The following is a 57,118-nucleotide window of genomic DNA, read 5'->3' on the forward strand; positions in this document are numbered from 1 at the left end:
GGGTGAAGCCCAGGTCGTAGTCCCAGTTGGACTCGCCGAAGGTACCCTTGCCGCCCAGCGTCAGCATGTACGACTTCTCGTACTGCTTGTTCATGATCGACTTGAAGCCGCCGGTTTCTTCCGGCGCGAACGCCTTCTGCAGGTCGACGAAGTCATCAAGGCGCGGATCGTAGTACGCGCCGAAGTCCACGCCGGTACCCCACCAGGTGAAGTTCGAACCGATCGAATACTTCTGCTCGTCGTAGTTGTAGAGCAGGTCTCCGTACAACTGCAGGTTGTCGCTCACGTCGAAGGTGGCGTGGGTGTAGACGTTGGCCGTCTTCTTGTCGTTGGAAACGGTTGCGTACCCGGGCGTGTAGAACGAACCGCAGTACGTGCGGCCACCGCTGCGGGTCTGCTGGCCTTCGGTGCCGCCGAACAGGCCGGTCACGTTGCCGCAGTTGTTCGGATCCTCGAAGTAGTAGTGGCCCGAGAACGGGCTGTAGACCAGGAAGTCGCGCGAGGCGACCGGCGCGCTGGTGCCCTGGGTGAAATACTGGCGGGTCAGGCCGCGGTCGGCGGCCCAGATCGGCTGGGTGCTCTCGAACTGCGCACCCACCAGCATGTTGAACTTGCCCGCGCTGAAACCGTCGGAAAAGCTGATCCGACGGTCCGCGCCGCCACCACCGGTGTGCCAGCCATAGCGCGCGTCGACGCTCGGACCGTCCACGTGCTTTTTCAGCACGATGTTGATCACGCCCGCAATCGCATCGGAACCGTACAGCGACGACTGGCCGCCCGGCAGGACGTCGATGTGATCGACCATCTCCATCGGGATGCCGCTGAGGTTGTTGAAGGTGTCGCTGCCGTTGTACAGGCCGGGGAAGTCGCCCATCGGGCGGCCGTCGATCAGATACTTCACGAAGCCGACCGGCAGGCCGAACATGCTCAGGGTCTGTGCGCCCTGGGTGAACGAACCGGAGGTCGAGGCACCCTGCACGCTGCCGGTGGCGAACGAGGACTGCTGCAGCGCCTCGGCAACCGTGGTGAAGCCGCGGACCTTCATGTCCTCGGCGGTGATCGTGGTGATAGGCGTGGCCGTTTCGATATCGGTTTGCGGGATCAGCGAACCGGTGACCGTGATGGTTTCGAGCTTGCGGGCCTTGGTCTGGTCGGCACTGGTATTGGCGGACTGCGCGGTGTCCTGCTGCGCAGGAGCGTTCTGGCCGGACATGCCCTGCGCGAACGCGGCGGACGGCCCGATGCTCAGCGCGACCAGTACGGCCGCGGCAAGTTTGGTCTTAAGCATTATTTTCCCCAAGTTTCTGAATTGACGAAACAAACAGTCCGCTGCCACCCGCTCCCCTGCGGTCAAACGGCAGTACCAGCGCACCTTGGTGGGTGCACAGTTCCTTTTAACGCGAACCAAACGAATAGGTACCGTATCCCGTGACGGAAATCAAACTTTTCTGCGACCTGACTGCGACAGGTCGGCTCAGAGCAATTGCTCCCCCTCCAGTTCGCTCTTGAGGTAGGCGTAGTAGATCGGCGCGGCGACCAGGCCGGACAGGCCGAAGGCCGCCTCCATCACCAGCATGGCGACCAGCAGTTCCCAGGCGCGCGCACGGATCTGCGTACCCACGATGCGTGCGTTGAGGAAGTACTCCAGCTTGTGGATCAGCACCAGGAAGGCCAGCGCCGCCACGCCCACGCCCAGCGATACCGACAGGCCTGCGATGGTCACGGCGGTGTTGGAGATCAGGTTGCCGATCACCGGCAGCAGGCCGACCACGAAGGTCGCCACCACCAGCGTCTTGGCCAGCGGCACATGGATGCCCAGTGTCGGCAGTACGCCGATCAGGAAGATCGCGGTGAATGCGGTGTTGATCAGCGAGACCTTGATCTGCGCGAACACGATGTTGTGGAACGCCCCGGCAAGGCGGCGACAGCGCTGTCCCAGCTCGGCCGCCAACGGACCGACCTGGTGGGCCGGGCCGGCGCTGCGGCTCAACGCCACGATCGCTCCCAGCACCAGGCCGATGAGGATGTGCGCCAGGCCGCGCGCGGTGTCCTTGCCGGCCAGCTGCAGGCTGGCCGCGTGTTTGCGGGTGAGCTCGGTGGCCATCACGCGCAGTTCGTCCACACTGTCCGGCAGCCAGCCCACCCAGGACGCCGGCAGCTGTTCGCGCGCCTTTTCCACCAGCGGCATCAACTGCTGGCGCCAGAGCTCGTGCGGGTTGCCGATCTCGCTTCGGAAGAAGCTGATCGCGCCCAGTGCGAGCAGGATCAGCAGCGTCACCACCACGGCGCCCAGCACGGCTACCACGACCGCGCGGGCGCGGCGGCCGGACAGGCGGCGCTCCAGCAGGGGGCTGATCGTCTGCACCAGTTCGTACACCAGCAGGCCGGCCAGCAACGCGGAGAGCAGGTGCAGCTTCATCACCAGCAGCAGCGCGAGGCCGGCCAGCAGGTAGCTGGCGATCCGGGTGGCGCGCGTCGGCTCGCGCAGCAGGGACGGGTCGGAGGCCATGCACCGGATGCTTTGGGGGAGGGGTGCCCAGTCTCGCAGCAGCCCGACCCGGCTGCCAGCGTGGTGCGCTGGCGTACACTGGCCGGCCGTTCGGTTTCACGAGGTCTTCAGGCGATGATGCGCCGCCACGCCCTGTTCGCACTGCTCCTGCTCGCCGGCTGCACGGCCGCGCCCCCACCCAGGCCGATGGCGCCGGCGGTAGCGGCCGACGACAACCTCAATGCCACGGCCTGGGTGCAGAACGCGGTCGAGCACGACCTGATCTACCTGCAGACGTACCGCGATGCCCAACGGCACCTGGCCGCGGCACTGGCCGATCGCCGCTGGGACGCGCTCACGCCCGCCGACCGCCTCGAGCCGGCCCGCGGCCTGCCACCGGCGGTGGTGCTGGACATCGACGAAACGGTGCTGGACAACTCGCCCTACCAGGCGCGCCTGATCCGCGCACATGCCCCGTTCGACCAGGCCAGCTGGGACGCCTGGTGCCGCGAAGCCAGGGCACGCGCGCTGCCGGGCGTGGTGGCGTTCACTCGCTACGCCATGGCGCATGGGGTCAAGGTGATCTACATCTCCAATCGCGACAAGGCGCTGGACGATGCCACGCTGGCCAACCTGCGCCAGGTCGGCGCGCCGGTATCCGGGCCTGAGGCGTTGCTCGGCCTGGGCACGGCCGTGCCGGGCTGCGAACAGCACGGCTCGGACAAGGGCTGCCGGCGGCAATGGGTCAGCCGGCACTACCGCGTGCTGATGCAGTTCGGCGACCAGCTGGGCGATTTCCTGGACATCCCCCGGAACACGCCAGCCGGCCGCGAGGCGGCGGTGAAGCCTTACATCGACTGGATCGGCCGGCGCTGGTTCGTGCTGCCCAACCCCAGCTATGGCAGCTGGGAACCGGCGCTGTTCGGCAACGATTGGCAGGCTTCGCCGCAGGAACGTCGCCGACGCAAGATCGACGCCCTGCGCGTTGAATAGATTTTTCAATAACTTACAGCGTAAAACAAAACCATTGCCTCAGGAACTCCGGGCGCGTAAGCTCTGTCCCGCCGAAACCTGCTGACCTCCAAACCGCGGGCAAGGCCATTTCCCTTCCGGCTCGGCCGGATTTCCCCCGCGCGGCTCCAGGCCCGCGGGGTTTTTCTTGCCTGCAGGCAGACATCTGCTTGCCGCCAGTTGCACGGGCCACGTACGCTCGTCGGTCCATCCTCGTGCACCCAAGCCTGCGCATCGCTAGAGAGGTCCATGCGCCCGTTCCATCGCCTGCTGCCGCTGCTTGCCCTGGCCTTGCTGGCCGCCTGCCATTCACGTGACCACGCGGCGACCGCCGGCGGCGACTCGCCCGAGGCGGCCGTGCGGGCATCGATTGCGCTGGTGCGCGCGGGCGACTTCGCCGGGTTCTGGCGTCAGGCCCTGCCGCCCCACGACTACGCCATGCTGCGCGAGGACTGGGGCCGGGCACGCGCCGACGAAGCGCCGCTGGACGCGGCCGAGCGCACACGCATCGACGCGGCCTTGCGGCAGCTCGCCGCGCCGGACGCCGAGGCCACGCTCGATGCCCGCCTGCAGCCGTGGCTGGCCGACGCGCAATCCCGCTACGGCGACCAGTTGCCGCTGCTGGTCGGCGTCGGCCGCGCGCTGGCGAGCCAGGCGATCGACGAGAACCCTCGCCTGGGCGAGGAGCAGAAGCAGCACGCCACGGCACTGGTCGATGCGCTGGGCCCGTGGGCACAGCAGGCGCCGTGGTTCGATCCGGCCAAGGCGCGCCAGGCGGTCGGCGTGGTCGTAAGCACCGCGCGCAAGCTCGACCTGCGCGACGCGCAGAGCCTGCGCACGATGGGCTTCGACCAGTCCATGCGCAGCTACGCCATGGCGTTCCACGGCCTCGAGCAGGTGCTGGCGCTGTACGGGTTGCCATTGGACCAGGCGCTCGCCTCGGCGCGCGTGGTGCCACTGGAATACCACCCGCCCTACGCCCGCGTGCGCATCGAATACCAGCTGCTGGGCCGGCCGTTGTCGATGGAATCGACACTGATACAGCAGGACGGCCGCTGGTACGACCGCGACCTGATCGACAGCGTGCGCCAGGCGCACCAGCGACTGGCCGCCCCGGCCGGCGCCGCCACGACACCAGGCCTGGCTGCGACGGACGTGGTCCCGGCGCTGCGCTGAACTCACCCGCTACAATTCGCCGATGCAGAACATGACCGCGGATTCCCCCGCCCGCAGCCGCGCGCCCTGGTGGTTCAGCCTGGCCGGCCAGTTGCTCGAACCCTGGGTGCGCATCCGCCGCGACCCGACCGAGCCGGCCAGCCTGCTCAAGGCCGGCGCGCCGGTGTGCTACGTGATCGAGCGTGACGGCTTCTCCGACGCGCTGATTCTCGAACGCGCCTGCCGCGAGGCCGGCCTGCCGCCGCCGATGCAACCGCTGGCCGGCACCCGCCGGCGCCGTTCGGTGTTCGCGCTGGCGCGCCGCGACGGCTGGCTGTTCGGCCGCAGCCGCCAGCGCTCGCCATACGAGACACTGGGCCAGCTGGTGCGCTCGCTGGAGGGCCAGCCCGGACGCGACATCCAGATCGTGCCGGTGTCGATCTACGTCGGCCGCGCGCCCAGCCGCGACACCGGCTGGTTCCGCGTGCTGTTCTCCGAGAACTGGGTGATGGTCGGCCGCTTCCGCCGCCTGCTAGCGCTGCTGCTCAACGGCCGCGACACGGTGGTGCACTTCTCCGCGCCGGTGTCGCTGCGCGAGGTCGTGGACGAGGCCGGCCAGGCCGAGCCGGAGCGCTTCGCGCGCAAGATCGCCCGCGTGTTGCGCACCCACTTCCGGCGCATCCGTGCGGCCGTGATCGGACCGGACCTTTCGCACAAGCGCACCATCGCCGACGCCGTGCTCAACGCCGAACCGGTGCGTGCGGCGATCGCCGCCACCGCCGCCAAGGAACACATCTCCCACGCCAAGGCCTGGCGCCGCGCGCACAAGCTGGTCATGGAAATCGCCGCGGACTACTCGCATCCGGTGGTGCGTTCGGCCTCGTTCCTGCTGGCCAACTTCTGGAACAAGCTGTACGACGGCATCGCCATGCACCACTTCGACAAGGCGCGCGCAGCGGCGCCCGGTCATGAAGTGATCTACGTGCCCTGCCACCGCAGCCACACCGACTACCTGCTGATGAGCTACCAGCTGCACGTGTCCGGCGTGGTGGTGCCGCACATCGCCGCGGGCGTCAACCTCAACCTGCCGGTGATCGGGCCGATCCTGCGCCGCGGCGGCGCGTTCTTCCTGCGCCGCAGCTTCAAGGGCAACGCGCTGTACTCGGTGGTGTTCAACGAGTACGTGGCCCAGCTGATCGACCGCGGCGTGCCGATGGAGTACTTCATCGAGGGCGGCCGCTCGCGCACTGGCCGACTGCTCGCGCCACGCGCCGGGATGCTGGCGATGACCGTGCGCGCCTTCCTGCGTGCGCCACGGCGCCCGGTGCTGTTCCAGCCGGTGTACATCGGCTACGAGAAGCTGATGGAAGGCAAGAGCTACATCGGCGAACTCTCCGGCAAGCCGAAGGAGAAGGAATCCCTCATCGGCCTGCTCAAGGGGCTGAAGGTGCTGCGCCAGCGCTACGGCCACGTCGCGCTCAACTTCGGCGAGCCGATCGAGCTGACCCCGCTGCTGGATGCGGCAAGCAGCGACTGGCGCGCCGCCACCGGCGATCCCGATGCCAAGCCCGAGTGGCTGGGCCGCACGGTCGACGATCTCGCCGAGCGCATCCAGGTCAACATCAACCGTGCCGCCGACGTCAACCCGATCAACCTGCTGGCGCTGGCGCTGCTGGCCACGCCCAAGCACGCGATGGCCGAGAACGACCTGCTGGCGCAGCTGGAGCTGACCCGCGCGCTGCTGGTCGAGCTGCCCTATTCCGATCGCATCACCGTCACCCCGATGGATCCGCCCTCGATCATCGCCTACGGCGAGCAGATGGGCTGGATCCGCCGCGTGCGCCATTCGCTCGGCGACGTGCTGAAGGCCGACGACGAGAACGCGGTGCTGCTCTCGTACTTCCGCAACAACGTGCTGCACCTGACCGCCACCGCCGCGTGGGTCGCCTGTTGCTTCCTGAACAACCGCCGCATGACGCGCGCTTCCGTGCTGCGGCTGGGCCGGATCATCTATCCGTTCATCCAGGCCGAGCTGTTCCTGCCGTGGGATTCGGACGGCTTCGTGGCGCAGATGCAGGGCACGATCGACTTCTTCGTGCGCCGCGGCCTGCTGGAGGCCTCCGGCGACGGCCGCGTGCTCGAGCGCGGGCCGGGCCAGGACGACGCCGCGTTCCGCATGAAGACCATCGCGCGCAGCCTGATCCAGGCGTTCGAGCGCTACTACATCACCATCGCCGCGCTGGCCAAGAACGGGCCGCACACGATCAGCGCCGGCGAACTGGAAACCGCCTGCGCGCTCACCGCGCAGCGGCTGTCGCTGCTCAACGAGCAGTCGGCGCCGGAGTTTTTCGACAAGGCGCTGTTCCGCGGCTTCATCCAGAAGCTGCGCGAGCAGAAGGTCGTGTGGACCGACGAGGGCGGCAAGCTGGACTACGACCGCGGCCTGGAGGACATGGTGCGCGATGCGCGGGTGATCCTGGCGCGCGAGGTGCGCCATTCGATCCTGAAGATCACCGGCGTGGACGGCGACATGGACGCCGCGCCGCCGAAACCCGCGGCGCACGTGCCCGAAGACAGCGGCAGCGAAGACCTGCACCGGCGCCACGTGGACGCCGAGCATCACCAGAACGACCCCCACGCGTAAGTTTTTGCAGGGTGCGCTCCGGCCCGCCTCGGATGTCCGGCAAGGGCGCGATGGGCTGAAACCCACCCTACGGGCGTCTGGCATGATGGCGGCTCCCGCCGGAGGAAGCCGCCGATGACCTGCCGTCCCGCGCTCGCCCTCGTCGCCGTACTGGTGGCCAGCCCCGCCCTCGCCGCCGAGCCGCCCGCCGGGCATGCGTCGACCGCGCTGCATTGCCCGCGCCTGCTCGATCCGGCGGCCGGAAAGCTGCTGGGCGAAAGCACTGTCGTGGTGCGCGACGGGCGCGTCCAGGCCGTGCATGCCGGCGCACCCGCGCCCGGCGAGGGCCAGCGCGTCGAGCTCGCCGGCCAGACCTGCCTGCCCGGCCTGATCGACACGCACACGCACCTGACCTCCGAAACCAGCCCCACCGGCTACACCGACCAGTTCCGCTGGAACACCGCCGACTACGCGATCCGCTCCACCGTCTACGCAAAGCGCACGCTGCTGGCCGGCTTCACCACCGTGCGCAACCTGGGCGACAACGCCAACGAATCGATCGCCCTGCGCAACGCGATCGACGCGGGTATCGTGCCGGGACCGCGCATCTTCACCGCCGGCATGCCGATCGGTTCCACCGGCGGCCACGCGGACCCGACCGACGGCTACCGCCAGGACCTGGCCGGAAACCCCGGCCCCAAGGACGGGATCATCAACAGCCCCGCCGACGCCTGGAAAGCGGTGCGCCAGCACTACAAGGACGGCGTGGATCTCATCAAGATCATGCCCTCCGGCGGCGTCCTGGACGAAAGCGCCAGTGCCGACAACCCGCAGATGACGCTGGAGGAGATCAAGGCGGTGGTCGCCGCCGCGCACGACTACGGCTTCACCGTGGCGGCTCACGCGCACGGCGCCGAGGCGATCCGGCGCGCGGTGCTCGGCGGGGTGGATTCGATCGAGCACGGCACCTTCATGGACGATGCCGACATGAAGCTGATGAAGGAGCACGGCACCTGGTACGTGCCCACCATCATCGCCGGCAAGTACGTCGAGCAGATGGCGGCCAAGCCCGGCTACTACCCGCCACAGGTCGCGCGCAAGGCGAAGGAGGTCGGTCCGATCATCCAGGCCACCGCCGGACGCGCCTACAGGGCAGGCGTGAAGATCGCCTTCGGCACCGACGCGGCGGTATATCCGCACGGGCAGAACGCGAAAGAGTTCGAGTACATGGTGCAGGCCGGCATGCCGCCTATGTATGCCATCCAGGCGGCCACCACGCATGCGGCCGCGTTGCTGCGCAAGTCGGGCGAGCTGGGCCAGATCCAGCCCGGTCGCCACGCCGACGTGATCGCCGTGCCGGGCAATCTGCTCGAGGACATCACCACGCTGCAGCGGGTGAGCTTCGTGATGAAGGACGGCACCATCTATAAGCAGGACGGGAAGCCGCTTTAGTTTTAGCGCGCTCTGCCCTCCGGGGAGAGGGCTGGGGTGAGGGGCCGGGGCTCACGGGGATGTCCGCGAGCACTGTTGCTTGTTTGTCCTTCTTGCGGGGCGCTTTCGCGACCTGGCTCGCCTGCGGCGGGCTTCCGATCGCCTGTCGGCGCTCGGGTCACTTTTCTTTGCTGGCCCAAAGAAAAGTAACCAAAAGAAACGGCCTGGCTTAGTCCGGTGAGGGATAAGAGCTAGTGCCCCTGCGCCTTGTCGAGTGGGTCTCTCGCCTAGAGGAGCTACAGCCGCTATACCGCGGGCGCTCGGGAGCTGAGGCAAGAGAAGCACGCGTTTTATGCTGGAACGCGCCGAAGCGGCGCCGCTCTGCTCCCTCTTCCGTCCGGGGAGATGGCTGGGGGGCGGACCACTGTCTATGCGCGCCTCGCACCATTCGCCTTTCCCGCAAGCGTCATCTCTCCCCTCCCAGGAGAGGAAGACGAGCGCGTCTGCTCCAGGCCCTTTCGTCACGGGCGCCCCCGCGCGACCGGATGGCATACTCGCCGCTTCCGTCCCCGCAGAGATGTCCGCATGCGTGCAATCCCCGCCCTCGCCCTCGGCGCCCTGGTCCTGCCCTTGTCCGCGCTCGCCGCCGACCCGCACTCCTACGCGCAGCCCAACGAAGTGCGCGTGACCCACCTGGACCTGGACCTGGCGATCGACTTTCCGCACAAGGCGCTCGACGGCACCGCCACGCTGAGCCTGGACTGGAAGGACCCCAACGCTCCCGCGCTGGTGCTGGACACGCGCGACCTGAAGATCGCCAAGGTCGAAGGCCTCGACACCGCCGGCCGTGCCAGCGCGTTGAAGTTCGCGCTGGCGCCGCGCGACAAGGAACTGGGCAGCAAGCTCACCATCCAGGCGCCAAGGCATCCGGCGAAAGTGCGCATCGTCTACGCGACCTCGCCGCAGGCCTCGGGCCTGCAGTGGCTCACGCCGGCGCAGACGGCGGACAAGAAGCTGCCCTTCATGTTCTCCCAGTCCGAATCGATCCACGCCCGCTCGTGGGTGCCGCTGCAGGACTCGCCGGCGATCCGCTTCACCTACACCGCGCACGTGACCGCACCGAAGGACGTGCGCGTGGTGATGAGCGCGATCAACGACGCGAAGCATCCGCTCGACGGTGACTTCCGCTTCGACCAGCCGCACCCGATCCCGTCCTACCTGCTGGCGATCGGCGCCGGCGACATCGCGGTGGAGGAAACCGGCCCGCGTTCGGCCGTCTACGCCGAGCCCTCGGTGGTCGGCAAGGCAGCGCACGAGTTCGAGGACACCGAGAAGCTGATCGAGGCCACCGAGCAGCTCTATGGCCCGTACGCCTGGGGCCGCTACGACATCCTGGTGCTGCCGCCCTCCTTCCCGTACGGCGGCATGGAAAACCCCAACATGACCTTCGCCACGCCGACCGTGCTGGTCGGCGACAAGAGCCTGGTTTCGCTGGTCTCGCACGAGTTGGCGCACTCCTGGTCGGGCAACCTGGTGACTGCCGCGAGCTGGCGCGACATCTGGCTCAACGAAGGCTTCACGACCTACGTGCAGGGCCGCATCACCGAAGCCGTCTACGGCAAGGCGCTGGCCGACGAGGAAGCACTGCTGTCGGCGCGCGCGCTGCAGAAGTCGATCGGCGACATGCCGGCCAACTCGCAGAAGCTCGCACCCGACCCGCGCGGCGTGGGCGCGGATGACTCGCTCTCGGACGTCGCCTACGACAAGGGTTCCTGGTTCCTGCGCACGCTGGAGCAGCGCTTTGGCCGTGGGACCTTCGACGAGTGGCTGAAGGCCTACTTCCATCGCCACGCGTTCACCTCGATCACCACCGAACAGATGCTGGCGGACATGAAGGCCAACCTGTTCGACACTCACCCGGGCAAGATGAGCTGGGACGAGGCCAAGGCCTGGGTCTACCAGCCCGGCATCCCCAGGGAGGCACCGCTGCCCACTTCCCTGCGCTTCCAGACCATCGACAAGGAGCGCGCCGACTTCCTCGCAGGCACGCTGGACGCCAACGAACTCGATGCCAAGGGCTGGAACACGCAGGAGTGGATGTACTTCCTCGACCGGCTGCCCGATGCGCCGCCGCTCTCGAAGATGAAGCAGCTCGACGCCGCCTGGCACCTCACCGGCACGCCCAACGCCGAAATCGGCATGCGCTGGTACAGCCACGCCATCGCCGCCGGCGACAAGAATGTCTGGGAGGACGCACGCGAGCACATGACCCGCATCGGCCGCATGTACCTGACCCTGCCGGTGTACAAGGCCTTCGCCGCCACGCCCGAAGGCCTGGCCTACGCCGAGGCGGCCTATGCCAAGGCCAAGGACGGCTACCACCCGATGACCCAGGGCGCGATCGAGTCGATCCTGCGCAAGGCCAGGCAGGGCAAGAAGTAGACCGGCGGCACCCTTTCCTGCGTGCGGGAAGGGGTGCTCCAGCCTCCGAACGAGCCCCTTCCCGGCCGCTCTGCGCGACAGGGAAGCGGCCGGACCTGCCGCAACTCCCGAAGGAAGCTTCCATGAACCCGCCCGCCAACCTTCCCCTCTGGCAGCGCATGCTGTTCCGCCGCCTGAAGTTCCTCGGCGTGCTCGTCGCGCTGGTGGTGGCCGTGCTTGGCGGCAGCTACCTGTTCGCGCCGCAGTGGCTGTTGCGCGCGCACGTGATGCGCCAGGCGATGGCCGCGCACGTGGAAAAGCACACGGTACGCGCGGGCGACACTACCTGGAGCTACTACGAAGGTGGCCAGGGCCCCACGCTGGTATTGCTGCACGGCTTCGCCGCCGACAAGACCGTGTGGCTGCCGTTGGCCGAACAGCTCACGCAGCACTTCCACGTGGTGATTCCGGACCTTCCGGGCTGGGGCGAGTCCTCGCGCAGCCCCGGCGACTATGGTGTCGCGGCGCAGTCACATCGCCTGCAGGCATTCGTGGCCGCGCTCCGCCTGCAGCGCTTCGTACTGGTCGGCCACTCCATGGGCGGCGCGATCGCCGGCGTCTACGCGGCCGGCCATCCGCAGGGCGTGGCGGCGCTGGCGTTGCTGGATGCGTATGGGTTGAAGGCCGACGAGAGCGATTTCGACCGCACGATCCTCGCCGGCAGTGACCCGTTCGTATACGACGACCGTGCCGGCTTCGAGCGCGCGCTCAAGCTCGCCTTCCTGCAACCGCCACAGGTGCCGGGACGGATCGAGGACGTGTTCGTCGCACGCAATCGTCGGGACCGGTCCTTCATCGAACGCACCCTGGCCGAGCTGCGCCAGCCCGATGATTACCTTTCGCTGCAGCACGTCCTGGGCAACCTGACCGTGCCGGTGCTGGGCCTTTGGTGCCGCCAGGACCGCATGGTCGATCCCTCCGCCCTGGACAGCCTGCGCAACGGCCTGGTCCAGGCACCCGCCATCAGCTCCAGCCTGCTCAACGGCTGCAACCACATGCCGATGATGGAAAAGCCCGAGGCCACCGCGCAGGTGCTGACCGGCTTCGTGCTGGGGCATTAGCCTGCCGCACGCCCGTGCTCCCTCTCCCCTCGGGGCAGAGGGTTGGGGTGAGCGGCCGGGGCTCGCGGTAAAGGCTGCGGAAGGGTGTCGCTTGTTGGTCGTTCTTGCGAGGCGCTTCGATCGGCGACGTGGGACGTGCCGGAGCGGACGTCCACCTGCGGGTGTGCTCTACCCGCTCTGCCTGCCCCGGAGAAGGGCCGCATCCCGTACAGCCGGTCAGCCGGGCAATCGCACTCCCAGCAAGCCGAACCGGCGCAGCCCTTCCGCGCTGGGCAGCAAGGCACGGCCGCGCGACGCACGGCGTAGCCAGCCCGCATCGAGCAAGGCGCCGGTGAGCGCCACGCCGAGTGGGCCGCCCACGTGCAGGCGGCGCTCGGTCCAGTCCAGGCAGCCGCGCCCGCGCAAGCCGGGCAGGCGCGCAGCGGCCTGCGCGTCCAGGCCTGCCTCGGCCAGCGCCTCGGCGCCCGCCGGGTACAACACCAGGCCTTCGCTGATCGTTCCCAGGTGGCCGCGCTCGAGCAGCCCCGCGCACAAAGCCACTCCGAGCTGGCCGGCAAGATGGCGGTAGCAGCTGCGCGCGCGGCGCAAGGCGACGTCTCCGGTGGCTGGCGCGACCGGCTTGCGCGGCAGGGCGAGCGCTTCCAGCCAGCCGGCCACCTCATCGCCGGCCAGGCGGTAGTAGCGGTGGCGCCCCTGCACCTGCACCGCGAGCAAGCCGCCTTCGAGCAACCGTTTCAGGTGCGCACTGGCGGTGGGCGCACCGACACCGGCAGCCTGCGCCAGTTCGCCGGCCGGGCGTGCGGTGCCATCGACCAGCGCGAGCAGCATCGCCGCACGTGCCGGTTCGGCAAGCAACGCGCCGAATTCGGCCAACTGGTGTGGAGTGAGCGAGTCGTGGGGCATGGCCGGAGTCTAGTGCCGGCGTCCGGCATACGCTTTGGCAGCCGACGAAAGGTGCGGGAGACCTGCGCTTTCTTCGCAGGATCGTCTTGCCCAGGCGTTACGTCCCCCGTGGCTTGGCCCGGTGCGTGGGCGCAGCCGACCAGGGATCGTCGGGCCATGGATGGCGCGGGTAGCGACCCTTCAATTCCTTCTTCACTTCCGGGTAGGTGCGTTCCCAGAAGCCCTTCAGGTCCTGCGTGACCTGGATCGGCCGGCCCGCAGGCGACAGTAGGTGCAGCGTGACCGGCACGCGGCCGCCGGCCACGCGCGGGGTATCTGCCAGGCCGAACAGCTCCTGCAGCTTCACCGCCAGCACGGGCGGCCCGCCCGGCGCGTATTCGAGCCTGCGTACCTGGTCACTGGGCACGGTGAGGCTTTCGGGGGCGTATTGGTCGAGCTGACGGCGTTGCTCGTAGTCGAACAGCGTGGCCAGGGCTTGCGAGAGCTCGTCGGCGCCAAGCGCGTCGAGCTTGCGCTTGCCCTCCAGGTAGGGCCCGAGCCAGTCCTCCAGCGAGGCGAGCAGCGTCGCGTCGGACACGTCGGGCAGGCCCAGTTCGGGCATCCAGCCTGCCAGCGCCTGCATGCGCGCGCGCAGGCGACGCGCGGCGTCGCTCCAGGGCAATGCCTCGAGGCCGCGGCTGCGGACAGCGGTCAGCAGCGCGGGCAAGGCATCCCCCGGATGGACCGGTACGCTGCGCCGCTCCAGCACGATCGCGCCGAAGCGCTGTTCCTCATACGCCTCGACGGCGCCACGCGCCGCGTTCCAGCCGAGCGTGCGCTCGCGCCGGAAGTGCTGCGGGAAGTCGTCCTCGAGCCGGCGCGGATCGAACGGTGCAGCCGCCAGGACCAGGCTGTCGCGCGCCTCCAGCCGAAGGTCGAGGACCACCAGCCAGGGTTCGCCGAGCAGTGCGCTGGCCTCGTGCAGCATGGCGCCGCGGCCGTTGGCGAGCGTGTAGCGGCGTGGGTTGGCATCATCACGGCGGGCGATGCGGTCGGGCCAGGCGTGCAGCAGCAGGTCACCGATGGCGTGGCTGTCGGGCACGCCGCTGGCAGCCGTGCGGACATCCAGGCGTCTACGCCACCCCTTGGAAGCCTGCTCGATCGCCGCCATCGCGCCGCCGTCGAAGCCACGCATGCCGGCGTTCCTCGACGAGCCCGGGGCGGAAACCCGCCGGTCGCGCCAGGCGTGCAGGGCATCCACGCGCGCCCGGAAATCGTCGTTGCCCGCCAACTCGCCGCGCAGCGGCGAACGCGCTTCGACGAGGGCAAGCAGGTCGGCGGCGAGCGGACGCAGTTCCATCGGTGCGCGCAAGGCCGCTGCGGCCAGTCTCGGTGCCGCGCCGAGCGCCAGCAGGCGCCGCCCCAGCGGCGTGATGCGGCCGTCCTTGTCGAGCGCGCCGAGCGCGACGAGCAGTTGGCGTGCCTGTGCCAGGGCGCCGGAGGGCGGCGGGTCGAGCCAGCGCAGCGTGTCGTCACTGCCGGCGGTGACGCCCCAGGCGGCCAGCTCCAGCGCCAGCCCGGAGAGTTCGGCCTGGGCGATCTCCGGCGTGCGCGCGGCCTCCAGCCGACGGCTCTGCGGCCACAGTCGGTAGGCGGCACCTTCGGCGACGCGGCCGGCACGGCCGGCGCGCTGGTCGGCCGAGGCCTGCGAGATCGACACCGTCTCCAGCCGCGAGAAGCCCGAGTTGGGATCGAACCGCGGCTCGCGTGCGAGACCCGCATCGATCACCGCGCGGATGCCCGGCAGGGTCACGCTGGATTCGGCGACGTTGGTCGCCAGTACCAGACGGCGCGTGCCTGGTTCCGCCGGTGCCAGGGCCGCCTGCTGCTCGGCCAGCGAGAGCTCGCCGTGCAGGGGGACGATCTCCAGTTCGTCCGCGCTCCCGGCGGGAGAGGGGAGTGCCTTTTCGAGCAGTGCGTGCGCGCGTGCGATCTCGCGGCGGCCGGGCAGGAACACCAGCACGTCGCCCTGGTTTTCTTCCAGCGCCTGGCGGGCGACGCGGGCGAGGTGGTGTTCGGGCGTCTCCTGCGCGCGCGCGGGCGGGTAATCGATGCGCACGGGAAAGCTGCGCCCCGGGCTCGACAGGCGCGGCGCGTCCAGCCAGCGTGCGATGCGTTCGCCGTCGAGCGTGGCGGACATCACCAGCAGGCGCAGGTCCGGCCGCAAGGTGGCCTGCACGTCCAGCGCGAGGACCAGGCCGAGGTCGCCCGCCAGGTGGCGCTCGTGGAATTCGTCGAACAGGATCGCGCCGACGCCGGACAGCTCGGGGTCGTCCTGGATCAGTCGGGTGAGGATGCCCTCGGTGACCACCTCGATGCGCGTGGCGGCGCTTACCCTGGATTCGAAGCGGATGCGGTAGCCGACGGTCTGGCCCACCTCCTCGCCGCGCTGCGCCGCCATGAACTGCGCCGCGGCGCGCGCGGCGATGCGGCGTGGCTCCAGCATCACGATCCGCCGGCCGGCGAGCCAGGGCGCATCGAGCAGCGCCGGTGGCACCTGGGTGGTCTTGCCGGCACCCGGCGGGGCTTCGAGCACCAGCCGCGGGTGCGCGTCGAGCGCGGCGCGCAACTCCGGGAGCAACGCGGAAATCGGGAAATCGGCCTGTTTCATTGGCGCCGATGATAAGCGCTGAGCTCACCCGTCCCAGCGCGGACCTGCCCCATCGCGTGGGGAAGGTCGCGCCCGACTCAAGCGACGAGCCTTCCCGTTCGGGGAAGTGCCCTCACGCGGATGAAGATCGTCCCGCCGGGCGACTCACTTTCCCGCCATGCACTGCGCCACCCACTTGCGCGCCGTGTCCACGCCCTCGGTATCGCCCAGGTGCGTGCGCACGCTGGCGACGATCTGCCAGTTGCGCGCGCACAGCTGTCCGTGTTGCTGGCCGTTGCGCCAGGACTCCAGCGCCAGGCGCTGCGCGGCGGCGTAGTCGGTGCGCTTGAGCGCGGCCTCGGCCTGCTGGTTGAGCTCTTCGGGCGTGGCCGGCGGCGTCGGCAGCGGCACGTCTGTCGGCGAAGCGGCGGGTTCCGGCGCCTCCTTCGCGCGCTCGGCACGCAGCGGCGCGAGCGACTCGAACTTGGCCTGGTACTCGTCGGTGACGCGCTTGGCGTCGTCGCTGGAACCGATCACGCGCGGGGTGATCAGCACGATCAGTTCGGAGCGGTTGCGATGGCGGTCCGTGCTGCCGAACAGGCGGCCGATCAGCGGAATGCGATTGAGGCCCGGAATGCCGGTGTCGGTGCTGCCCTCGTCCTGCCGGATCAGCCCGCCAAGCAGCACCGTCTGGCCGCTCTGCACGCCGACCTGGGTGGCGATCTCGCGCTGCTGGATGGTGTAGTTGCCGTTGGTGTCCTTGGTGCCCGGGACGCTGACCTGCTGCTTGATGTTGAGGTAGACCAGGCCGCCCGGATTGATGCGCGGCTGCACGTCCAGGATCACGCCGGTGCTGATGTACTGCACCTGCCCGACCGTGGTCGGGTTGTTGTCCGTGTTGGTGCCCAGCCCGGTGGTGAAGAAGGTCTGGTTGACCGGGATCTCGTCACCCGCCTGGATGTGGGCCACCTGGTTGTTCAACACCACCAGGGAAGGCGCCGAGAGCGTCTTGACGTTGCCGTTGGTCTCCTGCGCGTGCAGCGCGACCTGCAGGTTGTTGTTGAGAAAGGAGTAGAAGAACGAGTCGCCGCTCGGGTTGTAGGTCATGCCGCCCTTGCCCAGCGCCCACTGCTGCTCGTTGCCCGGCTGGCCCGGGGTGATCCCGCCGCTGCTGTTGGGCGTGCCTCCGACCAGTCCTTCCAGGTACCACTGCACGCCGAACTGGAACGCGCCGGTGAGCTGCACCTCGAGGATGCGCGTCTCGATCTGCACCTGCAACGGCACGTTGTCCAGGCGCTTGATCGCGCTTTGGATCTCGGCCCATTGCGAGGGTCGCGCACGCACCAGCAACTGGTTGTTGGCATCGACCGAGGAAATCTTGATCGAGCCGTCGGGAGAGCTGTACTGCTGGTCGTTTGCGGCACTGGTGGCGTTGGCCAGGCCGCTGCCGTTGCCGAAGCCGCCGCTGGTGCCGGCGCTGTTGTTCAAGCCACCATTGCCATTGCCGAACCCGCTGCCGTTGCTGCCGAGCTGGCCGCCGCTGTTGTCCATCCCGGTGCCGGTGTCGTTGCCGCCCTTGAAGGCGCCCGCGCCGCTGGCAAAGCTGCCGTTGTTGCCGAAGCTGCCAGCGGTGCTGCCCATCGCGGTACCGTTGGCGTTGTCGGCATTGCCAAGCGTGCCCGAGTTGAGGCCCGGACCCACCGCGCCGCCGTTGCCGCCGCTGTTGGCCGACGCGTTGGCATAGATCTGCGCAAGGTAGCGGGCCAGCTCCGAGGCCTTGATGTTGCGCACGTCGTAGACATACAACTGCGGCTCGTTGCCGCCGCCACGGTCGATGCGCGCGATCCAGTCGCCCACTTCCTGCAGGTAATCCGGCTGGGTGCTGATCACCACCAGCGCGTTGGTGCGCTCGATCGGGATGAAGCGGAGCATGCCGGCTAGCGGACTGTCGCCCTGCTTGCCGAAGATCGCATCGAGCTTGGGCATCAGCTCGGTGACGTTGGCGCGCTCCAGGCTGAACACGCCCACCGACATGCCCTTGAGCCAGTCGACGTCGAAGGTGCGGATGGTACGCGCGTAGTTGTCCAGTTCCTGAGGCGAGCCGGCGAGCACCAGCACGTTGCGCGCCGGGTCGGCCAGCAGGATTGCGTCGGGCCGCGCGAATGGCTTGATCAGCTTCTGCATCTGCACCGCGGAGATGTAGTGCAGCGGAAACAGCCGCGCCTGCATGCCGCCCTGCGGCGCCACCGCGCCGAGGCTGGGCGAGATGCTGCCGGCGACTGCGTTCTTGGAGGGCATCACCACGTAGCTGTTGCCCTGGCGCACGAGCGCGTTGCCGGTCCAGGACAGCAGCGTCTCCAGCACCGGCAGCGCCTGGCTGGCCTCGATCGGCTCGGAGGTGGAGAAGGAAATGTTGCCCTGCACGCCCGGCACGATGGTGTAGTTCTTCTTCAGGAAGTCGCCGAGGATCGCCTTGACCACCGCCTGCACCGGCTGGTTCTCGAAGTTGAACGTGACCGCGCCCTCGCCATGCGCCGGCGGCCGCGGGCGGGCCAGCGGCTGCGGGTGGATGAACTGGCCGGTGCCGCTGTTGACCTGCGGCTGCGGGTTGGCCTGCTCGGCCGGGCCGACGTTGTTGTTGAGCGGCAGCGGCGCCGGCGCGGGCTTCTCGGTGCCGGCCACGGCCTCGCGCTGCAGCGCGTAGTCGTCGCGCGGCTGCGGCATGCTGGAGCAGCCGACAAGCCAGACCGTCAGCGCTATCGCGCCGATCCGGGACAGACGGTGCAGGGCGTTGGGGAACATGGTTCAGCGATCTCCTTCGTTTGCCTTCGCGGCCGCCTGTTCGGCGCGGCGTTTTTCGATGGCGGCCTTGAGCTGGCGCAGGCGTTCGGCCTGGCGGTCCTCGTTGTTCATCTCCATGCGGGCCGGACCGCCGCGCAGCGCCGAAATGGCGCCGCCACCGCTCGGGGGTTCGTTGCCCTCCCCACCGTCACCACTGCTTTCGGACGGGGCTGGCTGGTCCTGCGGCTGGGTGTCATCCTGTCCGTTCTCGCCCGGCGGCAGCAGGTGGTGAGGCTCGTCCTCGCCCGGCAGTTCGTTGGGTATCGACGAGGCTCCCGCCGGGGCGGCGCCTGCGCCGGGTTTGCCCGGTATCTGGTCGATCGGCGCACCGACCGGCAATTGCAGCTCGACGCGGCCGCTGGTCGAGTCGAACACCGCCGAGCGCGGTCGCACCTCGACCAGCGTCCAGCTGCCGTCGGGCAGGCTGGCGCCTTCTTTCACGCGCAGTTCCTGCGTCTTGTCGCCCTCGCGCTTGTTGTGCAGCAACGCCATGCGCAACGTCGGGGTAAGGATGATGCCGGTCAGCTGCATGTCGCCCAACTGGCCCCCTCCGCTGGCTGCATGCGCCACGGGCTTGCGGTCGGGATTGAACAGCGGCTGCTGCCAGACCGGCGCAAAATGCTCCAGCGGCACCGGCGGCGGCAGCGTGGCGGCGTGCTGCGCCGGCAGCGGCGCCGGCTTGCGCGGCGTCGCCCAGTGCACGCCGCGGCCGATGCCAGCCAGGAACGACAGGAACAACAGGCCCAGCAACAGCACCGCTGCGGCGAGCGGCGCGGTGAGCCGGCGCTGCGAGGCCGCGTTCATGGCTGGTCCCCTTGGTCGGCGTTTTCCATGCTTGCCGCCGCCGATGGCGCGGCACCGGCCGGCCCGCGAGCCGGGCGCACGTAGCCGGACAGGGTGAACTGCACTTCCAGCACCGGCTGGTTGCCCTGCTGTGCGGCGACCGGGTTGCGGTAGATGCTCAGGTCGTCGACGAACAGGTACGGCGTGCCCTGCTCCAGCGCGTTGAGCACCGCCACCAGCGGCTCCATGTCGCAGCGCAGGCTGATGCTGACCGCCGCCTTGCGGTAGGGACTATTGTCGTCGTCCGGTGGGTTGGGTAGCGGCATCTTCTGGGTCACCGCGCAGCTGCCGCCGGCGGTGTGCGCACCCACCGCGTCGACCACCCGCTGCATCAACCCGGCCGAGGCGGCATTGGGATCGGCCTCGGGCAGGAACGCGGCGCTGGCGGCCTGGCCGGCGCCCAGCTCGGCGATGCGCTTCTCGAGCGCGGGCTTCTCGGCGATCGCTGCGGCATAGCGGCTTTGCGTGTCGCGCAAGTCGGCCATCTGCGCATGCACGGTGCGCAGAGGCGCGACGAACCACCAATGGATCAGTACGAAATAGACCAGCACCAGCGCCAGCAACAGCAGCAGCACGGCGGCGATGCGGCTGTCGCGTGGCTTGAGCGCGAGCTGCCTCATGGCTGCTCCCCCGCGCTGGAACTGGCCGGCGCCGCCTGTGCGCTGCCGCCGGCCTGGCGCAGCTGCGCGACCATGTAGAACCGCTCCTTGCCGGTAGCCGGGTCGGGCTGGATGCTGCCCTGGAAGTTGGGGTCGCGCACGATCTTCGAATCCTTCAGTGCGTCGATGAGCGCCGCTGCCTGCGGCGCCTGGCCCTGGAAGCCGACCTGCCCGCTGGGGTCCACGCTCAGCCGTTCCAGCCAGGCGCTCTGCGGCATCCGGCGGGTGAGGTCGAGCAGCAGGTCGAGCATGGTCACGCGGTTCTGCTTGCGGCGGACCAGGAAGCTGGCCGCGCCGGCGTTGTCCTGCAGCTCCTGGCGCAACGCGGCGACCTGCTGCGCCTCGGCCTGCATGTCCTGCACCTGTACCTGCATCGCGGCGAGCGCCTGCTCGCGGTTGGCCAGCCATTGCGCCAGCGCCAGCACCAGCAGCAGCACGGCGGCGGCGGCCAGCGCCAGGTTGAGCCGCTGGCGCGGGTGCGCGCGGTGCGGCACCCGCGCCGGCGGCAGCAGGTTCACGCCCAGCCGGCCGGCGCCTTCGGCTACGTCCACCGCGTCGACCCGGATGCCGGCGCTTTCCAGCTCGGTCAGCAGCGGGTCGAGTGTGTCGCGCGGCACCGCCACCAGTTCGGCGAAGAAGCGGCCGGCGGGCGCCGGTGCCTGCTGTTCGACCACCGCGTAGTAGACCTGCTCGGCGCGGAAAGGTGTCTGCCGGTCCATCTCGAAGGCACCGACCTGCTGCAGGTTGTCTGCCGCCTGTTGCGGCAGCAGCAGGCGCCGTCGCAGCACGGCCGCGGCCGGCAGCAGCAGCGCCAGGCGCAGGTCCTCGCGGTCGACCTCGCGGATCGCCGCGGACAGGGCAGCCTGTTCGATCGCCGCCTCGGTGCCGCGCGGCCATTGCGCGCACACCTCGGTTTCACCCGAGCGGCGCAGCTCCCAGCGCTGGTCGATGCGCTGCAGCAGGTACCACTGCGCGCCGCCGCCGAACAGCCGGCCCCACGAGGCGGGCAGCATCGCCCCCAGTTCGCCGCCCCACCAGGCGAAGAAGCGCGGTAGCGGCGAGGCGCGCCAGGCGCGGTGGGCGCGGTCCAGCTGCGGCCGCAGCGATTGCGTTGCGTTGGTCATTCGCGGTCACCCTCCCGCCAGTGCAAGACCGCGTACGGCTGCGCACCCGGACGAACGCCCTGCAGGCGCACGGTGGCGCGCAGCACGGCGCGCGTGCCGTCGGCCATCGTGGCCTCCGAACGAATACTATGCGTCACTCCATTGCCGGCGAACAGGCCCGCCACGCCGGGCCGGGTGTTCCTGCGCGCGGCCAGCACCTGGGCGGCGCGCTCCGGCGTCATGCCGGGAATCGACGCCAGCGCCAGCGGCTGGGCGGTGTTCGGATCGGGGCTTTCGCGGCCGGACCAGATGGTGATGACGCCCGCGATCCGGCGGTACAGGTCCGGCGTCATGCCAGCCACCTGCTGCAGTTCCTCGATGCTCAGAAACGGCGCGTGGCGGGGCTTGTAGCCATTGGCCGCATAGACATCCAGGCCCACCTGCCGGCTCACGTTGAAATCGCGCCAGTCGACCACCGCGGCGGCCATCCTCTGCGCCGCGTCCGGGCGCAGTCCGGCTGCGCGGAACAGGCCCTGCAGCACCAGCGGCGAGGCGCTGTTCAAGTCCACCTTGCCGCCTTCGTCGACTGCGCTGACGTGCACCGTGAAGCCGTCGAAGCGGAACGTGTACGGCCGCCCATCGGCCAGCCAGCGCTCCTGCAAGCGCGGGTCCTGCAAACCGTAGATCGCGCGCGACAGGCCGGCCTCGGCGGCGTAGTGCGCCTGCGTCTGGGCGAACTGGTAGCGCGCCTGCAGGCCCTCGGTGCGCGCGGTCATGGCATAGCCACCGAGCATGATCGCCAGCAGCGTGCAGGCCCACAGCACCAGCAGCAGCGCGACGCCACGCTGGGAACGGCGGGACGCGCTCACGGGCCGCTCCAGGCGATGCGCGGGCCGGCGCTTTCCAGCATGGCAAACTGGCGCTGGTTGGCCGAGGCATCGACGCGCAGCGGCACGGTCAGTTGCGGCCAGTAACCGGCGCCGGGAAATTTCAGGTCGATACGCACCAGCTGCGGCAGGTGATCGCCGCCGGGCCAGTCGGCCCGCCAGGCGCCGACGCGGCCCTGGGCATCCAGCCCGCGGTACTGGAAGCTGCCTTCGCGCACGTCCTCCAACAGCACTTGCGGTGGACCGGCCGGCAGCGGCTCGCCGCTGGGCGGCAGCAAGGCGAAGCGCACCTGCAGCCGTTGCCCGCCCTTGCCGTTGTCCACCAGTTCGAGCGTCTGCGCCTGCGGCCCGAGCCTGCCGAGGTAGCCGGGCAAGGGCGCGACGAAGCTCATCGAGCGTGCATCGCCCTTGAAGAAGATCGGCTCGTCGTTGTCCGGATTCTTGGCCAGTTGCTGGGTCATCGCCTGCGCCAGTTCGCTGCGCACGAACTGCTGCGCCGAGCGCACCGCGTCGAGCCGCTCCACCGCCGCCGTACCGGCGCGCACGCTGTGCGAAGCGGTGCGGATACCCGAGTAAACGCCGACCAGCAGCAGCGCCAGCAGGGCGAGCGCGGCGAGCACCTCGAGCAGCGTGAAACCATGGACGTGCCGCGCGTGGCGAGAGCGAGCGGGTTCGACGCAAGGCATCGCCTGCATGCCACGGCCCCGCGCAAGCGCATGGCCTGCTACCCGCCGGGTCTCGATTCCCGCTTCGCCGCCTCCCATCCTCACGACCCTAACCCCTGCGGTTGCGGGCCACCGACCCGCAACGTGCTGAAGCGCGCGTGGTAATCGTGTCCCGCACCCTTCCAAAGCACATCCAGGTCGAGCCGATAGAGCTTCAGTGGCGAGACCGGCACGCCCGGCTGCGGACCGGCCGCCGCCGCCGTGGCCGGCGGCTGGAACGGCTGCACGTCCAGTTGCCAGCTGTAGCGCTGGTCAAAGCGTCCGCTGCTGCGACCGGTACGGATCGGCTCCAGCACGAAGGCGCTGTCGAGCAGGCTGCGTGCCCACATCGCCGCCTGGGTGCGTTCGGCCGAACGCGCAGTGAGGTCGAGCGAGCTCCCGGCCACGCGCATCAGCGAGGCGAAGGTGATCGCCAGCAGCAATACGGCCGCGATCACTTCGAGCAGGGTGAAACCTTGCCCGCGGATGCGCCCGGAAGGTTTCATGAGGTCACCACGCTTACCGCGCCGGTGAGCCAAGCGACGTTGACCTGCCAGCGGCGCTCCCCGCGCTGGAGCACGATATGACCGCCGGTGGAGCTGCCGTCGGGGAAGAAGCGGATGCGGCCGGTATGGTTGTCCTTCTGGTCTTCGCGCGCGCTGGTGATGGACAGGCGCATGCCCTTGGGCAAGGCGATTTCCTTGCCACCGGCGGCCTGGTAACTGGCGGCTTTGGTGTCCAGGTCGAAGGTCTGCTCTTTGCCCCTGACGATCGCCTGGGCGCGGGTGGCGCGTAGCGCCGCAGCCAGTTCCACGCTCGCCGCGCGCACCCGCGCGCTGGCCAGCCCCTGGCTCACCGACACCGCCACCGCGGCCGCGGCGATGCCGATCAGCAGGATCACGGCAAGCATTTCGAGCAGGGTAAAACCACGGGCGCTCCCGGCCGACCGGTATCGGGAGCCAGGCGCAAAAGCAGGCCGGCGCGTGTGCGCCGTGCCGGTTGCCGCCTGCCGAAGGCCGGTCGCCGGTGTCATTGCCAGTTTCCGAGGTCCTTGCTGTAGCCGTCGCCGCCCGGCTTGCCGTCCTGCCCGTAGAACACCAGGTCATAGCTGCCATGCTCGCCCGGCGCCTTGTAGCCGAACGCATGGCCGAACGGATCGACCAGGTCCGAAGGCTTGGCATACGGGCCCTGCCAGTTCGGCGCGTTCGGCGGCTTCTTGACCAGCGCATCGAGGCTGGCCGGCGGCGAGCCGTTGTCGAGCGAGTAGTTCTCGATCTTCTGGCCCAGCGTCATCAACTGCGCCTTGCCCGCGCCGTACTTGCCCTTGTCGACGCTGCTGCCGACCTGGCGCACGACGATCGCGCCGATGATGCCGATCAGCACGATGACCGCGAGCATTTCGAGCAAGGTGAAGCCGCGGGCGCGGCGGGCGCGCATCGGGCGGTTTCGAGGGTATTTGGGATTCATCGCACTCTCCACATCATTGAATGTTTGCCGTGAGGCTCAGCAGCGGCAGCAGGATCGCCGCCATGATGATCGCCACCAGCACCGTCATCACGATCGTCAGCGCCGGCACCAGCGCGGCCAGCAGGCGGTCGATCGCGCGCTTGGATTCGACGTCGAAGGTGTCGGCGACCTTCAGCAGCATGCTGTCCAGCTGTCCGGCCTCCTCGCCCACCTGCACCATTTGCAGGGACAGCCGCGGGAAGCGTTGTGAACGCGCCAGCGCGGCGCTCAAGCCCCCGCCGCCCTTGACCTGCTCGGCGGCCTGGGCAAGCGCATCGTCCAGCGCGGTGTTGCCGGTGACCTGGCGCGCGATGCCCAGCGCGGCTAGCAGCGGCACGCCGTTCTTCAGGAGCGTGCCCAGGGTACGGGCGATGCGTGCAGTCTCCACCTTCAGCAACAGCGGCCCGATCACGCGCACGGTCAGCAGCTTCGCGTGCCAGGCCAGGCGCTGCGCCGGGTCACGCAGGCGCGCGCGCCATACCGCGACGCCTCCTGCCAGCACGATCAGCAGCAACCACCACCACCCTTGCAGCACCTGCCCGATGAACAGCACGACCCGGGTGATCCACGGGATCGGCACCTGCATGTCCTGGAAGATCGGCACGAACTGCGGCACCACGTAGGCCAGCAGCAGCACCAGCGAGCCGAGCACGCCGACCATCAGGAAGGCCGGGTAGATCAGCGCATTGACGATGCTGCCGCGCAGCAGCTGCGCGCGCTCGAGATAATCGGCCAGGCGGCGCAGGGTGTCTTCCAGCGAGCCGCCGGCCTCGCCCGCGCGCACCAGCGAGATGTACAGCCGCGGGAACACGCCGTGCTCCTCGTCCAGCGCCTGCGACAGCGTGGTGCCGCCGCGCACGCGGTCGCGCACGCGCTCGACCAGCCGCTTGGCGCGCTCGGCCTCGGGCAGCTCCATCAGGATGCCCAGTGCGCGGTCCAGCGGCTGGCCGGCGCCGAGCAGCGTGGCCAGCTGGTGGGTGAATTGCGCCAGCTGGTCACCGGTGAAGGGGCCGCGCTTGAACAGCGCCGCGAACGCCGAGCCTTCGCTCAATGCATCGGCGGGGCGAGCCTCCAGTGGTGTATGGCCCTGGTCCTGCAGGCGGCCGATCGCCTCCTCCAGGCTAGGGGCCTCGACCTGGCCCTGCAGCATCTCGCCGGCAGCGCTGATGGCGCGGTAGCGGAACTGCGCCATGTCAAAGGCTCCGCGCGCGCGGCTCCCTCTCCCCGGACGGGAGAGGGTTGGGGCGAGGGGCAAAGGCTAGCGCGAAGGTGTGGGCAAGGCCGCGCGTGCTCGGGCTCTTCAAAACAGGAGCCCCGATCGCTCCGAGAGCGTTCCAACCCTCCCCCCGGAGGGGAGAAGGAGCCAAAAGCTCAGCCCTCCTGCGTGACACGTAGCACCTCCTCGAGGGTGGTGACGCCGGCGACCGCCTTGGCGATGCCGTCCTCGTACATCGTGCGCATGCCTTCGGCGCGCGCGACGCGCTCGATCTCACTGGCATCGGCGCGCTGCATGACCAGCCGGCGCAAAGGTTCGCTCATCACCAGGAATTCGACGATCGCGCGGCGGCCGCGGTAGCCGGTGGGGTTGGCCGTGCTGCTGCCGGGCTTCCACAGGCGGATCGGGCGCTCGTGGGTGTACTTTTCCAGCTCGAACTCGGCAATCACCTCGGGCGAGGCTTCGTAGGGAATCGCCGTTTCGGGGTCGAGCCTGCGCACCAGGCGCTGCGCAAGGATCGCGTTCACGGTCGAGCCGAGCAAATAATCCTCGACGCCCATGTCAAGAAGACGGGTGACACCGCCGGCAGCCGAGTTGGTATGCAGCGTGGAGAGCACCAGATGGCCGGTGAGCGCGGACTGGATCGCGATGCGGCAGGTCTCCAGGTCGCGCATTTCGCCGATCATGATCACGTCCGGATCCTGGCGCATGATCGAGCGCAGCGCGTTGGCGAAGTCGAGCCCGATCTGCGGCTTGACCTGGATCTGGTTGATGCCCTCGAGCTGGTATTCGACCGGGTCCTCGACGGTGATGATCTTCACATCCGGCGTGTTGATGCGCGAGAGCGCCGTGTACAGCGTGGTGGTCTTTCCCGAACCGGTCGGGCCGGTCACCAGCAGGATGCCGTTGGGGCGCTCGAGCACGTCGACGAAGCGCCGCTCGAACTCGCGTGTAAAGCCCAGCGATTCGAAGTCGAACACCACCGATTCACGGTCCAGGATACGCATCACCACCGACTCGCCATAGGCGGTCGGCACGGTCGACACACGCAGGTCCAGCTCCTTGCCCTGCACGCGCAACTGGATGCGCCCGTCCTGCGGCAGCCGGCGCTCGGCGATGTTGAGCTTGGCCATGATCTTGACGCGGCTGATCACGGCCGCGGTGGAGGACGACGGCGGTGCCTCGACCTCGTGCAGCACGCCGTCGATGCGGTAGCGCACCTTCAACCGGTTCTCGAATGGCTCGATGTGCACGTCGGACGCGCGCTGCTCGACCGCGCGCTGAAGGATCAGGTTGACCAGGCGGATCACCGGCGCCTCGGAAGCCAGGTCGCGCAGGTGCTCGACGTCGTCCTCCTCGCTGGCTTCGCCGCCAAGGTTCTCAACGATGGTGCCCATCGCCGAACGGCCGGTACCGTAGTAGCGCTCGATCAGGTCGTCGATTTCCGAACGCAGGCCGATGCGCAGTGCGACCGGCCGGCCAGCCGCCAACTCGACAGCCTGCAGCGGATAGGGATCGGCAGGATCGGCCACCACCAGTGCCAGGTCGTCCTCGCCCTCGCGCACCGGTACCACGTGCTGCTGCTTGAGGAAGCGCAGTGAAAGTTCGGGTTCGGTTGGCGGCATCTCTGGCGCATCGCGCGCGGCCATCAGCGGCACGCCGAGCAGCTCGGACCAGGCTTCGGCCAGGTCGCGCTCGGACACCAGCCCGAGCCGCGCCAGCAGCGCGGTCAGGGTGCCTTCGGGCGCCTCCTCGTGCAGCCGGCGCGCACGATGGAGATCGCTGTCCTTGAGGTTGCCGCGCGATACCAGGAGTGCGCAGACAGCCGCTTCGCGGTCGTCCACGGAGAGCGCCCAGGTAGCCGCCGGCGTTGGAACTGCCGACATGCAGTGTCTCCCGCCAGTCACGTCAACCCGCCAACACCCCCTGCGTCGACGAGAAAACCCATTGGTAGCACATCCCCCGGCCCGGGCGCGAGCGCGGCGGAGGATGCCGTGGAACTTCCGACTAACATCACGCCGGCAAGTTCAGCACGACGTGAAACGGCCGGCGCCTGCATCCGCGCCGGCCGCCGTGGTAACCGGCCCGTACCGGTCACCCGTCCGCCGCTTACCGGCCGGCGCCGTTTACCAGCCGACGCCCAGGCCCACGCCGCCGGAGCTTTCTTTGCCGCTGAGCGCCGCGCCGAAGGTCAGGCTGGCATGCGGGGACAGCTGGCGCGAGTAGCCCACCGCCAGCGCGGCATGGTCGCGGTAGCCACCCAGGCCCACGCCCAGCCGGTTGGGACTGTCGATGCCCTGGGTGCTGAACGCCATCTGCGACATCGCCGAACCCATCGCGCCGACCAGGTCGAGGCGGGTGTTGACCGTGCGGAAGCGATCGTCCATCTCGCGCCGCAGGCTGAACAGGTCCAGCGACACTTTGGCCAGCTTCTGGTCGGCGTACGACTGCGCACGGGCCCGCGTCTGCCGGTCGCCGGGATCGGCGTAGGCGTTGGCGGTGGCCAGCGCCTGGTCGACCTGCCCGGTGTCGGCCGCGTCGGTGGCGGTGACGACCGCCCGTGCTCCGGAAAACGGCATGGCAGCGCGTGGCGCGCAGGAGACCGTCCGTGCGGGCCGGCGGCATGCAGTCGCCGGCCCAGGGGGCGTACGCTCAGCGCAGAAGGGTGTAGCTGCCCTGCACGCTGACGCCGCGGTAGGCGGTCTTCCCGACCACGGCGACATACCAGCTGCCTGCGGCCGGATGGTTCAGCACCACCGATTCGGTGGTGCCGGGATGGTCGGACCGGCAGTGGTAGTCCTCGGGCGTGGCGGGCGCGCCATGCCTGAGGTACAGGGTGACATCGCCGCTGCCGCCACTCGTGTGCACGCTCAGCCTGCCGGCACCCGCGGGCACGTCGATGCGATACACCACCTGGCTGCCCTTGGCGCCGGATTGGCCGGTGCGCGCCACACCGTTGTCCAGCGGCGTCGCCTGGCTGACCGACGGCGCCTTGGCGATCGCCAGGCTCACCGCCGCGTAGCTGTCCAGGATGCCCGCGCCGATGAGGCGATCAGGCTTGACCTTGGGCGTGGCGGCGGTGCGCTTGAGGATGTCCAGCACCTGCGCGGGCGACAGCAGCTTGAGCCCGCGCGCCAGGCGCGCGGCCTGCATCAGCGCGACGGTGCCGCTGACGTGCGGGGTCGCCTGCGAGGTGCCCGCGTAGCCGGCGTAGCTCGACGCGTTGGCCACCGGCCTGGTGGTTCCGCTGTTGAGCGCCTGCCAGATGAAGCCATCCGACACCTGCTTGCCGCTGTTCTTGTCGCCCGCGTAGATGCCTCCGCCGGGCGCGGCCAGGTCGATTCCTCGCCCGTAGTTGGAGTAGTACGCGCGCCGGCTGGTGATGCCGGTGGCGGCCACGGTGACCGCTCCCGGGCAGCTGGCCGGCGAGTAGTTGGCGACGTCGTCGCCATCGTTGCCAGCCGCCACCACGACGGTCGCGCCGCGCCGGTTGGCGAGCGCGATGGCCTGGCCCATGGGGTCGTCCGCGGTGCATTGGCCGTAGCCGCCCAGGCTCAGGTTGATCACCCTGGCCGGGTGGGTGTTGTCCGGCACGCCCGCGACGTGGCCGCCGGCGGCCCAGATGATCGCGTCACTGATGTCGCTGTCGTAGCCGCCGCAATGGCCGAGCACGCGGATCGGCAGCACGCGCGCGCGATAGGCGATGCCGGCCAGGCCGATGCCGTTGTTGGTGCGTTCGGCGCCGACCGTGCTGGCCACGTGGGTGCCGTGCCAGGAGCTGGGCTGTGGCGGGTCGAACTCGTCCGTGCACATGGATTTCCACGGCTCGCTGGTGGTCCAGTCGCCGGCATCCCAGCCGCCCGGCTTGCGTCCGTCCTGTTTGCGGCCGGACAACAGGTGGTCGGTGATGAAGTCGTAGCCGGCGCCGGCCAGTTGGGTGTTCACGTCCACGTGCGTGGTGATGCCGGTATCCAGCACGGCGATCACGATACCCTGGCCGTTGGCGCCGTTGGCCAGGCTCCATGCGGCATTGACCCGCGAGCCGCCGTAGTCGCGGTCGCCGAACGCGGTGGCACTGCCACTGGGCGCCTTCAGGTCCCACTGGTAATCGCGGTACTGCGGATCGCTCGGCTGCAGCGTGGCCGGGCGCAGGTTGGCCGGCGCGGCGATGTCGCTCACCGGATGGCGCAGCACATCGGGAGCCACGTGCAGCACCGCCGGGTTGCTGGCGATCTGCGACATCAGCGCCGCGGCCTCGTTGCGGTCGAGCTTGCGCGAGGTACGCAGCAGGTCGGCGCCGATCGCCAGCCGCCGGCCGTAGGCTGCCTGTACCGGCGCCTGCATCCGGCCCTGCGCGCCGAGCGTGGCGCGCATCAGCCCGGCGCGGTTGAGCGCCACGCCCATGCTCTGCTGCATCAGCGCCGGGTTGGCCTGTTCGGCGCTACCGGGCCGCCAGGTCACGATGAAGCGGTCGTAATGGCCGTTGGCCTTCAGCGAGCTGAGGTTGTAGTGGGTGGCGCCGAGTCCGCCGTTGGTGCTGGCGGCATGCGCCGCCATCGAGCAGGCGAAGGCCAGGGAGGCGCCGAGCAGCGCCCCGATCCGCATACGATTTGCCATGTAGTGATTCCCCGATCTTGAGCGCCCGCCGCTTTGCACGACGGGCAGTACTGCACGGGTGCCTGAGACCCCGCTTCCTTTGACCGTGGCTGCCGTGAACGCTCCCTGCCGGCTGTCGCGTGACTGCATCACCAACGCCCACCGCTTCCCTGCCACTGTCGGCCTGCACGCTAGGTAGTGAACCGTCACTTCGGCGTGACAGCGGGCGCGACGGTGCGCGCCTTGCCAAACGGGCATGCTTTGCAACAATGCGCGCTTTTGCGGGCAAGCCATGCAACTGGTCGACATCGGCGCCAACCTCACCCACGAGTCCTTCCGCCACGACCTCGCCGACGTGCTCGCGCGGGCGGCATCGCACGGCATCACGCGGATGGTCGTGACCGGCGCATCGCGCGAAGGCAGCGAACAGGCGCTGGCGCTGGCGCACGAGCACCCGGGCGTGCTGTGGTCGACCGCCGGCGTGCATCCGCACCACGCGATCGACTACGACGAGACCACCGACGCGCGCCTGCGCGAACTGGCCCGGCTGCCGCAAGTGCGCGCCGTCGGCGAGACGGGGCTGGATTACCACCGCAACTACTCGCCGCGCGACGTGCAGCTGCGCGTGTTCGAGCAGCAGCTGGCCATCGCCGCGGAACTGGGCAAGCCGCTATTCCTGCACCAGCGCGATGCGCACGCCGATTTCCTCACCCTGCTCAAGCGCTACCGCGACCGCGTGCCGGCGGCGGTGGTGCACTGCTTCACCGATACCCGTGAAGCGCTGCACGACTACCTCGCGCTGGACTGCCACATCGGCATCACCGGCTGGATCTGCGACGAGCGCCGCGGTACCCACCTGCGCCAGTTCGTGCGCGAGATTCCCGCCGACCGCCTGATGCTGGAGACCGACGCGCCCTACCTGCTGCCGCGCACCGTGCGCCCGCAGCCGAGCCACCGGCGCAACGAGCCGATGTACCTGAAGCACATCTGCGAAGAGGTCGCGCGCGATCGCGGCGAGCCGGTGGAAGTGACCGCGGCGGACAGCGCCGCGGCGGCGACGGCGTTCTTCGGCCTCTAACGCGCCGTGCTCCCGCTGCCTTGTCCGGAGCAGGAGCCGTTAGTGGCAGGCGCGACCCGTCTCAGGCGATGCGCCCGACACGGGTGAAGAAGGGCCAGCGCACGGTGCGCGCCTGGTCCGGATCGCCCCAGGCTGCCGCCAGCAGCGGCATCGCTGCCTGCACCGGGTCGGCGCCCGTGCGTTTCATGTACCGCTGCGTGGCCGACCAGGAGCGCAGGTAGGCAACGAACTGCGCCAGGTTCCATCGCGCATGCATGGCGAAGCTGGGCGTCGGCACGGGCTCGAATGGAAAGGGCAGCTCGCGGTAGCCGCTGTCCACCAGCGCACGTTCGGACGGCCAGTCGCCACCGAGCGTGTCGGCATAGAGCGTCCGCTCCACTGCGTCCACCACGCGGTCCACGCTGCAGTTGCCGTAGGCCGACACCGCCAGCAACGCGCGCGGCCGGGCGACGCGGCGAACTTCGGCGTGGAAGGCATCCAGGTCGAACCAGTGCAGCGCCTGCGAGACGCAGACCAGGCTCGCGCTCGCCTCGGCAAGGCTGCTGCGTTCGGCTGGCTCCACGCGGTAGTCGATCGCCGGATGCGCGATTGCCTGCGTGATCTGCGTCATGCTGGGATCGGTCGCCACCACCCGATCGAAATGCGCCGCGAGGCCGATGCTCGCCTGGCCATTGCCGCAACCGGCGTCCCAGGCCAACGCGAGGTCCGGCGCCTGGCCCGCGAGCCAGGCGAACCAGTCGGCCGGCGGCAACGGACGCGCATCGCGGTAGAGCGTGGCGTGGTTGGAGAAATGGTCCTTGAAGGAAGGCATGGGCGCGAGCCAGTGGCCATTCGGGGAGCTTCAGCCTACCGGCTCCAGTATGCGTGATGGGCCGAGGCCCACCCTACAGGAGGCGGCGGGTCTCGCCCGGTAGCAGGCCATCCAACGCGTAGTCGCCGATGCGCATACGGATCAGCCGCAGAGTGGGAAAGCCGACGGCCGCGGTCATGCGCCGGACCTGGCGGTTGCGCCCCTCGCGCAGGGTGATCGCGAGCCAGCTGGTCGGGATCGCCTTGCGGAAGCGCACCGGCGGTTCGCGCGGCCACAGCCAGTCCGGCTCGGCCGCGTGTTCGGCGCCGGCCGGCAGCGTCGGTCCGTCGCTGAGCGTGACACCCCGGCGCAACGTTGCCACCGCTTCGTCGGTGACCGCGCCGTCCACCTGCACCAGGTAGGCCTTGGACTGCTTGTGCCGCGGGTCGGTCAGCCGGTGCGCAAGGCGACCATCGTCGGTAAGCAGCAGCAGGCCTTCGCTGTCGTAGTCCAGCCGTCCAGCCGGATAGACGTCCTTCTCGTGCACGTACCTGGCCAGCGTCGGGCGGCTGCCGTCGCCGGAGAACTGGCACAGCACACCGTAGGGCTTGTTGAGCGCGATCAGCATCCTGCCGTCATGGCGCGGAGGCCGTGCGCGCCGGCGCCTCCGGTTTGAGGAAGCGGAGCGTCATGCGGTCGGACTCGCCGATCGCCTGGTATCTGGCCTTGTCCACGTCACCCAGCGCAAAGGTGGGCGGCAGCGTCCACACGCCCTTGGGGTGATCGTGGTCGTCCTTCGGGTTGGCGTTGATCTCGCTACGGCCATCGAGCACGAAGCCGGCGTCGGTGGCGAGCTTCACCACGTAGCCGACCGGCAGGTAGCCGCTGCCCTTGACCTGGTCAAGCGTGGCGCCGGGGTCGGCGCGATGGTCGGTGACGCCCAGCACGCCGCCGGGCTTGAGCACGGCGAAGAAGGCCTTGAACATGGCCGGCGCGCTGCCGTCCATCGCCCAGTTGTGCACATTGCGGAAGGTCAGTACGCGGTCGGCCGAGGCGGGCGGGCCGAACGACGGCGCCTTCGGATCGAAGGTGACGATCGTGGCGCGGTCGAACTGCGCCGGATGCGCCGCAAACAGCTTGCGCAGCGCACTGTCGTCGCCGCGCGCCTCGTCGTCGGCGGCCGGCTGCTTCTCGGCAGCCACGTAGTGCCCGTTGTCGCGCAGCAGCGGCGCCAGTATCTCGGCGTACCAGCCGCCGCCCGGCGTGATCTCGATCACCGTCTGGTCCGGCCGCAACCCGAAGAATTCCAGCGTCTCCTTCGGGTGACGGTAGGTGTCGCGCACGCGCTGCACGGCCGGGCGCCAGTCGCCGCCGATCACCTGGTCCAGTTGCGCGGCGGTGTAGTCGCTGGCGCTGGTCGGCGGCACCAGCGCGTCGGTGGGCTGGTCCTGTGCGGCGGCCGTCGTGGCCAGCAGGACGGCGGTGCAGCAGGCGCAAAGCAGCAGGGTCTTCATCGTGATCTCCATGGCCACGCGTGGGACGGAATGCATCAGCAGGGTCGCGGGCAGACCGACTGCAAACCGTCGATGTGCTCGTGCAGGTCCGGCGCTATACCCTGCCACATCGGGTCGAGGATGAAGTCGATGCCCTCGTGGCGGGCCAGCTTGGCCGCCGGAATGAAATCCGCATCGCCGGCCACCAGGACGATCTGGTCGACCAGCTTCTTGTAGGCCAGCGCGGCGATGTCGATGCCGATCTTCATGTCCACCTGGGTCTGGCGCATGTCCGGCTCGAAATGTTCGTCGCCCAGATCGGCCCACGCCAGGCTGCCTTCGCGCAGTTGCTGATAGGCGTGGAACTTGAGTTTCCACTCGCCGCGCTCGGCCAGCCTGCCGAGCCGGAGCGCCATCTTGCGCTGGCGCCGCAGCTGATCATGCAGGTCGCGGCGGAACGCCGCCGCGCCGGTGCGCGAGAAGTCCACCGCCTCGCCGCTGAGCGGGCGCACCAACACCTTCTCCAGCGGCGGGCAGTCGTAGAAGAAGATGCGGTACAGCGCCTCGCGCGGGCGGTCCAGTGCCTTCAGATGCTCCAGCGCCATGCCGAACACGGTCTTGGCCACGGTGCGCGCATCGCTGGCATCGCGTTCGCCCCACACCCTGCGGTAGCGGGCAAGGAAGAAGGCGCCGTCGACCAGGATGGCGGTGCGTTGCATGGGAGCCTCGGGTGCGTGGATGCCTGGGAAGGCGCGCGCATTCTAGCGGAGGACCGCGGTCCGGGCCTTACTCGTGCGAACGCGGGGGAAGGTGCCGAGCGGCGGGTGGGCAACGTTCGGGCGGAGTACCCGGCGAGCCCTTCGCCGGGTACTCCGCCGCTCCGCCCTCGGTGCACCGCCCCGTCAACGCGGGAAAAATCGACGTCTAGTAGCGGATCACCGAGCGGATCACCCGGCCCTCGTGCATGGCGTGGAATGCCTCGTTGATGCGTTCCAGCGGCAACTCCTGGCTGACCATCTCGTCGATACGGATCTCTCCGGCCAGGTAGCGGTCGACGTAACCGGGCAGCTGCGAGCGGCCCTTCACGCCGCCGAACGCCGACCCGCGCCAGACGCGCCCGGTCACCAGCTGGAACGGCCGCGTGCGGATCTCCTGTCCCGCACCGGCCACGCCGATGATGATCGATTCGCCCCAGCCCTTGTGGCAGCACTCCAGCGCCGCGCGCATCACGTCGACGTTGCCGATGCACTCGAACGAATAGTCCACGCCGCCGGTAAGCTCGACGATCACCTGCTGGATCGGCGTATCGGGGAAGTCCTTCGGATTGACGAAGTCGGTCGCGCCGAGCAGCCGCGCCATCTCGAACTTCGACGGATTGGTGTCGACCACGACGATGCGCCCGGCCCTGGCCATCACCGCGCCCTGCACCACCGACAGGCCGATGCCACCCAGCCCGAACACCGCCACGCTGGCGCCCGGCTCGACTTTCGCCGTGTTGAGCACCGCGCCGATGCCGGTGGTGATGCCGCAGCCGAGCAGGCAGACCTTCTCCAGCGGCGCGGCCTTGTCGATCCTCGCCACGGCAATCTCCGGCAGCACCGTGTATTCGCTGAAGGTGCTGGTGCCCATGTAGTGGCGGATCGTCCGGCCGTCTTTGGAGAACCGCGAGGTGCCGTCGGGCATCAGGCCCTGGCCCTGGGTGGCGCGGATGCGCTGACACAGGTTGGTCTTGCCCGAGCGGCAGTACTCGCAGGTGCCGCACTCGGGCGTGTACAGCGGAATGACATGATCGCCCACGGCCAGCGTGGTCACGCCTTCGCCGACCTCCTCGACGATGCCGCCGCCCTCGTGGCCGAGGATCGCCGGAAACAGCCCTTCCGGATCGGCACCGGAGAGGGTGAAGGCATCGGTGTGGCAGACACCGGTGGCGACGATGCGCACCAGCACCTCGCCGGCCTTCGGGCCGGCCACCTCCACCTCTTCGATCGACAGCGGCTTGCCTGCTTCCCAGGCGACGGCGGCACGGGATTTCATGGGCGACTCCAAAGCGGTGGCGCAAACGTCGATCATGCCGCGCACGGTCGATGGAGGAAACCTTCGACGCCCCCGCTCCGGTCGCGACGGCCGCGGATCAGGCGCTGGCGGCTTCGTCCTCGCGCAACTGCGGCATCTGCGTGCAGTAGGCATCGGCCTCGGCAAGCAGCCAGTCGCGGAACACCTGCAACCCACGGTGCTCCTGCGAGCGCGACGGGTAGACCAGCCAGTAGGCCTCGCGCACGGACATGTAGCGCTCGCCCAACACCACCAGCCGGCCGGCGTCGATCAGCGAGCGCGAGGTGACCATCCGGCCCAGCGCCACGCCGAGCCCTTCCAGCGCCGCGTGGCGCAGCGCGTCGGTGCTGTCGAAGTGGGCCACGTAGCGCTTCGGACGCTCGCCGCCGAAGTGCGCGAACCAATCATTCCAGCGGTTGCCCGGATCACCCAGCAACGGCCACGCGGCAAGATCGTGTGGGTCGGCATCGCCCATCCGCGCGACCAGCTCGGGGGTGGCCACCGGCGCCAGCCATTCGCCGAACAGGCGCTCGCTGCGCAAGCCTTCCCACTGGCCGCGGCCGTAGCGCAGCGCCACGTCGACCGGTTCGCGCTCGAAGTCCACCAGCGTGGAGCTCGATTGCAGGTTGAGCTCCAGCTCCGGGTGCCCCGCGACCAGGTCCGGCAGGCGCGGCATCAGCCAGCTGGACATGATTCCGGAGCTGGCGCTCAGGGTAAGCGAATCGTGCCGCCGCTCGCGGTAGCGCGCGAGGGCGTGGTCGATGCCGTCGAAGTGCTCGCCCACCGCCTCGAGCAGGCTGCACCCTTCGGTGGTGAGCGTGACGCCCCGCGGGCCGCGTTCGAACAGCCGGCGGCCCAGCCGGTCCTCCAGCTGGCGGACCTGATGGCTCAGCGCACTGACGGTGAGATTGGCCTGCACCGCCGCGCGCGAGAGGTTGCCCAGGCGGGCGACGCGCACGAACTGTTGCAGCAGGCCCAGCGGGATCTGGCTCACGGATGCAGCCTCCGGATCGGATCGCCTTGAATGCTAGTCAAGGCTGGCTTGCGAATATATCGCTTTTTGGCGGATCGGCGGCGGCGTAGCTTGAGCACACCCCAAGGCAACACCCCCACCGGAGGTTCCCGTGAAACCGCTCTGGAAGCAGTTGCTGTACCTGCATGGCCATGCCCTGCCCACCGACCTGCGCTGGCGCGAGGATGCGCCGGCCGCGCGCGGCCGCCGCTCGCCCGCGGTTCGGCCGGTGCCACCGATGCTGCGCTGGCGCGACGTGCTGCGCGCGGCCTTGCTCCCCTGAGGTCCGGTCGCCCGCCCCTGCCATGCGGGGGCGGGCCTCTTTGGTCTTCCCTCGCGTGGGAGGCGCCGGTGAGCGACCCGCTTGATTCGGACGCTGCCCGCTTCCATCTAGACGGTTTGCGCGCCCACCCGAGGAATCCCCATGCCACTGCGCCCGCTTGGCCGCTCGCCGCTCGCCGTCGCCCCGTTCGCGCTGGGCGGCAACGTGTTTGGCTGGAACGTCGATGAAAAGCGCTCGTTCGAGCTGCTCGACGCCTTCGTCGACGCGGGTTTCAACCTGATCGACACGGCGGACGTCTATTCGGCCTGGGTGCCGGGCAACCGGGGCGGCGAGTCGGAAGCGATCATCGGCAAGTGGCTCAAGGCCAGCGGCAAGCGCGACCGGGTGGTGATCGCCACCAAGGTGGCCAAGTGGGCCGAACAGCCGGGCCTGTCGCCGGTCAACATCCAGCAGGCCGTGGAAGGCTCGCTCAGGCGCCTGCAGGTCGACTGCATCGACCTCTACCAGGCGCACGAGGACGATGCCTCGGTTCCGCTGTCCGAGACGCTGGGCGCGTTCGGGCGGCTGATCGAGCAGGGCAAGGTGCGCGCGATCGGCGCCTCCAACTACAGCGCCGACCGCTTCGCCGAGGCCCTCCGGGTATCGGCCGCGCACGGCCTGCCGCGCTACGAGTCGCTGCAGCCGGAGTACAACCTGGTCCGGCGCGCCGGCTACGAGCGCGAACTGGAGCCGCTGATCCGGCGCGAACAGGTCGGCGTGATCAGCTACTACGCCCTGGCCAGCGGTTTCCTTACCGGCAAGTACCGCAGCGAAGCGGACCTGGCCAAGAGCCGCGCCCGCGGCGACGGTGTGCGCAAGTACCTCGACCCGCGCGGCCTGGGCATCCTCGATGCGCTGGACCGCGTCGCGGCAAGCCATCAGGCCACGCCCGTGCAGATCGCGCTGGCCTGGCTGATCGCCCGGCCCGGTCTCACCGCACCCATCGCCAGCGCCACGAGTATCGAACAGCTGCAGGAGTTGCTGGGCGCGGTGAAGCTGGCGCTTTCGCCGGACGAGATCGCGTTGCTCGACCAGGCCAGCGCCGAGGATTGACCGCTGCCGGGAAACCGTGCGGGCGGCATCATCCGGCCGGACGATACGCGCTACTTCGATGGGGCGGCCGCATCCTCGTCGACATCGGGTGCCTCGACCGTGTACCCGTCGGCCGCGAGTGCCGCCAGATAGCCGTCCGGCCGCAGCGCCTCGTCGATCGACAGCAGCGCGAAGGTATCGCGGTTGGCGGCGAGCGCACGGCGCGCCTGCGCCAGCCAGGCTTGCCGCACCTTGCCCCGGACGTCTTCCAGTCCCAGCTTGCGGGCGAAACCGGCGCCGGCGACCGCGTCGACGCAGGGGATGTCGTCCGCGCGACCGGCCAGTTCCCGCAGCGCCTGCAGGTCGCCGGTGGCCCAGGCGTTGGCGCGCGTGCCCATGCGGGCCACGTCGGTCTGCACCCGATCGAGCATGCTCTCGAAGCACGCGATGTCGTCCAGCCGCTCGCGCTTGAAGTCCTTCACCAGCGCCCTGGGGTCGTCGACCGTCAGCACGTAATTGGTGGGCGTGCGCGGGATGCCCTTGTCCTTGGCCGCCTTCAGCAGGATCGGCACCACGCCCTTGCGGTCCATGCCGGCGCGCTTGATGGCGGCCTTGTACAGCTCGAAGCCGGCGAACAGCGGCCGCCACCTTTCCACCTTGCCGTCATGCCCGATGTAGCGTGCCTTGAGCGCCTGCCAGCGCGCATAGTCGGCCGGGGGCACGACCTCCGCTAGCCTGGCGTGATCGGGGTTGTTGCGGATGCCGATCAGGCGCGGCAACAGGGCGAGCGTGCCGAAGAAGCCCAGCTTCGCGTGGAGCTTGATGCCCGGCTCGAGCAGCAGCTCCTGCGATTGGCCCAGCCGCTGCAGCACGTCGCGCGATTGCCACCGCATGTCGCGCGGCAGCGGATCGAGCGTACCGAGCACCCACAGCACGTGCCCCTCGGGCGAGATCACCTTCCACAGGCCGGGGCCGGGTTGCTCGCCGCTGACCATGACCGGCGCCAGGGTGGTCACCGAGGCGGGCGGCACGGGCAGGGCCTGCCCGCTGGCGGCGGAGGGTCCTGGGGCGGCGAGCAGCGAACACAGAAGGATCGGCAAGATGCGCATCATTGAGGGTCCATCCCTGGCACGCCGAGCATCTTACAAACCACCCCGGACATGAAAAAAGGGCGCCCATGGCGCCCTTTTCCTCTTCAGACCTTCAGCGTCGCCAGCGCGTCGTTGAAGGTCGTGCTCGGGCGCATCGCCGCGCCCGTGCGGGCGAGGTCCGGGTGGTAGTAGCCACCGATGTCCACGCCCTTGCCCTGCGCACCGTTCAACTCGGCCACGATCGCCGCCTCGTTGTCGGAAAGCGCCCTGGCCAGCGGCGCGAAGGTGGTCTTCAATGCGGCGTCCTCGTCCTGTGCGGCGAGCGCCTGTGCCCAGTACAACGCCAGGTAGAAATGGCTGCCGCGGTTGTCCAGCTCGCCGACCTTGCGCGCAGGTGACTTGTTGTTGTCCAGGATCCGGCCGTTGGCTACGTCCAGCGTCTTGGCCAGCACGCCGGCGCGCTTGTTGCCGTAGGTGTCGGCCAGGTGCTCGAAGGAGGCGGCCAGCGCCAGGAATTCGCCCAGCGAATCCCAGCGCAGGTAGTCCTCCTCCAGGAACTGCTGCACGTGCTTGGGCGCCGAGCCGCCGGCGCCGGTCTCGAACAGGCCGCCGCCGGCCATCAGCGGCACGATCGAGAGCATCTTGGCGCTGGTGCCCAGTTCCATGATCGGGAACAGGTCGGTGAGGTAGTCGCGCAGCACGTTGCCGGTGACCGAGATGGTGTCCTGGCCCTGGCGGATGCGATCCAGCGAGAAGCGCATGGCCTCGACCGGCGGAAGAATGCGGATGTCCAGGCCGGCCGTGTCGTGGTCCTTGAGGTAGCGCTCGACCTTGGCGATCAGCTGCGCGTCATGCGCACGCTGCGGATCGAGCCAGAACACCGCCGGCGTGCCGGACAGGCGCGCGCGGGTGACGGCGAGCTTGACCCAGTCCTGGATCGGCGCGTCGCGGGTCTGGCACATGCGCCAGATGTCGCCCGCCTCGACCGCGTGTTCGAACACGGTGCGGCCATCCTGGTCGGTCACGCGCACGGTGCCGTCGGAGGCGATCTGGAAGGTCTTGTCGTGCGAGCCGTATTCCTCGGCCTTCTGCGCCATCAGGCCGACGTTGGGCACCGACCCCATGGTGGACGGGTCGAACGCGCCGTGCGCCTTGCAGTCCTCGATCACCGCCTGGTAGATGCCGGCGTAGCTGCGGTCGGGGATCAGCGCGAGGGTGTCCTGCAGCTCGCCCTTGGCATCCCACATCTTGCCGGAGTCGCGGATCATCGCCGGCATCGAGGCGTCGACGATCACGTCGCTGGGCACGTGCAGGTTGGTGATCCCCTTGTCCGAGTTGACCATCGCCAGGCCCGGGCGCTTGGCGTACTCGGCCTGGATGTCGGCCTTGATCGCCGCCTGCCGGTCTTCCGGCAGCTGGCCCAGGCGCGCGTAGAGGTCGCCGATGCCGTTGTCGCGGTCGAAGCCGACCTGCTTCAGTTCTGCGGCGTACTTGTCCAGCACGTCCTTGTAGAACTCGCCCACCACCACGCCGAACATGATCGGGTCGGAGACCTTCATCATGGTGGCCTTCAGGTGCAGCGAGAACAGCACGCCCGCTTCCTTGGCCTGGGCGATCGCGGCGTCGACGAAGCGCGCCAGCGCGGCGCGGCTCATCACCGCGGCGTCGACGATCTCTCCGGTCTGTACCGCGACCTTTTCCTTCAGCACGGTGGCCGCGCCGCCCTTGGCCACCAGCTCGATCTTCAGGCTGCCCGCCTTGTCCATCGTGGCCGACTGCTCGGAACCGTAGAAATCGCCGGCGTCCATGTGCGCCACGCGAGTCTTCGAACCGGCGCTCCACTTGCCCATCCGGTGTGGATGCTTGCGCGCGTAGTTCTTCACCGAGGCCGGTGCACGACGATCGGAATTGCCTTCGCGCAACACCGGGTTCACCGCGCTGCCCTTGATCTTGTCGTAGCGGGCCTTGGCGTTCCATTCGCCAGTGTCCTTGGGCTCGTCCGGATAGTCGGGCAGCGCGTAGCCCTGCGCCTGCAGCTCCTTGATCGCGGCCTTCATCTGCGGCACCGAGGCGCTGATGTTGGGCAGCTTGATGATGTTCGCCTCGGGCGTGGTCGCCAGCTGGCCGAGCTCGGCCAGGTCGTCGGTGACCTGCTGGTCGTCCTTCAGGTACTCGGGAAACTGCGAGAGGATGCGCGCGGCCAGCGAGATGTCGCGCGTCTCCACGCCGATGCCGGCGGTCTGCGCGAAGGCTTTCACGATCGGCAGCAGCGATTGGGTGGCGAGGAAGGGCGCTTCGTCGGTCAGCGTGTAGATGATCTTCGGGCTCTCGGACACTTAGGCAACCTCTCGCGGGCAGGGGAGCGGCGCACGTCACGTTCGCCGCGGACAAGAGCGTTATTTTCGCGCGATCGGGCGATGCTGGCTATCGACCGGACATACGCGGGCGCATGCCTGGACGCGCGCCACGCGCCGTGTCCTGCATGCGCCGCGCCGGCAGATGCCCCGACCAGGCGAACCTGCGCTCAGCCGCCGCTGATCGGGAAGGTCTGCGTGCCGCCGGAAGCGGCTGGCGCCGGCTGCCTGGCCGGCGTGGCGGTGGAAGACGGACGCGCGCTGCCGCACTGATAGGCGCCCCACGCCTGCGAGCCGTCGGTCGGCTCGCCCAGGGGCTTGACCGTATCGGCGTTCATCTTGGCCGCCTCGTTGCGCGCCATCACCTCGAGTTCGTCGCGCACCTTGATGTCGTTGCGGTCGACCGGGCCGACGTGGTCCATCACCGAGACGGTGACCTTGCCCAGGTCGCGGCATTGCGACACGTCGCCGCTCCAGGCAGTGCGCACCTGCTTGCCCGCATCGTCGAGCGTGATGCCCCAGGTGCAGGCGCCGAGCAGCAGGATGGGAACGAGCAGCAGCGGGGTCTTGCGCATGGACGGGCTCCGGCGGGGCGATCGGGAAGAGGCCATCGTACCTTGGCCGGTCGCCGCCGGGCTGAATCCTCTCCCCCGGCCGCGCCGGGGGAGAGGCGGCTTTCACTCCACCGGCTTGCCGTCGGCGTCGAGCACCTGCACCTTGCCCAGCTTGAGCGCGCGCACCGGCGCCTCGATCTTCTTCAGGTCACCCACGATCACCCAGGTCAGATGGTCGGGGTGGATCACCTCCTGCGCTGCCGCCTGCACCTGCGGATCCTTCAGCGCCTCGATGCGTGCCTTCTCGGTCTGCACCCAGTCGTCCGGGCGGTCGTACAGGGCGATGTCCTCGATCGCGCCCATCACCGCCGAGGTGGTCTGGTATTCGCCCGGCAGGCTGCGCACGTCGCCTTCCTTGATCTTGGCGATTTCCTGGTGGGTCAGCGGCTGCTTGCCGACCACGCCGCGCGCTTCGGCCAGGATCTGCCCGGCCGACGGCGCGGTCTTGTCGGTCTGCACCGGCGCGTACATCAGGAACGGGCGCTGGCCCAGCGCATCGGGCATGAAGCTGTAGGCGCCATAGGCCCAGTGCTTGTCCTCGCGCAGGTTCATGTTCAGGCGCGAGGTGAAGGTGCCGCCGAAGGCGCCGTTCATGGTCTCGATGTCGAGGTTGTTCGGCGTCTTGGTCGAGGGCGCCAGGCTGCCGGCCAGGATCAGGCTTTGCTGTGCGCCGGGACGGTCGATCAGGAAGACCCGCGAGGCAGCGGGCGCGGCCACCTTCGCCAGGTTCTTCGCCGGCACCTTGCCGGCGCCCGGCTTCCAGTCGCCGAACACCTTGTTCAACTGCGGGATGACCTTGCCCAGCGTGGTGTCGCCGGCGACCAGCACCTTTACGTTGTCCGGGCGGATGAAGTCGCCCATGAAGCGGCGCATGTCGTCCACGTCGAGCGAGGTGATCGATTGCACCGTTCCGGAGCCGGTGAACGGAATCGCGTAGGCATGGCCTTGGCCGTAGAGCAGCGGCGGCAACGTGCGCAGCGCGATGCCGATCGGCTGGCTCTTCTCCTGCGCGATGCGCGCCAGCCACTGGCCGCGCAGGCGCGCCACGTCGTCCCTGCGGAAGGCCGGGTTGCGCACGATGTCGGCGAACAGGGTGAGCGAGGGCGCGAGCTTGTCGTTGAGCGCGTTGAGCGAGGCGTTGCAGAAATCCAGCCCGCAGCCGCTGCCGATGATCGCACCCAGGCGCTGCTCGCGCTTGGCGATCTCGACCGAATCCAGGTCCTTCGTGCCTTCGTCCAGCATCGCCATGGTGAAGCTCGAAGTGCCGAGCTTGCGGCCCTGATCGGCGGCATAGCCGGCGTCGAACAGCAACTGCACCTGCACCGCCGGCACTTCGTGGCGCTCGGCCAGGGTCACCTCGATGCCGTTGGCGAGCTTGCCGTGCTGCAGGGTCGGGAAGGTCAGGCCGGGGAAGCGGGTCACCTCCGGCACGCCCTTGCTGCGGTCCACCGCGCTGGGTGTGGTGCGGTAGTTGCCCCTGGCGGCGAGCTTGGGCTCGGGTTTGCCTGGCAGCGCGGGACGGCCGCCATACGTGGCGAAGTCGGTCTCCTCGACCTTGCCCGGGCTGACCGTGAGCGTGTAGTCACCCCTGGATATCCACTTGTCCGCGGAGGCCTTGACGCTGGCCGGAGTGGCCGCCATCAGCGCGTGGAAGTCCTTCAGGTAAGCGGCCGGATCGTTCTGGTAGAGCTGGCCTTCGGCGAGGATCGAGGCCTGCGTGTTGACCCGTTCCAGGCCACGCACGAAGGCGGCACGGATGCCGGTCTTGACGCGCTCGAGCTCGTCGGCGGTGGGCCCGTCCTTGAGGAACTTCGCCCACTCGTCGGCGACGGCTGCCTCGACCTTGGCCGGGTCGGCGCCCTTTTTCACGTCCACCTGCAGCTCGAACAGGCTGGCCAGCGCGTGCTGCTCGATGTCGACCGAGACGTCGTCGGCGAGCTTGTCCTTGTAGACCAGCCGCTGGTACAGGCGCGAGGTCTTGCCGCCGCCGAGCACCGCCGCAGCCAGCTGCAGCTGGTTGAGTTCCAGGTCGGTGCGCGAGGGCACGTTCCACTCGCGGTAGATGCGCGTCTGCGCCACGTTGTCGGTCATCGTGCCGCGGGTGGACCGGGTGCGCGGGGTGATCCACACCTGCGGGCGCGGTACGGCGGGACCGGCGCCGATGTCGCCGAAGTACTTGAGCATCTTCTCCTTCGCCTGCGCCGGCGTGATGTCGCCGGCGAGCACGACCACCGTGTTGGCGGTGCCGTAGTAGTCCTTGAACCACTGCTTGACGTCGCCCAACGAGGCCGCGTTCAGGTCGGCCATCGAGCCGATGGTGTCGTGATGGTAGGGATGGTTGGCCGGGAAGGCCTCGGCCTGGATCAGCTCGCCGACGCGGCCGTAGGGCTGGTTCTCGTCCTGGCGCTTCTCGTTCTGCACCACGCCGCGCTGCTCGTCCAGCTCCTTCTGGCCGATCGCGCCGAGCAGATGGCCCATGCGGTCCGATTCCATCCACAGCGCCATGTCCAGCGCGGTGGTCGGCACTGTCTCGAAGTAGTTGGTGCGGTCCAGCCAGGTGGTGCCGTTCTGGTCGGTGGCGCCGGCCAGCTCGAACGGCTTGAAGTATTCGTCCTTGTGGTTCTCCGAGCCCTGGAACATCAGGTGCTCGAACAGGTGCGCGAAGCCGGTCTTGCCCTTCGGCTCATAGGAGGAGCCCACGTGGTACCACACGCTCACCGCCACCACCGGCGCCTTGTGATCCTCGTGCACGACCACGGTCAGCCCGTTGGGCAGGGTGAAGCGGTCGTACTTCAGCTCGGGGATCTTCGACGCCTGTGCCGCGGGGGCGTCGGCGGCCTGCGCCACCGGCAGCAGGGCCGGCACGACGAACAGGCTGGCGGCAATCAACGCCAGCGCGGTCTTGGGTGGGAAACGCTTTGCCACGGTGCAACCTCCCGTCTCACGAATGAACGCTGAGGCTATCGGTGCGGGGCAAGCAGGCACAAGCGACAAAGGATACGTGGTTGTCCGGGACGGTGTCCGCCCGCGGACCGCACACTGTCCGCGGACAATCCATGCGGATCGCGGTGCGGCTGACAAACGTCACAGGATCAAGGGGTTCGCCGGCACTGCATGGCTGGCACGAGGCTTGCCACAGTACTCGCACAGGACACCACCCCATCGCCCAAGGAACCCAACCATGAAACTCGAGAACCTGTTGCTGCGCAGCCTGTTTGCCGCCTGCCTGCTGGTGTGCGGCTGGATCATGGCCTCGATGCTGTTTACGCCCGGCCCGGTGCAACTGGCCGGCAGCGGCGCCGACGGCAAGATTGGCGTACTGATGGCCGTGCCCGGCACCTGCATGCTGCCGCCCGACGGCGTGGTCTGCCCGCGGCTGGCCAGCTGAGCACACGACGGACTGGGCCCATCCGCGCCGCGCGCGGATAATGGTTGGATGTTGCATGTCATCCTCTACCGCCCCGAGATCCCGCCGAACACCGGCAACGCCATTCGGCTGTGCGCCAACACGGGTGCCTCGCTGCACCTGATCCGCCCGCTCGGCTTCGAACTGGACGATGCGCGCCTGCGCCGCGCCGGCCTGGACTACCACGAGTACGCCCGCGTTGCGGTGCATGAGGACCTCGACGCCTGCCTGCTCGCGCTGGGCGAGCCACGCGTGTTCGCGTTTTCCACACGCGGCCGCGTCGCCCACGTGGACGCCCGCTACGCCGAAGGCGACGCGCTGCTGTTCGGTTGCGAAACCGCGGGGCTGCCGGAGGAGGTATTCGGGGCGATACCGCCCGAACAGCGTCTGCGCCTGCCGATGCGACCGCAGAGCCGCAGCCTCAACCTCTCCAACACCGTGGCGGTGGCGGTTTACGAGGCGTGGCGCCAACTGGGTTTCACGGGCGCCGCCTAGCGCGCGCCCCCGCGGCGGGCGCGCCTTCCAAGGCGCCGCCGCGACAGCCCTGCCCGCTACAATCGCGGGATGAACGCCCCTCTCCCGAACGCCTGGCTCCCGCAGCCGCTGCGCAAACTCGCCGGCCGTGCGCTGGAAACCGCGCTCAACCACACGCTGTCGCTCGACCCGGACACCCGGCAGAAGCTCGGTGCACTGGAAGGCCGCAGTATCCAGTTGCACCTGCGCGGACCGGAACTGGCGCTCGGCGTGACGGTGCACAACGAGCGCCTGAAGGTCGGGCCGCCCCAGGGGCTGAGCCAGCTGCGCGTGGCCGCCAGTCCCGGCAGCCTGCTTGCCATGGCGTTGCGCCGCGGCGACGAGGGCGTTTCGCCCGGCAAGGTGGAGATTGCCGGCGATGCGGACCTCGCGCGCCGGCTGGAGAAACTGGCCAGCGGCTTCCAGCCGGACTTTGAGGAAGCCTTCGCGCGCAGCTTCGGCGACGTACTCGGCGTGCCGATGGCGCAAGCCATCGCCAGGGGGCTGCGCCATGCGCGGCAGGGCGCCGGGCAGTTCACCGAGGACGGTGCCGACTGGCTGCGCGACGAAGCGCGGCTGACCCCGGCGATGGGCGAGGTGGACGACTTTCTCGATGGAGTGGACGCGCTGCGCGAACGCACCGAACGCCTGGAAGCCCGGCTGGCACGCCTGCGCCAGCGCATGGGGCCACGCGCATGACGCCGTTGAAGGTGGCACCCGGCGTGCTGCGGGTCGCCTCGGTGCTGCTGGCCTGGCGGCTGGACGAACTGGTCGACGCGGCGCACCTGTACCGACCGCTCAAGCTGCTGCGCCCACTGCTGGCGCGTCCACGCCCGGGGGCCCGCGCGCTGCCGAGGGGTGCGCGCCTGCGCCTGGCCCTGACCGAACTCGGGCCGATCTTCGTCAAGGCCGGTCAAGTGCTGTCGACGCGCCGCGACCTGGTACCGGCCGATATCGCCGACGAGCTGGCACAGTTGCAGGACCAGGTGCCGCCCTTCCCCGGCAGCGAGGCGCGCACCATCGTCGAGCGCGAGCTGAAGGCGCCCATCGGACGGCTATACGCCCACTTCGACGAAAGCCCGCTCGCCTCCGCCTCGATCGCACAGGTGCACGCCGCCACTCTGCACGACGGCCGAGCGGTGGTGGTCAAGGTGCTGCGCCCGGGCATCGAACAGAAGATCGCCCGCGACGTTGCACTGATGCGTTCGCTGGGCGAGCTGGCGCAGCGCTGGCATCCCAACGCGGACAAGATCCGTCCGCTCGACGTGGTGGCCGAAGTCGAGAAGATGCTCGAGAACGAGCTGGACCTGCAGCGCGAAGGCGCCAGCGCCAGCCTGCTCAAGCGCAACTTCGAAAGCGGCGTCGACCTCTACGTACCGGCGGTGTACTGGGATTTCACCGCCGCGCGCGTGCTCACGCTCGAGCGCGTGCACGGCGTGAGCGCCGACGACGTTGCCGCCATCGATGCCGCCGGGATCGACCGCAGGGCGCTGGCGGCCAAGGGTGTGCGGGTGTTCTACGAGCAGGTGTTCCGCGACAACTTCTTCCACGCCGATGCGCATCCCGGCAACATCTGGGTGGACCTGGAACGCCGCACCGAGCCGCGCTTCGTGGCGCTGGACTTCGGCATCATGGGTTCGTTGCCCGAGGCCGACCAGTACTGGCTGGCGCAGAATTTCATCGCGTTGTTCGAGCGCGACTACGCGCGCATCGCGCAGTTGCACGTGGCCGCCGGCTGGATGCCGGCCACGGTGCGGCTGGACGAACTGGAGGCGGCGATCCGCACGGTGTGCGAGCCGTACTTCACCCGACCGCTGTCGCAGATCTCGCTGGCCGAGGTGGTGGTCAAGCTGTTCCAGACTGCGCGGCGCTTTGAGCTCACCCTGCAGCCGCAGCTGATCCTGCTGCAGAAGACCCTGCTCAACATCGAGGGCGTGGGGCGCATGCTCGACCCGGATATTGACATCTGGGCGGTGGCGTACCCGGTACTCAAGCGCATACTGCGCGAGCGCTACAGCGTGCGACGCACCTTGCGGGCGGTGCGCCAGCGGCTGCCCGAATGGCTGCACGCGGCACCGCAACTGCCCGAGCTGGTGCGCGACGCGCTGCGCCAGGTGGCCAGCGGTGAGCGTCGGCAGCTGGTCGACTCGGCGGAACTTGCCCTGCGCGCGGAACTCGCGCTGCGCCGGCGGCGCGCGTTGCTGGGCGGCTTATTCGGCGCCGCGCTGCTTGGTTGCGCCACCTTGCTGTGGATCGCCGGTGGGCCGGATGGTTCGGACTGGGTCGCCGCGGGCTGCCTGGTGGCGAGCCTGCTCGCTTTCCTCGCCAGCGCCCGCCGCTGATCCGGCGACGGCCTCGCGAGAGTCCGCTCGCTGGCCCCGCGGGAACCTCCCATGCTCGACATTCTCCACCAGGACGACGCCCTGCTCGCGGTCAACAAACCCGCGGGCCTGCCCGTGCACCGCTCGAAGCTGATCGGTCCGGCTGACGCGTTCCTGATCGACCTGCTGCGCGAGCAGGTCGGCGGCGAGTTGTTCCTCGCGCATCGGCTGGACCGCGCCACCAGCGGGGTGCTGCTGGTCGCCCGCTCGGCCGCCGTGGCCGCCGCGCTGGGCGGGCAGTTCATGGAACGCGAGGTGCACAAGCAGTACCTGGCGGTGGTGCGCGGCTGGCCCGAACCGCCCGAAGGCCTGGTCGATTACCCGCTACCCGGCTCGCGCGGGACCGGCCCGCGACGGGAGGCGCGCACGCGCTACCAACGCCTGGCCACGGTCGAGGTGCCCATCGCACTGGGCCGCTATCCGCAGCAGCGTTACGCGCTGGTGCTGGCCGAGCCGGAAACCGGGCGTTTCCGGCAGATCCGCAAGCACATGGCGCACATCCACCACCCGGTGATCGGCGACTGCCAGCACGGCCGCGGCGACCACAACCGCCTCTACAAGCAGCATTTCGGCTGCCACCGGATGCTGCTGCATGCCTGGCGTTTGCGCATCACCGATCCGGTCAGCGGGGAACGGCTGGCCATCGAGGCGCCGCTGGACCCGGACTATGCCGCGCTGCTGGCCCGTTTCGGCTGGGCGCTCGCGCAACCGCAGGCCACCCGTCCGTAGGCATTGCAAGGAAGCCCGACGGGGCCGCTTCGTTCATCGGCTTGCCCTAAACTTGGCGGACCATGCTGCAGATCAGCCGCACACTTGCCCTTCCCGACGCCGAGCTGACCGAGCGCTTCCTGCGTGCGGACGGCCCGGGCGGTCAGCACGTCAACCGCACCGAAAGCGCGGTAGAACTGCGTTTCGACGTCGCCGCTTCACCCTCGTTGCCCGACGCGGTGCGCTCGCGCCTGCTCTCGCGCCGCGACCGACGGATGACCGACGAGGGCGTGCTGGTGATCCAGGCGCGGCGCTTCCGCGAGCAGGCGCGCAACCGCGACGATGCCCGCGAGCGGCTGGCCGAGATCGTGCGCGGTGCGCTGCTGGCGCCGAAGAAGCGCGTGGCGACGCGCCCCACGCGCGCCTCGAAGGAACGCCGCCTGGCCGGCAAGCAGCAGCGCGGCCGCATCAAGCAGTCCCGCTCGCGCGACTGGAGCGGCGAATGAGCGACGCCATCCTGCCGCCGGTGCCGCCGCAGGCACCGCGGCTCGGCAACCGCTTCTGGCCGTGGCTGATGCGGGGCCTGCTGCGCCTGTCCGGCTGGCGCCTGCTCGGCGAACTGCCCGACGTGCCCAAGCTGATCATCATCGGCGCGCCCCATTCGTCCTACTGGGACGGCGTGTGGGGCCTGATGATGAAGATCGCACTCGGGCTGGACATCAAGATCATGATCAAGCGTGAGGTACTGGACAGCCCGCTCGGTCTGATCCTCAAGCCGATCGGCATGATCGGCATCAACCGCAAGGCCGCGCTCAACGTGGTCGGCCAGATGGTGCGCCGCTTCGCCGACCACCCGCGCATGTGGCTGGGCATCACGCCCGAAGGCACGCGCAAGCACGTGCAACACTGGAAAAGCGGTTTCCTGCGCATCGCGCGCGAGGCCGACGTGCCGATCCTGCCGGTCTTCCTCGACTATCCGACCAAGACCTTCACCCTCGGCACGCCGTTGCATGCGACCGACGATCCTGATGCCGACATGGCGCGCATCCGCGCGCTGTTCAGCGGCTACCGCGGCAAGCATCGCAACACCGAGTAGTTCACCTCCACGCTGGATCCTTATCCGATGATCGCCTTGGGTATCGCGCATTTCGGCGCCTTCCTGCTCGCCTGCCTGACGCTCAACCTCACGCCCGGGCTGGACACCTTCTACATTCTCGCCCGCAGCGGGCGCGAGGGCCGCGCAGTGGGGTTCGCCGCGGCGCTGGGCATCAATGCCGGCTGCGTGGTGCACACGGCAGCCGCCGCGCTGGGCGTTTCGGCGATCCTGATGACCTCGGCGCTGGCATTCACGCTGCTCAAGTACCTGGGCGCGGCCTACCTGGTGTGGATCGGCCTGCGCATGCTGCTGTCGCGCGCGACCGCGCGCAGGCCGACCACAATGCGCGGCCAGGGGATGGGCGCGGCGTTCCGGCAGGGCATGCTGACCAACGTGCTCAACCCCAAGGTGGCATTGTTCTACCTGGCGTTCCTGCCGCAGTTCGTCGTGCCGCAGGCGGGCCACCCGCAGTGGGCGTTGCTCGTGCTGGGCGTGAGCTTCATCGGCACGGGGCTCAGCTGGTCGCTGGTCCTCGCCTTGCTCGGCGGGCACATCTATCGGCTGCTCCTGACGCGGCCCAGCCTGGGCCGCTGGATGGACCGCTTCTGCGGCACGGTGCTGCTCGGCTTCGGTCTGCGGCTGGCGATCCAGCGCCAGGGGTGACCGTTGCCTGTTAGCGCCCCGAATGGCCCGGCTCGTCGTGCTCGCGGTGGGCGAGCAAGCCGGGTTTGACCAGGTCGACGAACGCCCGCGCCTCCGGGCTCAGGAACTTGCCCTTGCGCATCACCACGCCATAGCTGCGCTGGGGAAAGAAGCGCTTCATGTTGCGCACGGCCAGCCGTCCGCGGTCGGCCTCGGTGATGCAAATGCCGGTGACGATCGAGATGCCGAGCCCTGAGGCCACGTACTCCTTGATCACTTCCCACCCGCCGACCTCGATCGCCACCTGGTAGGGCACCTGGCGCTGCTGGAATACCAGGTCGACCAACCGATAGGTGGACAGCCGTTGCGGCGGCAGGATCAGGCCGTAGGGCGAAAGATCCTCCAACGCCACGTCCGTCTTGCGTGCCAGCGGATGGTCCGGCGGCGTGATCAGCATCGGATCGTAGTGGCGCAGCGGCGCCCAGGCGATGTCATTGGGCACTTCCAGCATCGAGCCGACCGCGAAGTCGGCCTCGTCGGCGCGCAGCAACGCCAGGCCGTCGCGGCCGGTGACGTTGGCCAGCTGCAGGTGCACCGCCGGAAACGCCTCGCGATAGCGGCGCACCAGCTCGGGCAGCAGGTACTGGATGGTCGAGGCCCCGGCGGCAATGGTCAGTCGGCCGGCCGTGAGGCCTTTGACACGCGCCTGGAAGTCACGGTCCAGGTTGTCCCAGCCCTCGATCAGCGGGCGGGCCAGTTCGTACAGCGACTCGCCGGCGTCGGTCAGGTTGATGCGTCGGCGCCGCCGCTCCAGCAGCGGCACACCGAGTTCACGCTCCAGGGCCTGCAATTGCAGGGTGACGGTCGGCTGGGAGAGGAACAGCGCCTCGGCCGCGCGGGTGAGCGTACCCAGCTTGACGATGCTCACGAAGGCACGCAGCTGTTTGTGGCGGTTGCCCTTGTAGTAATAGCGCTCGGTCGGCTCCCCGGGTTCCCGGCTCTCGACGACCGCTTTGCGGGCCTTTGTGCGACGCACCTGACTGGATCGGTTCACTGCCGTTGGCCTCCCGTTCGGCCGCTCTACCGCTCTTTTAAAAGCTACTTTGATTTTCTCAATAAGAAAGATTGAAACATTTGCTTTGTCAAAGGCAAGCATGCCGGCCTAGCGTGAATGCATCCCTCCAAGGAGCTGCACGCATGGCCGTCCCGCAGGAACGACTCGATCCCAGCCCGCTGACCGTCCACGGCAACACCGCCGCCTACGGCAGCCTGCTCACCCCCGATGCCCTGGCCTTCCTGGCAGAGCTGCACCGCCGTTTCGACGGCCGCCGGCGCGCACTGCTCGCGGCCCGCGCTGAGCGCCAAGCTGCATGGGACGCGGGCGCCCTGCCCGATTTCCGTGCCGATACGCGCGCCATCCGCGAAAACGCCTGGCAAGTGGCACCCGTTCCAGCCGCGCTGCGCGACCGGCGCGTCGAAATCACCGGTCCGGTCGAGCGCAAGATGATCATCAACGCGCTCAATTCCGGCGCGAAGGTGTTCATGGCTGATTTCGAGGATTCCTCCACGCCGACGCTGGCCAACCAGCTCGATGGCCAGCGCAACCTGATCGACGCGGTCGCCGGCACCATCGCCTACCGCTCGCCCGACGGACGCAACTACAAGCTCGCTGCCAACCCGGCAGTGCTGGTGGTGCGTCCGCGCGGTTGGCACCTGCCAGAGCGCCACTTTGAGGTCGACGGCGAGCCGATGGCCGGCGCGCTGGTGGACTTCGGCCTGTTCGTGTTCCACAACGCCAACGCGCTGCAGGCACGCGATCGCGGTCCCTACTTCTACCTGCCCAAGCTCGAAGCCATGGAAGAGGCCACGTTGTGGAACGATGTGATGGCCCATGCCGAGGCCGAGCTCGGTCTCCCCCGCGGCTGCATGAAGGCCACGGTGCTGATCGAAACGCTGCCGGCCGCCTTTCAGATGGACGAGATCCTGCACGCGCTGCGCGAGCGTGTCGTCGGCCTCAACTGCGGCCGCTGGGACTACATCTTCTCGTACCTGAAGACCCTGCGCTGCCACCGCGACCGCCTGTTGCCCGAGCGCGGCCAGGTGCAGATGACCGTGCCGTTCCTGAAAGCCTACTCGGAACTATTGATCAAGACCTGCCACCGTCGTGGCGCCTTCGCCATGGGAGGCATGGCCGCGCAGATTCCGATCAAGGGCGACGAGGCCGCCAACCAGGCGGCGCTGGATAAGGTACGCGCCGACAAGCTGCGCGAGGTGCAAGCCGGTCACGACGGCACCTGGGTCGCCCATCCCGCGCTGGTGCCGATTGCAATGGAGATCTTCGACCGCCACATGCCCGGCCCCAACCAGCTCGACGTCATGCGCGGGGACGTCACGGTGTCCCGTTGCCAGCTGCTGGCGGCGCCCTGCGGCACGATTACCCGCGCCGGTTTCGACAACAACGTCGAGGTGGCGTTGCGTTACACCGCCGCGTGGCTGGACGGCCTGGGCTGCGTACCGATCCACCATCTGATGGAAGACGCGGCCACGGCGGAGATCGCCCGGGCGCAGCTGTGGCAGTGGCTGCACTACGCGGGCGACACGGTTTCGGACTGCGTGCCGCTGGAGTTCCCCGACGGCGCACCGATCGACATGGCGCTGTTCGACCAGGCGCTCGCCGCGCATACCCATCGCCTGCGCGAAAGCACGCATCCGGGTGCCCATCGGGCCGACGATGCCGCCCGGCTGCTCGCACAACTGACCCACGCCGACCAGCTCGGCTCCTTCCTCACCTTGCCCGCCTACGCCCAACTCGCCTGACGCCCCCTCGTGGGAGCGCCCCTGTGCGACGGCCGCTCGGGCGTGCACAGGTGCGCTCTTGCGGCCCCTCACGGAGCTCGAGACCCATGAAATCCAATCTGCCGACCGCTGAACAGATCACTCTGGACTGGACCAACAACCCGCGCTGGGCGGGCGTACGCCGCAACTACAGCGCCGAGGACGTGGCGCGTCTGCGCGGCACCGTGCCGATCGAGTATTCGCTAGCCCGCCATGGCGCCGAGAAGCTGTGGCATCTGCTGCACAAGGAAGACTTCGTCAACGCGCTGGGCGCGCTGACCGGCAACCAGGCCATGCAACAGGTCAAGGCCGGTCTCAAGGCGATCTATCTGTCCGGCTGGCAGGTCGCCGCCGACGCCAACGTCGCCGGCGAGATGTACCCGGACCAGTCGCTCTATCCGGCCAACTCGGTGCCGCTGGTGGTCAAGCGCATCAACAACGCGCTGCTGCGCGCCGACCAGTTGCACCATGCCGAAGGGAGCGACGAGATCGACTGGCTGGCGCCGATCGTGGCGGACGCCGAAGCCGGCTTCGGCGGCGTGCTCAACGCCTTCGAGCTGATGAAGGCGATGATCGAGGCGGGCGCCGCGGGCGTCCACTTCGAGGACCAGCTCGCCGCCGTGAAGAAATGCGGGCACATGGGCGGCAAGGTACTGGTACCGACCCGCGAGGCGGTCGACAAGCTGACCGCCGCGCGCCTGGCCGCCGATGTCTGCGGCGTACCTACGCTGCTGGTGGCCCGCACCGACGCCGACGCAGCCGACCTGCTCACTTCCGACGTCGATGACAACGACCAGCCGTTCATCACCGGCGAACGCACCGTGGAGGGCTTCTTCCGCGTCCGGCCTGGCCTGGACCAGGCGATCAGCCGCGGCCTGGCCTATGCGCCCTACGCCGACCTGGTCTGGTGCGAGACCAGCAAGCCCAACCTGGACGACGCACGCCGTTTCGCCGAGGCGATCCGCAACGAGTATCCGGACAAGTTGCTCGCCTACAACTGCTCGCCCAGCTTCAACTGGAAGAAGAACCTGGACGACGCCACCATCGCCAAATTCCAGCGCGAACTGGGCGCCATGGGGTACAAGTTCCAGTTCATCACCCTGGCTGGCTTCCACAGCCTCAATTACGGCATGTTCGAACTCGCCCACGGCTACGCGCGCCGGCAGATGAGCGCCTTCGTGGACCTGCAGGAAAGGGAGTTCGCCGCCGCCGAGCGTGGCTTCACCGCGGTCAAGCACCAGCGCGAGGTCGGCACCGGCTATTTCGACCAGGTCACCCAGGCGATCCAGCAGGGGCAGTCCTCGACGGTGGCACTCAAGGGTTCGACCGAGGAAGCGCAGTTCCAGCGCGCCTCGGCAGCCTGAGACGGCGCGCACGGCTCCCGCTCCCCATTTCGATGATGCCGGGGGAGCGGGTCGGAGGAGGCCCGGGTGTGCGGGGACTTCGAAAGCCCGCAAGCAGGCCGCAGGAGCGGTCAGGGGGCAGTGGGCGGCGTCAATGCGATGACCGCCCAACCCGCCTTCGGCTCGAGCAGCCGTTTGGTCGACGCCACCCGCAGGTTCCCTTTCTCGTCGACCACGAAAAGCAGCACCGTCTGGCTGCCGTTGCGCTCGGTGAAATCGCTCCAGCCGAAAGTCTGGGAAAGGCGGGTGGACTTGATTCGCCACCCCGCCGTCAGCAACTCGCCAAAGCGCGCGTGCGTCATCTCTTCGCCGAACAGCGGCGGTGCCAGCAGGTTGCCCGCGATGGCAGCGCGATCGGTCGCCTCGTGCGGCGCCAGATTACGCAGGCGGTACACCTTTTCTCGCCCGAACTCGCGTCGGTAGTGCACGCACGCCAGCGAATTGCGCTCGCGGTGCGTGGACATGGCGAGCAAGCGCGCCAGCGGTCGTGCGGTCGCGCTCTGCAGCACTACCGTGCCGATGATCAGGATGAACACCAGCGGCACCATCGCTTCCGCGCCGGCCACGCCCAGTTCCTGGAGTCGCAGCGCGAACAGCGCCGACACGGAAGCGGCCACGATGCCTCGCGGAGCCACCCAGGCGATCAGTGCGCGCTCGCGCCAGGACAACGAACTGCCCATGCTGGCAAGGGCCACCGTCAGGGGCGCACCAGGAATTGTGCGACCAGGAACACCGCGAGACCCGCCCACAGCATGCCGTCCGGCAACGGCCACCGCAGCCGCGCGGCGAGCAGTATGAACAGGCTCGATACCAGTAGCGTGGTGAGGTTTTCCTTGAAGTCGAGGATGTCGTCGATGTGCACGTTGCGGATGTTGCCGAGCGCGATGCCCATGATCGTCACGGCCAGCAGGCCCGACTCGCGGGTGATCGCATTGGAAAGACTGAAAGCGAGCAGCACGGTCGCCAGCACGCCGAAGTTCTGCAGGTACTCGGGGATCAGCTGTCGCTTGAGCAGCCCCGCCAGTACCCAGGCGGCCAGCGCACCGGTCAGCACACCGCAGTCGATGGTGGCCAGAAACACGCCGGCCGTATGACCCTCCTGGTGCGAAACGATCGCCTCGTAGATGAGCACCGCGAACAGCGCGCCGAGTGGGTCGATCACGATCGCCTCCCAGCGCAGCGTGTTGGCGATGCGCGCGTTCGGGCGCAGTGTGCGCAGCATCGGTGCGATCATCGTCGGCCCCGTCACGCATGTCAGAGCGCCGAAAAGCAGGGCCACGTCCCAACTCAACTCTGCGATCAACCGCGCGGTCAGTGCAGGCAGCAACAGGGCAGCGATCGCACCGTAACTGACCAGCCCGCGTACCGCCCGGCCGATGCCCGGCAACTCGTGGAAACGCAGCGTCATGCTGCCTTCGAACAAGATCAGCGCGACCGCCAGCGAGACCAGCGGAAACAGCAGGTCGCCCAGCATCGCGTCGGGGCGGAACACGCCGGTTAACGGCCCCAGCACGATGGCCGCGAGCAGCAGAAACAGGATCGCCGGCAGCTTCACCCGCCAGGCCAGCCATTGCGAGAGAAAGCCGATGCCCAGCATGCATGCCAGCATCACGCCGGGTTGTAGCGTTATCGCCGTCCTTCGCGTCCGGGGCGGTCGATTCTGCCTGAGCGACCCGGTCGATTCGAAGGCACGGCTGACGACTCCTCTTCCGCGGGGCAACCGGGCGAGAGATCGGGCCTTGCGGGATGGACAAGCGGCCTGGCGACTGAGCTCGTGCGGCGGCCGGGGGAGGCGGCAGGACGAGCGACCGGGGCTTGCGAAGGCCAAGCCACCCTGGCGCTGCCCGCTGGGGAATGGGCAAGGCCGGGGTACGGGAAGGGAAGAGGCCAGCCCCGGTATCGGGCGGGGGGAGGGAGGGGGACCGATACCGGGGCGGCGGGCCGGATGCATTTAAGTACCGGCGAGTGCAGATATTAAACCAGACAAGCCCGAAGTCAATACCCGCCAGTTCAGAAAGCTCAGAAACGGCGGTATTGCAGGGCTTCGGCCAGATGTGCGCGATCGAGCACCGCCGCGCCACCGTCGAGGTCGGCGATCGATCGCGCCACGCGCAGGATGCGGTGATAGGCCCTTGCCGACAGGCCCAGACGCTCGAGCG

Annotated in this window: 47 protein-coding genes and 2 pseudogenes (2 of these 49 running past the window's edge); 19 read left to right on the forward strand and 30 right to left on the reverse strand. The window is 69.0% G+C overall.

Features of this window, described 5'->3' with window-relative positions:
- Both BMZ38_RS12340 and BMZ38_RS12345 read right to left on the reverse strand, forming a co-directional pair.
- Positions 1 to 1,288, reverse strand: the start of a protein-coding gene (locus BMZ38_RS12340) for a TonB-dependent receptor domain-containing protein (RefSeq protein ID WP_091337998.1). 1,568 nt of this gene lie to the left of the window's left edge; only the first 1,288 of its 2,856 coding nucleotides appear in the window; the start codon lies at positions 1,286 to 1,288; its stop codon lies beyond the left edge, outside the window.
- A 186-nt stretch (positions 1,289 to 1,474) separates the two neighbouring features.
- Positions 1,475 to 2,509 carry an AI-2E family transporter gene (locus BMZ38_RS12345; protein WP_091338002.1) on the reverse strand — a complete coding sequence of 345 codons (1,035 nt, stop codon included), beginning with the start codon at positions 2,507 to 2,509 and terminating at the stop codon, positions 1,475 to 1,477.
- Positions 2,510 to 2,623: 114 nt separating this feature from the next.
- Here BMZ38_RS12345 and BMZ38_RS12350 point away from each other — a divergent pair, with 114 nt between their 5' ends.
- The 6 genes from BMZ38_RS12350 (at position 2,624) to BMZ38_RS12375 (ending at position 12,250) form a co-directional block, all read left to right on the forward strand.
- A complete protein-coding gene (locus BMZ38_RS12350) occupies positions 2,624 to 3,481 on the forward strand; it encodes a 5'-nucleotidase, lipoprotein e(P4) family (RefSeq protein ID WP_091338006.1) in 858 nt (285 codons plus the stop codon).
- A 267-nt stretch (positions 3,482 to 3,748) separates the two neighbouring features.
- The gene (locus tag BMZ38_RS12355; RefSeq protein ID WP_091338009.1) at positions 3,749 to 4,675 is read left to right on the forward strand and encodes a hypothetical protein; all 927 of its coding nucleotides are present in this window, start codon (positions 3,749 to 3,751) and stop codon (positions 4,673 to 4,675) included.
- A 22-nt stretch (positions 4,676 to 4,697) separates the two neighbouring features.
- Positions 4,698 to 7,298 carry a glycerol-3-phosphate 1-O-acyltransferase PlsB gene (plsB, locus tag BMZ38_RS12360; RefSeq protein WP_091338013.1) on the forward strand — a complete coding sequence of 867 codons (2,601 nt, stop codon included), beginning with the start codon at positions 4,698 to 4,700 and terminating at the stop codon, positions 7,296 to 7,298.
- Positions 7,299 to 7,412: 114 nt separating this feature from the next.
- Entirely contained in the window at positions 7,413 to 8,729 is a 1,317-nt protein-coding gene (locus tag BMZ38_RS12365; RefSeq protein WP_091338017.1) for a metal-dependent hydrolase family protein, read from the forward strand.
- A gap of 564 nt (positions 8,730 to 9,293) precedes the next feature.
- Positions 9,294 to 11,150 carry a M1 family metallopeptidase gene (locus BMZ38_RS12370; protein ID WP_091338022.1) on the forward strand — a complete coding sequence of 619 codons (1,857 nt, stop codon included), beginning with the start codon at positions 9,294 to 9,296 and terminating at the stop codon, positions 11,148 to 11,150.
- Positions 11,151 to 11,272: 122 nt separating this feature from the next.
- Positions 11,273 to 12,250 carry an alpha/beta fold hydrolase gene (locus BMZ38_RS12375; protein WP_425431883.1) on the forward strand — a complete coding sequence of 326 codons (978 nt, stop codon included), beginning with the start codon at positions 11,273 to 11,275 and terminating at the stop codon, positions 12,248 to 12,250.
- 216 nt (positions 12,251 to 12,466) lie between these two features.
- Here the strand turns inward: BMZ38_RS12375 and BMZ38_RS12380 are convergent, their stop codons facing one another.
- From BMZ38_RS12380 to BMZ38_RS12450, 15 genes and pseudogenes are all read right to left on the reverse strand, one after another.
- Positions 12,467 to 13,153, reverse strand: a complete 687-nt coding sequence (locus BMZ38_RS12380) for an ArsR/SmtB family transcription factor (RefSeq protein WP_091338025.1) — start codon at positions 13,151 to 13,153, stop codon at positions 12,467 to 12,469.
- Between the two features lie 97 nt (positions 13,154 to 13,250).
- Complete coding sequence (gene hrpB, locus BMZ38_RS12385; protein ID WP_091338028.1) at positions 13,251 to 15,803, reverse strand: ATP-dependent helicase HrpB; 2,553 nt, start codon at positions 15,801 to 15,803, stop codon at positions 13,251 to 13,253.
- A 144-nt stretch (positions 15,804 to 15,947) separates the two neighbouring features.
- On the reverse strand, positions 15,948 to 18,584 hold the full coding sequence (gene gspD, locus BMZ38_RS12390; RefSeq protein WP_091338032.1) for a type II secretion system secretin GspD: 2,637 nt from the start codon (positions 18,582 to 18,584) through the stop codon (positions 15,948 to 15,950).
- 3 nt (positions 18,585 to 18,587) lie between these two features.
- A complete protein-coding gene (locus tag BMZ38_RS17800) occupies positions 18,588 to 19,427 on the reverse strand; it encodes a hypothetical protein (protein ID WP_091338035.1) in 840 nt (279 codons plus the stop codon).
- Positions 19,424 to 20,086 (reverse strand): type II secretion system protein GspM, encoded by a 663-nt coding sequence (gene gspM, locus BMZ38_RS12400; protein WP_091338039.1) that lies wholly within the window; start codon positions 20,084 to 20,086, stop codon positions 19,424 to 19,426. The genes BMZ38_RS17800 and gspM overlap by 4 nt, the downstream gene beginning before the upstream one ends.
- Entirely contained in the window at positions 20,083 to 21,249 is a 1,167-nt protein-coding gene (locus BMZ38_RS12405; protein WP_091338042.1) for a PilN domain-containing protein, read from the reverse strand. The genes gspM and BMZ38_RS12405 overlap by 4 nt, the downstream gene beginning before the upstream one ends.
- Positions 21,246 to 22,097 carry a type II secretion system minor pseudopilin gene (locus tag BMZ38_RS12410; RefSeq protein ID WP_342707652.1) on the reverse strand — a complete coding sequence of 284 codons (852 nt, stop codon included), beginning with the start codon at positions 22,095 to 22,097 and terminating at the stop codon, positions 21,246 to 21,248. Before BMZ38_RS12410 ends, BMZ38_RS12405 begins: the two co-directional genes overlap by 4 nt.
- Positions 22,094 to 22,810, reverse strand: a complete 717-nt coding sequence (locus tag BMZ38_RS12415) for a prepilin-type N-terminal cleavage/methylation domain-containing protein (protein WP_245747273.1) — start codon at positions 22,808 to 22,810, stop codon at positions 22,094 to 22,096. The genes BMZ38_RS12410 and BMZ38_RS12415 overlap by 4 nt, the downstream gene beginning before the upstream one ends.
- 71 nt (positions 22,811 to 22,881) lie before the next feature.
- A complete protein-coding gene (locus tag BMZ38_RS12420) occupies positions 22,882 to 23,325 on the reverse strand; it encodes a type IV pilus modification PilV family protein (protein ID WP_091338046.1) in 444 nt (147 codons plus the stop codon).
- Positions 23,322 to 23,747: pseudogene (locus BMZ38_RS12425) on the reverse strand (GspH/FimT family pseudopilin); the annotation flags it as partial. The pseudogene BMZ38_RS12425 and the gene BMZ38_RS12420, both read right to left, overlap by 4 nt.
- A gap of 101 nt (positions 23,748 to 23,848) precedes the next feature.
- On the reverse strand, positions 23,849 to 24,256 hold the full coding sequence (gspG, locus tag BMZ38_RS12430; protein WP_091338053.1) for a type II secretion system major pseudopilin GspG: 408 nt from the start codon (positions 24,254 to 24,256) through the stop codon (positions 23,849 to 23,851).
- Between the two features lie 43 nt (positions 24,257 to 24,299).
- Positions 24,300 to 25,517: a type II secretion system inner membrane protein GspF gene (gspF, locus tag BMZ38_RS12435; RefSeq protein ID WP_091338056.1), complete on the reverse strand. Its 1,218-nt coding sequence runs from the start codon at positions 25,515 to 25,517 to the stop codon at positions 24,300 to 24,302.
- A gap of 179 nt (positions 25,518 to 25,696) precedes the next feature.
- Entirely contained in the window at positions 25,697 to 27,427 is a 1,731-nt protein-coding gene (gene gspE, locus BMZ38_RS12440) for a type II secretion system ATPase GspE (protein ID WP_091338060.1), read from the reverse strand.
- 240 nt (positions 27,428 to 27,667) lie between these two features.
- Complete coding sequence (locus tag BMZ38_RS17980; protein ID WP_245747275.1) at positions 27,668 to 28,120, reverse strand: YadA-like family protein; 453 nt, start codon at positions 28,118 to 28,120, stop codon at positions 27,668 to 27,670.
- Between the two features lie 73 nt (positions 28,121 to 28,193).
- The gene (locus tag BMZ38_RS12450; RefSeq protein ID WP_091338063.1) at positions 28,194 to 30,158 is read right to left on the reverse strand and encodes a S8 family peptidase; all 1,965 of its coding nucleotides are present in this window, start codon (positions 30,156 to 30,158) and stop codon (positions 28,194 to 28,196) included.
- Positions 30,159 to 30,429: 271 nt separating this feature from the next.
- Here BMZ38_RS12450 and BMZ38_RS12455 point away from each other — a divergent pair, with 271 nt between their 5' ends.
- A complete protein-coding gene (locus tag BMZ38_RS12455) occupies positions 30,430 to 31,215 on the forward strand; it encodes a TatD family hydrolase (RefSeq protein ID WP_091338067.1) in 786 nt (261 codons plus the stop codon).
- A gap of 61 nt (positions 31,216 to 31,276) precedes the next feature.
- Here BMZ38_RS12455 and BMZ38_RS12460 read toward each other — a convergent pair whose 3' ends face one another.
- The 6 genes from BMZ38_RS12460 to BMZ38_RS12485 form a co-directional block, all read right to left on the reverse strand.
- Positions 31,277 to 32,026: a class I SAM-dependent methyltransferase gene (locus BMZ38_RS12460; RefSeq protein WP_091338070.1), complete on the reverse strand. Its 750-nt coding sequence runs from the start codon at positions 32,024 to 32,026 to the stop codon at positions 31,277 to 31,279.
- Between the two features lie 73 nt (positions 32,027 to 32,099).
- Complete coding sequence (locus BMZ38_RS12465) at positions 32,100 to 32,633, reverse strand: pseudouridine synthase (RefSeq protein WP_091338073.1); 534 nt, start codon at positions 32,631 to 32,633, stop codon at positions 32,100 to 32,102.
- Between the two features lie 7 nt (positions 32,634 to 32,640).
- Positions 32,641 to 33,519: a class I SAM-dependent methyltransferase gene (locus BMZ38_RS12470; RefSeq protein WP_245747276.1), complete on the reverse strand. Its 879-nt coding sequence runs from the start codon at positions 33,517 to 33,519 to the stop codon at positions 32,641 to 32,643.
- Positions 33,520 to 33,554: 35 nt separating this feature from the next.
- Positions 33,555 to 34,217 carry an NYN domain-containing protein gene (locus tag BMZ38_RS12475; RefSeq protein ID WP_091338080.1) on the reverse strand — a complete coding sequence of 221 codons (663 nt, stop codon included), beginning with the start codon at positions 34,215 to 34,217 and terminating at the stop codon, positions 33,555 to 33,557.
- A 205-nt stretch (positions 34,218 to 34,422) separates the two neighbouring features.
- Complete coding sequence (locus BMZ38_RS12480) at positions 34,423 to 35,532, reverse strand: S-(hydroxymethyl)glutathione dehydrogenase/class III alcohol dehydrogenase (RefSeq protein ID WP_091338084.1); 1,110 nt, start codon at positions 35,530 to 35,532, stop codon at positions 34,423 to 34,425.
- Between the two features lie 97 nt (positions 35,533 to 35,629).
- Positions 35,630 to 36,544 (reverse strand): LysR substrate-binding domain-containing protein, encoded by a 915-nt coding sequence (locus tag BMZ38_RS12485; RefSeq protein ID WP_091338087.1) that lies wholly within the window; start codon positions 36,542 to 36,544, stop codon positions 35,630 to 35,632.
- Positions 36,545 to 36,674: 130 nt separating this feature from the next.
- Between BMZ38_RS12485 and BMZ38_RS17805 the strand changes: the two genes are divergently transcribed.
- Both BMZ38_RS17805 and BMZ38_RS12490 read left to right on the forward strand, forming a co-directional pair.
- Positions 36,675 to 36,845, forward strand: a complete 171-nt coding sequence (locus BMZ38_RS17805) for a hypothetical protein (protein ID WP_175483771.1) — start codon at positions 36,675 to 36,677, stop codon at positions 36,843 to 36,845.
- 141 nt (positions 36,846 to 36,986) lie between these two features.
- A complete protein-coding gene (locus BMZ38_RS12490; protein WP_091338089.1) occupies positions 36,987 to 37,937 on the forward strand; it encodes an aldo/keto reductase in 951 nt (316 codons plus the stop codon).
- 50 nt (positions 37,938 to 37,987) lie between these two features.
- On the opposite strand, the gene BMZ38_RS12495 is transcribed toward BMZ38_RS12490, so the two are convergent.
- From BMZ38_RS12495 to BMZ38_RS12510, 4 genes are all read right to left on the reverse strand, one after another.
- Positions 37,988 to 39,028, reverse strand: a complete 1,041-nt coding sequence (locus BMZ38_RS12495) for a TraB/GumN family protein (RefSeq protein WP_245747277.1) — start codon at positions 39,026 to 39,028, stop codon at positions 37,988 to 37,990.
- 83 nt (positions 39,029 to 39,111) lie between these two features.
- Entirely contained in the window at positions 39,112 to 41,343 is a 2,232-nt protein-coding gene (locus BMZ38_RS12500; RefSeq protein WP_091338093.1) for an NADP-dependent isocitrate dehydrogenase, read from the reverse strand.
- A 188-nt stretch (positions 41,344 to 41,531) separates the two neighbouring features.
- Positions 41,532 to 41,936 (reverse strand): DUF4156 domain-containing protein, encoded by a 405-nt coding sequence (locus BMZ38_RS12505; RefSeq protein ID WP_091338097.1) that lies wholly within the window; start codon positions 41,934 to 41,936, stop codon positions 41,532 to 41,534.
- 102 nt (positions 41,937 to 42,038) lie between these two features.
- Entirely contained in the window at positions 42,039 to 44,900 is a 2,862-nt protein-coding gene (locus BMZ38_RS12510) for a M16 family metallopeptidase (RefSeq protein ID WP_425431884.1), read from the reverse strand.
- A 256-nt stretch (positions 44,901 to 45,156) separates the two neighbouring features.
- Here BMZ38_RS12510 and BMZ38_RS12515 point away from each other — a divergent pair, with 256 nt between their 5' ends.
- From BMZ38_RS12515 to BMZ38_RS12550, 8 genes are all read left to right on the forward strand, one after another.
- Complete coding sequence (locus BMZ38_RS12515) at positions 45,157 to 45,363, forward strand: hypothetical protein (protein WP_091338100.1); 207 nt, start codon at positions 45,157 to 45,159, stop codon at positions 45,361 to 45,363.
- 48 nt (positions 45,364 to 45,411) lie between these two features.
- A complete protein-coding gene (locus BMZ38_RS12520; RefSeq protein ID WP_091338103.1) occupies positions 45,412 to 45,876 on the forward strand; it encodes a tRNA (cytidine(34)-2'-O)-methyltransferase in 465 nt (154 codons plus the stop codon).
- 69 nt (positions 45,877 to 45,945) lie between these two features.
- Complete coding sequence (locus BMZ38_RS12525) at positions 45,946 to 46,593, forward strand: ubiquinone biosynthesis accessory factor UbiJ (RefSeq protein WP_091338107.1); 648 nt, start codon at positions 45,946 to 45,948, stop codon at positions 46,591 to 46,593.
- Complete coding sequence (gene ubiB / locus BMZ38_RS12530; RefSeq protein WP_091338109.1) at positions 46,590 to 48,236, forward strand: ubiquinone biosynthesis regulatory protein kinase UbiB; 1,647 nt, start codon at positions 46,590 to 46,592, stop codon at positions 48,234 to 48,236. The genes BMZ38_RS12525 and ubiB overlap by 4 nt, the downstream gene beginning before the upstream one ends.
- Positions 48,237 to 48,287: 51 nt before the next feature.
- Positions 48,288 to 49,004 carry a pseudouridine synthase gene (locus BMZ38_RS12535; protein WP_091338112.1) on the forward strand — a complete coding sequence of 239 codons (717 nt, stop codon included), beginning with the start codon at positions 48,288 to 48,290 and terminating at the stop codon, positions 49,002 to 49,004.
- A gap of 62 nt (positions 49,005 to 49,066) precedes the next feature.
- Positions 49,067 to 49,489, forward strand: a complete 423-nt coding sequence (arfB, locus tag BMZ38_RS12540) for an alternative ribosome rescue aminoacyl-tRNA hydrolase ArfB (protein WP_091338115.1) — start codon at positions 49,067 to 49,069, stop codon at positions 49,487 to 49,489.
- The gene (locus BMZ38_RS12545; protein ID WP_091338119.1) at positions 49,486 to 50,079 is read left to right on the forward strand and encodes a 1-acyl-sn-glycerol-3-phosphate acyltransferase; all 594 of its coding nucleotides are present in this window, start codon (positions 49,486 to 49,488) and stop codon (positions 50,077 to 50,079) included. Before arfB ends, BMZ38_RS12545 begins: the two co-directional genes overlap by 4 nt.
- Before the next feature lie 27 nt (positions 50,080 to 50,106).
- Complete coding sequence (locus BMZ38_RS12550) at positions 50,107 to 50,742, forward strand: LysE family translocator (RefSeq protein WP_091338122.1); 636 nt, start codon at positions 50,107 to 50,109, stop codon at positions 50,740 to 50,742.
- Positions 50,743 to 50,752: 10 nt separating this feature from the next.
- Here the strand turns inward: BMZ38_RS12550 and BMZ38_RS12555 are convergent, their stop codons facing one another.
- Positions 50,753 to 51,757, reverse strand: coding sequence for a LysR family transcriptional regulator (locus BMZ38_RS12555; RefSeq protein ID WP_245747278.1), 1,005 nt, complete (start codon positions 51,755 to 51,757; stop codon positions 50,753 to 50,755).
- A gap of 161 nt (positions 51,758 to 51,918) precedes the next feature.
- Between BMZ38_RS12555 and aceB the strand changes: the two genes are divergently transcribed.
- Complete coding sequence (aceB, locus tag BMZ38_RS12560; RefSeq protein ID WP_091338128.1) at positions 51,919 to 53,538, forward strand: malate synthase A; 1,620 nt, start codon at positions 51,919 to 51,921, stop codon at positions 53,536 to 53,538.
- Positions 53,539 to 53,624: 86 nt separating this feature from the next.
- Positions 53,625 to 54,920, forward strand: a complete 1,296-nt coding sequence (aceA, locus tag BMZ38_RS12565; RefSeq protein ID WP_091338131.1) for an isocitrate lyase — start codon at positions 53,625 to 53,627, stop codon at positions 54,918 to 54,920.
- A gap of 110 nt (positions 54,921 to 55,030) precedes the next feature.
- On the opposite strand, the pseudogene BMZ38_RS12570 reads toward aceA, so the two are convergent.
- Positions 55,031 to 56,589 (reverse strand): annotated as a pseudogene (locus tag BMZ38_RS12570) (cation:proton antiporter).
- Between the two features lie 389 nt (positions 56,590 to 56,978).
- Positions 56,979 to 57,118, reverse strand: partial view of a YifB family Mg chelatase-like AAA ATPase gene (locus tag BMZ38_RS12575; protein ID WP_091338134.1) — the 3' portion only. It continues 1,363 nt past the right edge of the window; only the last 140 of its 1,503 coding nucleotides appear in the window; its start codon lies beyond the right edge, outside the window; it ends in the stop codon at positions 56,979 to 56,981.

Source organism: Frateuria terrea, assembly GCF_900115705.1.
Lineage (GTDB): Bacteria > Pseudomonadota > Gammaproteobacteria > Xanthomonadales > Rhodanobacteraceae > Frateuria_A > Frateuria_A terrea.

Excerpts from the sequence above, each read along its gene's own strand:
- BMZ38_RS12345 (WP_091338002.1), bottom strand. The coding sequence starts at position 2,509 with ATGGCCTCCGACCCGTCCCTGCTGCGCGAGCCGACGCGCGCCACCCGG.
- BMZ38_RS12350 (WP_091338006.1), top strand. The coding sequence starts at position 2,624 with ATGATGCGCCGCCACGCCCTGTTCGCACTGCTCCTGCTCGCCGGCTGC.
- BMZ38_RS12355 (WP_091338009.1), top strand. The coding sequence starts at position 3,749 with ATGCGCCCGTTCCATCGCCTGCTGCCGCTGCTTGCCCTGGCCTTGCTG.
- plsB (WP_091338013.1), top strand. The coding sequence starts at position 4,698 with ATGCAGAACATGACCGCGGATTCCCCCGCCCGCAGCCGCGCGCCCTGG.
- BMZ38_RS12365 (WP_091338017.1), top strand. The coding sequence starts at position 7,413 with ATGACCTGCCGTCCCGCGCTCGCCCTCGTCGCCGTACTGGTGGCCAGC.
- BMZ38_RS12370 (WP_091338022.1), top strand. The coding sequence starts at position 9,294 with ATGCGTGCAATCCCCGCCCTCGCCCTCGGCGCCCTGGTCCTGCCCTTG.
- BMZ38_RS12375 (WP_425431883.1), top strand. The coding sequence starts at position 11,273 with ATGAACCCGCCCGCCAACCTTCCCCTCTGGCAGCGCATGCTGTTCCGC.
- BMZ38_RS12380 (WP_091338025.1), bottom strand. The coding sequence starts at position 13,153 with ATGCCCCACGACTCGCTCACTCCACACCAGTTGGCCGAATTCGGCGCG.
- hrpB (WP_091338028.1), bottom strand. The coding sequence starts at position 15,803 with ATGAAACAGGCCGATTTCCCGATTTCCGCGTTGCTCCCGGAGTTGCGC.
- gspD (WP_091338032.1), bottom strand. The coding sequence starts at position 18,584 with ATGTTCCCCAACGCCCTGCACCGTCTGTCCCGGATCGGCGCGATAGCG.
- BMZ38_RS17800 (WP_091338035.1), bottom strand. The coding sequence starts at position 19,427 with ATGAACGCGGCCTCGCAGCGCCGGCTCACCGCGCCGCTCGCCGCAGCG.
- gspM (WP_091338039.1), bottom strand. The coding sequence starts at position 20,086 with ATGAGGCAGCTCGCGCTCAAGCCACGCGACAGCCGCATCGCCGCCGTG.
- BMZ38_RS12405 (WP_091338042.1), bottom strand. The coding sequence starts at position 21,249 with ATGACCAACGCAACGCAATCGCTGCGGCCGCAGCTGGACCGCGCCCAC.
- BMZ38_RS12415 (WP_245747273.1), bottom strand. The coding sequence starts at position 22,810 with ATGCAGGCGATGCCTTGCGTCGAACCCGCTCGCTCTCGCCACGCGCGG.
- BMZ38_RS12420 (WP_091338046.1), bottom strand. The coding sequence starts at position 23,325 with ATGAAACCTTCCGGGCGCATCCGCGGGCAAGGTTTCACCCTGCTCGAA.
- gspG (WP_091338053.1), bottom strand. The coding sequence starts at position 24,256 with ATGCGCGCCCGCCGCGCCCGCGGCTTCACCTTGCTCGAAATGCTCGCG.
- gspF (WP_091338056.1), bottom strand. The coding sequence starts at position 25,517 with ATGGCGCAGTTCCGCTACCGCGCCATCAGCGCTGCCGGCGAGATGCTG.
- gspE (WP_091338060.1), bottom strand. The coding sequence starts at position 27,427 with ATGTCGGCAGTTCCAACGCCGGCGGCTACCTGGGCGCTCTCCGTGGAC.
- BMZ38_RS17980 (WP_245747275.1), bottom strand. The coding sequence starts at position 28,120 with ATGCCGTTTTCCGGAGCACGGGCGGTCGTCACCGCCACCGACGCGGCC.
- BMZ38_RS12450 (WP_091338063.1), bottom strand. The coding sequence starts at position 30,158 with ATGGCAAATCGTATGCGGATCGGGGCGCTGCTCGGCGCCTCCCTGGCC.
- BMZ38_RS12455 (WP_091338067.1), top strand. The coding sequence starts at position 30,430 with ATGCAACTGGTCGACATCGGCGCCAACCTCACCCACGAGTCCTTCCGC.
- BMZ38_RS12460 (WP_091338070.1), bottom strand. The coding sequence starts at position 32,026 with ATGCCTTCCTTCAAGGACCATTTCTCCAACCACGCCACGCTCTACCGC.
- BMZ38_RS12465 (WP_091338073.1), bottom strand. The coding sequence starts at position 32,633 with ATGCTGATCGCGCTCAACAAGCCCTACGGTGTGCTGTGCCAGTTCTCC.
- BMZ38_RS12470 (WP_245747276.1), bottom strand. The coding sequence starts at position 33,519 with ATGAAGACCCTGCTGCTTTGCGCCTGCTGCACCGCCGTCCTGCTGGCC.
- BMZ38_RS12475 (WP_091338080.1), bottom strand. The coding sequence starts at position 34,217 with ATGCAACGCACCGCCATCCTGGTCGACGGCGCCTTCTTCCTTGCCCGC.
- BMZ38_RS12480 (WP_091338084.1), bottom strand. The coding sequence starts at position 35,532 with ATGAAATCCCGTGCCGCCGTCGCCTGGGAAGCAGGCAAGCCGCTGTCG.
- BMZ38_RS12490 (WP_091338089.1), top strand. The coding sequence starts at position 36,987 with ATGCCACTGCGCCCGCTTGGCCGCTCGCCGCTCGCCGTCGCCCCGTTC.
- BMZ38_RS12495 (WP_245747277.1), bottom strand. The coding sequence starts at position 39,028 with ATGATGCGCATCTTGCCGATCCTTCTGTGTTCGCTGCTCGCCGCCCCA.
- BMZ38_RS12505 (WP_091338097.1), bottom strand. The coding sequence starts at position 41,936 with ATGCGCAAGACCCCGCTGCTGCTCGTTCCCATCCTGCTGCTCGGCGCC.
- BMZ38_RS12515 (WP_091338100.1), top strand. The coding sequence starts at position 45,157 with ATGAAACTCGAGAACCTGTTGCTGCGCAGCCTGTTTGCCGCCTGCCTG.
- BMZ38_RS12520 (WP_091338103.1), top strand. The coding sequence starts at position 45,412 with ATGTTGCATGTCATCCTCTACCGCCCCGAGATCCCGCCGAACACCGGC.
- BMZ38_RS12525 (WP_091338107.1), top strand. The coding sequence starts at position 45,946 with ATGAACGCCCCTCTCCCGAACGCCTGGCTCCCGCAGCCGCTGCGCAAA.
- ubiB (WP_091338109.1), top strand. The coding sequence starts at position 46,590 with ATGACGCCGTTGAAGGTGGCACCCGGCGTGCTGCGGGTCGCCTCGGTG.
- BMZ38_RS12535 (WP_091338112.1), top strand. The coding sequence starts at position 48,288 with ATGCTCGACATTCTCCACCAGGACGACGCCCTGCTCGCGGTCAACAAA.
- arfB (WP_091338115.1), top strand. The coding sequence starts at position 49,067 with ATGCTGCAGATCAGCCGCACACTTGCCCTTCCCGACGCCGAGCTGACC.
- BMZ38_RS12545 (WP_091338119.1), top strand. The coding sequence starts at position 49,486 with ATGAGCGACGCCATCCTGCCGCCGGTGCCGCCGCAGGCACCGCGGCTC.
- BMZ38_RS12550 (WP_091338122.1), top strand. The coding sequence starts at position 50,107 with ATGATCGCCTTGGGTATCGCGCATTTCGGCGCCTTCCTGCTCGCCTGC.
- aceB (WP_091338128.1), top strand. The coding sequence starts at position 51,919 with ATGGCCGTCCCGCAGGAACGACTCGATCCCAGCCCGCTGACCGTCCAC.
- aceA (WP_091338131.1), top strand. The coding sequence starts at position 53,625 with ATGAAATCCAATCTGCCGACCGCTGAACAGATCACTCTGGACTGGACC.